This window comes from Tepidimonas fonticaldi, assembly GCF_007556755.1.
Lineage (GTDB): Bacteria > Pseudomonadota > Gammaproteobacteria > Burkholderiales > Burkholderiaceae_C > Tepidimonas > Tepidimonas fonticaldi.
The window spans coordinates 1-42,062 of sequence record NZ_VJOO01000025.1 but is presented as its reverse complement, the minus strand read 5'-3'; the positions used below and the strand labels follow the sequence as shown (position 1 = coordinate 42,062).

The following is a 42,062-nucleotide window of genomic DNA, read 5'->3' as shown; positions in this document are numbered from 1 at the left end:
GCCCGCGCCCGCCTCTGCGCCCGCAGCCCCGCCCGGTGTGGCCCACCCCAAGACCATCCGCAGCTTCGTGCTGCGGGCCGGCCGCACCACCACCGGCCAGGCCAAGGCGCTGCAGACGCTGGGCCCTCGCTACCTGCTGCCCTATGCCCCGGCACCGCTGGATGCCGACGCGGCCTTCGGCCGCCACGCGCCGCTGGTGCTGGAAATCGGCTTTGGCATGGGCGAGGCCACGGCCCACATCGCGCGTGTGCGGCCCGACGACAACTTTTTGTGCTGCGAGGTGCACGAGCCCGGCGTCGGGGCGCTGCTCAAGCGCATCGGTGAGCAGGGCATCCGCAACATCCGCATCCTGCAACACGACGCGGTGGAAGTCCTCACCCACATGCTGCCCGAGGGGTCGCTGGACGGGGTGCACATCTTCTTTCCCGACCCGTGGCACAAAAAGCGCCACCACAAGCGCCGGCTGATCCAGCCGCCGTTCGTCGCGCTGCTGGCCAGCCGGCTCAAGCCCGGTGGCTATGTACACTGCGCCACCGACTGGCAGCCCTACGCCGAGCAGATGCTGGCCGTGCTGTCGGCCGAGCCGCGGCTGGTCAACACCAGCACCGATCCGGCGCTGGCCGGCTATGCGCCGCGCCCCGACTACCGCCCCTTGACCAAGTTCGAGCAGCGCGGCCTGCGCCTGGGCCATGGCGTGTGGGACCTGGTCTTTGCGCGCCGCCATGGATGAGGCCCGGATCTGGGACGACCTGACCGCGCTGGCCGAGCGCGCCGTGGGCCTGTCGGACCCCAATCCGCGCGTGGCCTGCCGGCTGGTGCTGCCCGATGGCCGCGCCTTCGACGGCCACACCCAGGCGGCTGGCCAAGCCCACGCCGAGGTGATGGCGCTGCGTGCCGCCCAGGCCGCCGGGGCCGACGTGCGCGGTGCGACCGCCTATGTGACGCTGGAGCCCTGCAGCCACCACGGGCGCACGCCACCGTGCTGCGATGCGCTGATCGCCGCCGGCGTGGCGCGGGTGGTCGTGGCCGCCATCGACCCCAACCCCCGCGTGGCGGGCAACGGCCTGCAGCGCTTGCGCGCCGCCGGGGTGGTGGTGGACACACTGCCCGACGACCACCCGGCCGCGCGGGCGACGCGCGAGCTCAACATCGGCTTTTGGCAGCGCATGCGCCACGGCCGCCCCTGGGTGCGCATGAAGGTGGCCGCCTCGCTGGACGGCACCACCGCACTGCCCAACGGCGTCAGCCAGTGGATCACGGGCGAGGCCGCGCGGACCGATGGCCACGCCTGGCGGCGCCGGGCCGGGGCGCTGCTCACCGGCATTGGCACCGTGCGCAGCGACGACCCGCGGCTGGACGTGCGGCACGTGCCCACGGCGCGGCAGCCGCTGCGCGTGGTGCTCGACTCGGCGCTGGAGATCGACCCCGCGGCGCGCATCCTGCAGCCGCCGGGGGCGGTGATCGTCTACACCGCCAGCGACCCGGCCACCGCGGCAGCCCAGGCCGACCAGCGGGCCGCGCTGGCGGCGCTGGGGGTGACGGTGGTCGACCGCCCCGGTCCGCCCAAGACGGCCGGCGGGCCACCCAAGGTCGATCTGGCCGCGGTGCTGGCCGATCTGGCCGCGCGGGAGGTCAACGAGCTGCACATCGAATCCGGGGCCAAACTCAATGCCTCGTGGTGGCGCGCGGGGCTGGTGGACGAGTTGCTGCTGTATCTGGCGCCGCGCCTGCTGGGCACCGGCGTCGGCCTGACCGACCTGGGACCGCTGACGCGGCTGGAGGACGGCTGGCCCCTGACCTTCACCTCGGTCCAGCCGGTGGGGCCAGACCTGCGCGTGCTGGCGCGCGTGCCCGGTCGCACCCCGTTTTGACGTCTGTCCCCCGCGATGGCCCGGCTGCCCAAGAACGCGGACATTCCCATGCGCGACGGAGTTTCGCCCAGTTGCGTCGCGCTACCGCGGCTGCGGCACAGCCCCTGGCCCACGCTGCTGGATTTTCTGGCCGAGCGGCTGCCGCGCATACCACGCGATGAGTGGCGGGCCCGCCTGCGCGCGGGCGAAGTGGTGGACGACGACGGGCGTGCGCTGGACGAGCACACCCCCTACTTGCACGGTCAGCGCGTGTACTACTGGCGCACGCTGGCCGAGGAGCCGCGCATTCCGTTTCGGGAAGCGATCCTGTTTCGCGACGCGCATCTGCTGGTGGCCGACAAGCCGCACTTCCTGCCCGTCACGCCGGGCGGGCGCTATGTGCGCGAGACGCTGCTGGTGCGCCTGAAGCAGGCGCTCGGCTTGCCGGAGCTTAGCCCGCTGCACCGCATCGACCGCGAGACCGCGGGGCTGGTGGTGTTCAGCGTGCGCGCCACCGACCGGGATGCCTACCAGCGGCTGTTTCGCGAGCGCCGGGTGGACAAGACTTACGAGGCCATCGCCCCGTGGCGCGACGATCTGGCCTGGCCGCAGCGCCGCGTGAGCCATTTGCGCGAAGACGAGGCCGCCTTCTACCGCATGCGCGAGGCCGCCGCCGAAGAAGCCCTGCCGCCCAACAGCGAAACCTGGATCGAGCCGCTGGAACGCCTGGGCCCGGACGGGCGCTACGCCCGCTACCGGCTGCGTCCGGTCACGGGCAAGCGCCACCAGCTCCGGGTGCATCTGCATGCGCTGGGGCTGCCCATCGTCGGCGACCAGTTCTACCCCGTGGCCCGGCGCGGCCCCGACGACCCCGAGGACTACACGCAACCGCTGCAACTGCTGGCGCAGTCCCTCGCGTTCGACGATCCGGTCACCGGCGAGCGGCGGCAGTTTCAAAGCCGACTGCGGCTCGACGCGAACGCCCTCCTGACTGTTGGCACCCCGGCATGACCCGCGCGCGCCAACCCCTGGTCGATGCGCTGAAGGTGCTGGCCGCGCAGTGCATCGTCTGGCACCACCTGTCGGCCTACGGCCCCCTGTCGGACGCCCTGTGGACCCAGGCGCCAGCCCTGGCCGACGCCCTGTACGACCACGCCCGCAAGGCGGTGCAGGTGTTTTTGGTGGTGGGCGGCTTTTTGGCGGCGGGCACGCTGCTGCGGCCCACCGATGGGCGGCTGCTGCGGACCGCGGTGCTCCAGCGCTACCGGCGTCTGGTGCCGCCATTCCTGGTCGCGATGGCGCTGGCGGCGGGGATGGCCACCCTGCTGCGCCCCTGGCTGTCCGACGACCTGCGCTTGCAGTCGGCCACGCCGGGCACCTGGTTGGCCCACGCGCTGCTGCTGCACGACATCGTCGAGGTACCGGCCATCGCCGCCGGGGCGTGGTATGTGGCCATCGATTTTCAGCTCTACGCGCTGGTGGCTGGGCTGGCCTGGATCGCCACCCAGCTGGCGCCCGCGCCGCGGCGCAACGTCCTGGCCCTGGCGCTGCTGATCGGCTGCATCGCCGTGTCGCTGCTGCACGTCAACCGCCACCCGGATCTGGATTTGTGGGCGCTCTACTTCATCGGCAGTTACGGGTTGGGGGTGCTGGCGGCCCAGGCGGTGCGCGGACCGCGTTGGCCGTGGTCGATGGCGATCGTCGCCATCGGTGCCGCGGCCTTGGCCGTGGAGTGGCGCGACCGCATCGCCCTCTCGCTGGGGGTGGCCGTGCTGCTGGCGGGGTGGGCGCGCCCGGGGACACCCGGCTCGGCGTCGACTGATCCAGCGTCGTTCGCGCCGCGCAGCCAAGCGTCCGGCGCGGCGTCCAAGTGGGCGCGCGGGTGGGCCGCCCGGCTGACCGCCGCGGTGGCCGCTGGGATGGCCACCGGGGCGGACCGCTCGTATGCCCTGTTCCTCACCCACTATTCGGCGGTGCTGGTGGGTAATGCGGCGCTGGCGCGGTGGCCGGCGCTCGCCGCGCACGCGTGGGCGCTGGCTACGGGGTGCTGGGCCGCCAGTCTGCTGCTAGCCTGGGCGTTCGAGCACGCGGTGGAGCGCCCGCTGGCGCGGCGGCTGCGCTGACCGCCCGCGTCCCGCCCCCGCCCGGGCGCGTCACTGCCCCTGGCCCAGCGCGTAACCGCGCTCGCCGTCGAAGGTGCAGAGGTTTTCGGTCTTGATGACGTCGATGCCGCGCGCCACCAGCGCCTGCAGCAGCGCCAGGATGTCGGCGTGCGTGATCGGGCTGCCGTCCGGGCCGACGAAGCGGCAGCGCCAGTGGTCGGTGCAGAAGGTCTCCGGAAAGCCGCCGGGCCAGACCTTGACGCCGCGGTTGGTGATCATCTGCAGGGCCAGCGGCGGCACCGCCAGCGCGACCAGCTGGCCGGCCAGGAAGTCGGCGCTGACGCCGGCGGCGTGCACGAACACGTCCACCCCCACCAGCGCCTTGGCCGCACGCGGGCGCGCCTGCGGCGCGCGTGGCAGCGGGGCGCGCGGCACGGCGGCCGGCGCGTCGCCGTACTGCACCGGGGTGAGCTTCTCCGGCCGCTGACCCAGCCGCTCGATCACCGCGTCGGCGAAGTCCATGCTGCCGAACGGCCGCCCGATCGACAGCGTGCCGTGCAGCTCGGCGGTGTGCACGCCGTCCTCGATCGTGCGCAGCCAGGCGTTGTGGATCGTCTCGGCCACCGCCGGCTGGCCGATGTGCACCAGCATCAGCACGGCGGCCAGCAGCAGGCCCGACGGATTGGCGATGCCCTTGCCGGCGATGTCCGGCGCGCTGCCGTGGATGGCCTCGAACATGGCCACGTGGTCGCCGATGTTGGCGCTGGGCGCCAGCCCCACCGAGCCGGTCAGCTCCGCGGCGATGTCGGACAGAATGTCGCCGTAGAGGTTGGGCGTGACGATGACGTCGAAGCGCTCCGGCCGCGTGGCCAGCCGCGCCGCGCCGATGTCGATGATCAGGTGCTCGGTCTCGATCTCGGGGTAGTCGGACGCGATCTCGTCGAAGACGCGATGGAACAGCCCATCGGTCATCTTCATGATGTTGTCCTTGGTCATGCAGGTCACCTTCCGGCGGCCGTGGCGGCGCGCATACTCGAAGGCGTAGCGCACGATCTTCTCGCAGCCCGGGCGGGTGATGAGCTTCAGGCACTGGAACACCTCGTCGGTCTGGCGATGCTCGATGCCGGCGTAGAGGTCTTCCTCGTTCTCGCGCACGATGACCAGGTTCATCTTCGGGTGCAGCGTGCGCACGAACGGCGCGTAGCTCACGCACGGGCGCACGTTGGCGTACAGGCCCAGCGTCTTGCGGATGGTGACGTTGAGGCTCTTGAAGCCGCCGCCCTGCGGCGTGGTGATCGGGCTTTTCAGGAAGACGCGGGTGCGGCGCAGGCTGTCCCAGGCCTCCGGCGTGATGCCGGAGCTGTGGCCGGCCAGGTACTGCTGCTCGCCGATCTCGATGAACTCCGGCGCGATGCGCGCGCCGGCGGCCTGCAGCACGCGCAGCGTGGCGTCCATGATCTCGGGGCCGATGCCGTCGCCGCGCGCGACGGTGATGGGGACCAGTTCGCTCATCTCGATTCCTTGTCGAGGGGGTTGACGATGGGCGCAGTGTGGCCAATCATGTCATCGACTTCAAATCATCATTTTTGATTTTTTACATAGACGTTTTTCGATGAACAAAATCCGCCCCCCGCGTGTCACCTTCCACCAATTGCGCACCCTGGAGGCCGTGGTTCGACTGGGCTCCATCACCCGCGCGGCGGGCGAGCTGCACCTGACGCAGCCCACCGTCTCCGCCCAAATCCACGAGCTGCAATCGGCGCTGGACACTGCGCTGGTGGAGCCGGCCGGGCGCGGCATCCGCCCCACCGAGGCCGCGCGCCTGCTGCAGGAGACGGCGCTGGACATGTTTGCGCGCTGGCAGCGCTTCGAGGAGGACCTGCAGGCCCTGCACGGCCTGGAGCGCGGTCTGCTGCGCATCGCCGGCGTGACGACGACGGAGTACTTCATCGCCCGCTGGCTGCGCCGCTACACCGACAGCCACCCGGGCATCGAAATCGAGCTGGCCGTGGACAACCGCGACGCGGTGGTGCGCCGCCTGCGCCAGGACGAGACCGAGCTGGCCGTGATGATGATGCCGCCGGACAACCTGCCCCTGCAGAGCGTGCCCCTGATGCGCAATCCGCTGGTGCTGATCGGGCCGGCCGGGCATCCGTGGGCCGGCGCGCGGCGCGTGCCCCGCAAGTCGCTGGACGGCCAGCCCATGCTGATGCGCGAAGCCGGCTCCGGCACCCGTCTGGCGACCGAGGCCTACCTGCGCACGCACGGCCTGACCCCGGCGCTGCGCGCGACGCTGGGCAGCAACGAGGCCATCAAGCACGCCGTGGCCGCGGGCCTGGGGCTGGCCGTGCTGTCGCGGCATGCCCTGGCCGAAGACCCGGCCCAGGACGGCGTGGCCGTGCTGCCCGTGGCGGGCTTTCCGATCGAGCGGCGCTGGCTGCTGGTCTGGCGCAGCGACCGGCGCCTGTCGCTGGCGGCGCGGCGCTTCGTCGAGCATGTGCAGGACCACCCGCCCGACGCGGACGCTGCCTCAGCAGGCAAAGGCCGAGCAGGCGACGATCGGGCGGGCTAGACCCCGCTGCCGCCGTCAGGCGCGCTCGGCCACCCAGGCCGCGACGCCCGCAAGCGCCTCGCCCAGCCGGCTGGCGTCGGTGCCACCGGCCATGGCCATGTCGGGCTTGCCGCCGCCCTTGCCGCCCACCTGCTGCGCCACCGCATTGACCAGCTCGCCCGCCTTCAGCCCCCGGGCCACCGCGTCGGGAGTCACCCCCGCGGCCAGTTGCACCTTGCCGGCCTCCACGCTGGCCAGCACCACCACGGCGTGGCCCAGCTTGTCCTTGAGCTTGTCCACGGTTTCGCGCAGGGTCTTGGCATCGGCGCCTTCCAGGCGCGCGGCCAGCACGCGGATGCCCTTGACCTCCACCGCCTGCGCGGCCAGCTCGTCGCCCTGGGCCGACGCCAGCCGGTCCTTGAGCGCGGCGACTTCCTTCTCCAGCGCGCGGATCTGCTCCAGCAACTGGCCGATGCGGCCGACCAGATCCGGCACCGGCGCCTTGAGCGTGGCGGCGGCCTCGTGCACCTGCGCCTCCAGGCCCTGCAGATAGGCCAGCGCGTTCTCGCCCGTGACGGCCTCCACGCGCCGCACCCCGGCCGCCACCCCGCCTTCGGCGACGATCTTGAACAGACCGATGTCGCCCGTGCGCCGCACATGCGTGCCGCCGCACAGCTCGCGGCTGCTGCCGATGTCGAGCACGCGCACGGTCTCGCCGTACTTCTCGCCAAACAGCATCATCGCGCCGGCGGATTTGGCGGACTCCAGGTCCATCACGCGCGCCTGCGTGTCGGTGTTGGCCAGAATCTCGGCGTTGACGCGCGCCTCGATCGCGCGGATCTGCTCGGCGGTGAGGGGCGCGTTGTGCGCAAAATCGAAGCGCGTGCGCTCGGCATTCACCAGCGAGCCCTTTTGCTGCACATGCTCGCCCAGCACCTCGCGCAGCGCCTTGTGCAGCAGGTGGGTGGCCGAGTGGTTGCGCATCGTCGCTGCGCGCCGCGCCAGATCCACCTGCGCCTGCACATGGTCGCCCACCGCCAGCGTGCCCTGCTCCAGCGTGCCGTGGTGGCCGTACACATCGGCCTTGATCTTCTGGGTGTCGGCGACCGCAAAGCGCGCCGAGCCGCTGGTGATGACGCCCGCGTCCCCAACCTGACCGCCGCTTTCGGCGTAGAAGGGCGTGGTGTCCAGCACCACGACGCCGCTTTGGCCGTGCTTGAGCTCCGCCACCGGCGTGCCCTCGACGTACAGCGCCACGACCTTCGCCGGGGCGTGCAGCGACTCGTAGCCGACGAAGGCATTCGACGGCCCGGCGTAATCCAGCACGCGGTCCATCTTGAACTTGCCCGCGGCACGCGCCTGCGCCTTCTGACGCTCCATCGCCGCCTCGAAGCCCGCCACGTCCACGCTCACCCCGCGCTCGCGGCACACATCGTTGGTCAGATCCAGCGGAAAGCCGTAGGTGTCGTGCAGCTTGAACGCTACCTCGCCCGGCAGCGTCCCTTGGCCACCGGCCAGCGCGCCGTCCAAGATCTCCATGCCGTGGGCCAGGGTCTCGAAGAAGCGCTCCTCCTCCGCCTTGAGCACCTCCACCACCCGCTGCGCGTTGGCGGCCAGGTTGGGGTAGGCCTCGCCCATCTGCGCCACCAGGTCCGGCACCAGCTTGTGGAAGAAGGGCGCCGTGCAGCCCAGCTTGTAGCCGTGGCGGATGGCGCGGCGGATGATGCGCCGCTGCACATAGCCGCGCCCCTCGTTGCTGGGGATGACGCCATCGGCCACCAGAAAAGCCGTGGCGCGGATGTGGTCGGCGATCACGCGCAGGCTGGGGCTGTCGAGGTCACGGGTGCCGGTGGCGCGCGCGGCCGCGGCGATCAGCGCACGGAACAGGTCGATCTCGTAATTGCTGTGCACGCCTTGCAGGATGGCGGCCAGCCGCTCCAGCCCCATGCCCGTGTCCACGCAGGGCGCCGGCAGCGGCCGCACCGAGCCGTCCGGCTGCATGTCGAACTGCATGAACACGTTGTTCCAGATTTCGATGTAGCGGTCGCCGTCGGCGTCGGGGCTGCCGGGCGGGCCGCCGGGCACCTCGGGGCCATGGTCGTAGAAGATCTCCGAGCACGGGCCGCACGGGCCGGTGTCGGCCATCATCCAGAAGTTGTCGCTCTGGTACTTGCCGCCCTTGTTGTCGCCGATGCGCACGACGCGCTCGGGCGGCAGGCCGATCTCCTGGGTCCAGATGTCGTAGGACTCGTCGTCCTCGTGGTAGACCGTCGCCCACAGACGATCGGGCGGCAGACGGAACACGCCGGTCAGCAGCTCCCACGACCACTTGAGGCTCTCGCGCTTGAAGTAGTCGCCAAACGACCAGTTGCCCAGCATCTCGAAGAAGGTGTGGTGGCGCGCGGTGTAGCCGACGTTTTCCAGGTCGTTGTGCTTGCCGCCGGCGCGCAGACACGCCTGCACCGAGGCCGCGCGCACATACGGGCGCTTGTCGGTGCCCAGGAACACGTCCTTGAACTGCACCATGCCCGAGTTGGTGAACATCAACGTCGGGTCGTTGCCCGGGACCAGCGGGCTGGAGGGCACCACCGTGTGCCCGCGCTGGGCAAAGAAGTCCAGAAACGTGCGCCGGATGTCGGCGACGGAAAAGAACGGTCGGTCGGCGGCTTGGCTCATGTCGGTCGGGAAGCGTTGGGGTAACCCTTCATTTTACGGGGCCCAGCCCGCCGCGAGGGCCCGGGTCAGATCCGCCGCAGGCTGCGGGCGGCACAGCGGCGCCGCCTGCCCCGCCCACAGCGGCGTCCAGTCGTCGCGCCCGGCCGCCTCGGCCTGTGCGCGCAGCGGTGCCAGCCCATGGGCGGCGAGCGGAAAGGCCGGCGCATCGGCACACCACCCCACCGCGCCGTCGGCCAGCGCGCGCATCGCGCGGTTGACGATGCCGCGCGCCGGCCGGCCGGTAAAGACATTGGTCAGCGCCGTATGCGCCGCGCCCGGCCCCTGCAGCGCGGCGCGGTGCAGCGGATGGGGCGAGGCCTCCGGGCACAGCAGGTAGGCGGTGCCGACCTGCACCGCGGCTGCGCCCAGCGCCCGCGCCGCCGCCACCCCGGCGGCGTCCGCTATGCCACCCGCGGCGATCACCGGCACCTGCACGGCCCGCACCACCTGCGGCAGCAGCGCCAGGGTCCCCAACTGCGTGGACGGGTCGTCGGTCAGGAACATGCCGCGGTGGCCGCCCGCCTCCAGCCCCTGGGCGATGATGGCGTCGGCACCGTGCGCCTCCAGCCAGCGGGCCTCGTCCACCGTAGTGGCCGACGACAGCACCACCGCGCCCCAGGACTTGACCCGGGCCAACAGATCCGGCGCCGGCAGGCCGAAGTGAAAGCTCACCACCGGCGGCCGGTAAGGCGCCACCAGCTCCGCCACCGCGGCATCGAACGGCGCCCGCGCGGCCACGGCCGGCCCGGCCGGTGGGGCCAGCCCCGCGGCACGGTAGTGCGGTGCCAGCCGCGCCATCCACGCGGCCTCGCGCGCCGCATCGTGCCCCGGCGGCGCGTGGCAAAAGAAGTTCACCGCCCACGGCCCGCGCGCCCCGTCGCGCAGCCGCCGCAGTTCCGCGCGCAGCGCGTCGGGTGACAGCGTCGCCGTCGGCAACGAGCCCAAGCCCCCCGCCGCCGTGACCGCCAGCGCCAGGTCGCTCCCCTGCGAACCCGCCATCGGCGCCTGGATGATGGGCAGGCGCAGGCCCAGCCGGTCGAGCAAATCGTCCATGGCCCGATTGTGGGGCACACGCTGGGGCACACCGAGGTCACCGAGGGCACACGGCCACCCACCGCCGGCCCGCCCTGGCTGCGGTATGCTGCCCGGATGCACACACCGCGCAACGCCTTCAAGCAGGCCCTGGCCGCCGGACAGCCGCAGATCGGGCTGTGGCTGGGTCTGGCCGACCCCTACAGCGCCGAACTGCTGGCGAGCGTCGGGTACGACTGGCTGCTGATCGACGGCGAACATGCCCCCAACGATGTGCGCCGCACGCTGGCGCAGCTTCAGGCCATCGCCAGCGGCAGCGCGGCCCTGCCCCCGGGACGTGCCGTGCCCCACCCCGTGGTGCGCGTACCGATCGGCACGGGGGACGTCGGCACCACGCTGATCAAACAGTATTTGGACATCGGCGTGCAGACACTGCTGGTGCCCATGGTGGACACCCCGGAGCAAGCCGCCCAGGTCGTGCGGGCGGCCCTCTACCCGCCGCAGGGCGTGCGCGGCATGGGCAGCGCGCTGGCGCGGGCTTCGCGCTGGCAGGACTACCCCGCCTATGTGCACGAGGCCAACGAGCAGATTTGCGTGCTGGTGCAGGCCGAGACGGTGCAGGCCCTGCACCACTTGGACGCGATCGCCGCCACCCCCGGCGTGGATGGCGTGTTCATCGGCCCGGCGGATCTGAGTGCGAGCATGGGCCACCCCGGCCACCCGGACCATCCCGAGGTGCAGGCGGCCATCGCCCAGGGCATCGCCCGCATCCGTGCCGCGGGCAAGGCCGCTGGCATCATCGCCCCGCCGCCCGAGGCGGCACGGCGCTGGCTGCAAGCCGGCGCCTGCTTCGTTGCCGTGGGCGTGGACGCCCTGCTGCTCAAGGCGGCCGCCGCCGCGGCGCTGGCGCCATTTCGAACCTGAACGCGCCCCTGAACGCGCGCGCCGCCATGCGACTGAACCTGATCCTCGCCCGGGCCGCCAACGGTGTCATCGGCTGCACCCGCGACGGCCACCCCGCAATGCCCTGGCACCTGCCGGAGGATCTGGCGCACTTCCGCCGGCTGACGCAGGGCTGCCCGGTCATCATGGGGCGCACGACGTGGGCATCGCTGCCGCCGCGCTTTCGCCCGCTGCCGGGGCGCGTCAACTTGGTGCTGACGCGCGACGCGGCGCGCGCGGCGGAACTGGCCGCCGCCGGCGCGGTGCCGGTGGAAAGCCTCGAGGCGGCGCTGGCGCACTGCCGCACGCTGCGCGGGCCGCACGGGCAGCCGCCTGCGGAGGTGTGGGTGATCGGCGGCGCGCAGGTCTATGCGCAGGCCGAGCCGCTGGCGCGCCGCGCCGTCGTCACGGAAATCGAGCGCGCCTTTGACGGTGACGCCTTCGCCCCGACGCTCGGCCCCGGCTGGCGCGAGACGGCGCGAGAGGCGCACGTCAGCGCCGACGGGCTGCCATTTGCTTTCGTGACCTACGAGCGGGATTGAAGCGCGTCCGCATCACGCCTTGGGCGGCGGGCGCAGGTAGCGCTCGTCGGACCAGGTGGCCAGCCACTGCGGGGCAAACGCCACGAACACCGCGGCAAACAGCCCGGTCAGGAAGGCATCGCCCCAGGCCATCAGCCAGCGCGCCACCAACGCCTCGTGCACGGTGACGCCTTCCATCAGGTGGTGGATGCCCTCGTACAGCGCGCCGGAGGCAAACAGCGCCACCGCGGTGCCCAGAAAGCCGCGCCCCAGCGTATAGAGGAACACATTGGGCGGCAGCCAGCGCCGCAGCGCCCAGCCGATCAGCAGGGCCAGCGTGGCCGGCACCAGCCCGACCCACACCCACTGCGACAGCACCGCCTCCCAGCCGGCGTGGCCCAGCAACCACACGGCGACCGCCACACCGCCCAGCACCGGCACGGCCAGCGGCCAGCCGAGCATCAGCACCAGCAGACTGGCCCCGGAAAACTGTACCGCCATGCCCTGCGGCAAATGCTGCGGCAACAGCCAGCACCACGGCAGCAGCGCCGCCGACGCCAGGGTGGGCGTGAGCAAGGGGCCGCGCAACAGCCGCCAGGGCCGCACGGCCAAGGCGGCCACCAGCGCCACCCCCGTCAGCAGGAGTTCGATCGTGACCACAGCGGTCGCATCCTACGCCGCCGAACGCCGGCGGGGCTTGCGATGGATCAATGGCCCTGCCCGCGCCCGCGAACCCGCCCCGCAGTCACAGGCCTGGCAGTCCGCCGGGCAGGCCCTTCATGCCGCCCAGGCGCTTCATCATCTTCATCAGGCCGCCGCCCTTCATCTTCTTCATCATCGCCTGCATCTGCTCGAACTCCTTCAGCAGGCGATTGACCTCCTGCACCTGCACGCCGGCGCCGGCGGCGATGCGGCGCTTGCGGCTGGCCTTGATGAGCTCGGGGCGGCGCCGCTCCTCGGGCGTCATCGAACAGATGATGCCCTCTTTGCGGCGGATGTCCTTCTCGGCGCGGTCGAGGTCGGCGTCGCCGGCCTTGGCCGCCAGTTGCGCCGGCAGCTTGTCCAGCAGGCTGGACAGCCCCCCCATCTTCTTCATCTGCCGAATCTGCTCGAGGAAGTCCTCCAGGTCGAAGCCGCCGCTCTTGACCTTGGCGGCGAGCTTCTGCGCCTGCTGCAGATCGACCCCGGCGGTGACCTGCTCCACCAGCGCGACGATGTCGCCCATGCCGAGGATGCGCCCGGCGTGGCGCTCGGCGTCGAACAGCTCCAGCCCGTCGATCTTTTCGCTGACGCCCGCAAACTTGATCGGCGCGCCGGTGACGGCGCGCACCGACAGCGCCGCCCCGCCACGCGAGTCGCCGTCGAGCTTGGTCAGCACGATGCCGGTCAGCGGCAGCGCCTCCTTGAACGCGCGCGCGGTGTTGACCGCGTCCTGCCCCTGCATCGCGTCGACGACGAACAGCGTCTCGACGGGCTTGAGCTCGGCGTGCAGCGCGCGGATCTCCTGCATCATCGCCTCGTCGATCGCCAGGCGCCCGGCGGTGTCGACGATCAGCACGTCGAAGTAGTGCTTGCGCGCGTGGTCCAGCGCCGCGCGCGCGATGTCCAGCGGCTTCTGGTCCGGCGAGCTGGGGAACCACTCCGCCCCGGCCTGCTTGGTCACCGTGCGCAGCTGCTCGATCGCCGCCGGGCGGTAGACGTCGCCGCTGACGGTGAGCACCTTCTTCTTGCGCCGCTCGATCAGCCACTTGGCCAGCTTGGCGGTGGTGGTGGTCTTGCCGGCACCCTGCAGGCCGGCCATCAGGATCACCGCCGGCGGCTGCGTGGCCAGGTTGACGTCGGCCACGCCCTCGCCCATCGTGGCGGCCAGTTCCCGGTGGATGATGCCGACCAGCGCCTGCCCGGGCGTCAGCGAGCCGACCACCTCCTGTCCCAGCGCCTTGTCCTTGACGCGGGCGATGAAGTCGCGCACCACCGGCAGGGCGACGTCGGCCTCCAGCAGCGCCATGCGCACCTCGCGCAGCATGTCCTGCACGTTGGCCTCGGTGATGCGGGCCTGCCCGCGGATCTGCTTGACCAGGCGCGACAGTTTTTCGGTAAGGGCGGATGCCATGGCGGGGCTTCGTTACACTAAGCGGATGATTGTACCGGTCAGCCCCTGGTGGACGGTGGCGCCCGCGCTGGGCGCTGCGGCGGGCTACGCCGCGCTGGCCGCCGCAGCGGCCCGGCTGGGCCGCTCCGCCGTCGCGTGGCTGACGCTCGGCACCGTGCTGCTGCACGGGCTGGCGCTGGCGGCGGCGTTCTCAGCCACGCCGGTGCGCTTTGGGTTTGCGCTCACCCTGTCGGTCACGGCGTGGCTGGTGCTGGCGGTCTATGCGGTCGAGACGCGGCTGTATCCCCAACTGGGCACCCGCTGGACGCTGGCGGGGCTGGGGGTGCCCGCGGTGCTGCTGGCACTGATCTTTCCCGGCACGGCCTACCCGGCGCTGGCGTCGCCCTGGCTGCCGCTGCACTGGGCGCTGGGCTTTGCATCCTACGGGCTGCTGGGCGCGGCCGTGGCCCACGCCTGGATGATGCAGCGCACCGAGCAGGCCATCCGCCGCGGCCGGGGGCAACCCACGGCGCTGCCCCTGCTGGCGCTGGAGCGGCTCACCTTTCGCTTCGTGACCGGCGCCTTCGTGCTGTTGACACTGACGCTGCTGGCGGGGTGGTACTTCACCGAGCTGCTGCAGCCGACCGCCGGCTGGATCACCCACAAAACCGTCTTTACCGCGCTGTCGTGGGCGGTGCTGGCGGTGCTGCTGTGGGGCCGCTGGCGCTGGGGCTGGCGCGGCCGGCTGGCGGTGCGCATGCTGTACGCGGCGGGGGGGCTGCTGCTGCTCGGCTACGCCGGCTCGCACTTCGTGCTCGAGGTCATCCTGCGCCGCGGCGGCTGACCCCGGCGCCCGATCCCATGTTCAAGTGGCTGCTCGTCATCGCCGTCGTCGTGCTGGGGTACGTGTGGTGGCGACACCAACGCCAACTGGCGGCACACGAACGCGCCGCTGAACGGAACCGACAGACCAGCGCCCGCCCCGGCGCGGCACAGCCCGACACCATGGTCCGTTGCCGCCACTGCGGCGTGCACCTGCCGGCCGCCGACGCCGTGCGCGGCGGGCTCGGCCCCTATTGCAGCGATGAACACCGCCGCCTCGCCGAAGGCTGAGGACACCGACAGCCCCCCCTTCGCCCCGTCGTGGTACGCGCCGGCGGGCCCGGACGCCGCGATACACCCGTGGCCCCCTTCTGCGACGGGGGAGGACGGCCCCGTCTCCCCCCGGCTGTGGCGGCTGCTGATGGGCGCGCGGCTGCTCGTGGCCGCAGCGTTGCTCCTGCTGCAAGCCGCCGCCTGGTGGTACGGCAACGGCCCGGGCTGGATCGTCGCCGTGTGCGGCGCGCTGGTGCTGATCAGTGCGGCCGCCGTCGCCCTGCCGCCCGTGTCGGCGCGCGGCGGGGTCGGTGCGCCGCGCTGGCTGCTGACCGTCTGGGCCGATCTGGGCGTATTCGCGGTTCTGCAGGTCTTCGCGCCGGGCAACCTCAATTTCACGCCCTTGTTCGTGTGGCCGGTGCTGTTGGCCGCCGTCATCGGCCCGCGGCTGCTCGCGCTGGGGTGCGCCGCCGCCGGCACGCTGACGCTGCTGGCGGCGGCCTGGCACGACGGCCGCGGCGCGCTGGCCACCGCCGAATGGATGCAGGCGGGCGTGACCGGCAGCGGCCTGTTCATCGTGGCGTGGCTGGCCAGCCACCTGACCGCGCGCCTGGTCGGCGAGCACGACGCCGCACTGCGCAGCCAGCAACTGGCCGATCTGCACCGCCAAATCAATCGCCTGATCGCCACCGGTCTGGGCGAAGGCATCGTCGTCATGGCGGCGGGCGGCGCCATTTGGTACGCCAACCCCGCGGCCGCGCGCATGGTGGGAGTGGACCTCCCGGCATCCGACCCCACACGCGAAGCCGACGACGCCGCGGGCGCCGGGCGCTGGCTGCGCCAAACCCCGGCATGGCCGCCGCTGGCCGCCTGGGCCCGCGCAAGGCTGCGCCGGCTGTCGGGCCCTGCCCCCAGCGGTCGGCCCGTCCCGTCGAGTGAACTCACCCTGCCCCTGCCCAGCGGCGCGCAGAGGCGCGTGCGGGTGCGCTTGCACCCACTGGGCGCGCCCCAGCGGCCGGAGGCGGCCGTGCTGTTCCTGGAAGACCTGCACGCCATCGAGCAGCGCGTGCGCACCGAAAAGCTCGCCGCCATGGGCCGCATCTCCGCCGCCGTCGCGCACGAAATCCGCAACCCGCTGGCCGCCATCGCCCAGGCCAGCGCCCTGCTGCACGAGGACGAGGCCACGCCGGCCCAACGGCACCTCATCGGCTTGATCGAGCAGAACGTGCGGCGCCTCAACCGCACCGTGGACGATGTGCTGGAGACCGCGCGCATTCCCTGGCCCGACCACCAGCCGCCCCTGCCCGCGCTGCCACTGGATCAGGCGGTGGACGATGCCTTGGCGGACTGGCTGCGCCAGCGGCCCCAGGGGGCGCGGCTGCAGCGCGACGCCCGGGCGGGTGAGGCCACCATCGCCTTCGACCCGGAACACCTGCGGCGCGTGTTGGTCAACCTGCTGGACAACGCAGACCGCCACGCCAGCGCTGCCGCAGGCGCCATCCGGGTGGAAACCGCGGTCGATGGGGGACAGGCCCGCCTGACCGTCTGGAGCGACGGCGACGACATCCCCGCCCCGGTGCGCGAGCACCTGTTCGAGCCGTTTGCCTCCTCCTACAGCCGCTCCAGCGGGTTGGGGCTGTACCTGTCGCGGGAGCTCTGCCAGCGCTACCATGCCGACCTGAGCCACGAACGCACCCCGCGCGAGGGCCGCCCCGGCAATGCCTTCGTGATCCGCCTGCCCGCCGCCGACGCCACCGCATGACTCCCCGCGAGGCCCCCACCCTGCTCATCGTCGAGGACGAACCCGACCTGCGCCAGTTGTACGAGTTGGCGCTGGTCAAGGTGGGCCTGGCCGTCGACGCCGCGGGCGATCTGGCGCAGGCGCGCGCCCACCTGGCCCAGCGGCGCTACAGCGCCGTCGTGACCGACATGCGGCTGCCCGACGGTACGGGGCTGGACCTGCTGCGCGACCTGGCGCGTGACGGCCGCGGGGAGCGCGCCATCGTCATCACGGCCTACGGCTCGGCCGACAATGCGGTGGAAGCGCTCAAGGCCGGCGCCTTCGACTACCTGACCAAACCGGTCGCGCCCGCCCGGCTGCGGCAGGCCATCGCCACCGCCCTGGCCGCCGCTCAACCGGGCGGGGGCACCCTGGGCACGGCCAACCCGGCAGAGCGCCCCGCGGGGGCGGCGGGGGGCGAGGCCGTCCTACCCCCCGGTGACGGTCCGGCCGCGCTGCAGCGCCTGATCGGCACTTCCCCCGCCATGCAGGCGGTGCGGCAGACCATCCAGCGCGTCGCGCGCACCATGGCGCCGGTGCTGGTGACGGGCGAATCCGGCACCGGCAAGGAGCTGATCGCCCGCGCCCTGCACGCCTGCAGCCACCGCGCCGGCGGCCCGTTCGTCGCCGTCAACTGCGGTGCGATCCCGGCCGACCTGCTGGAGAGCGAACTGTTCGGCCACCGCCGCGGTGCCTTCACCGGCGCAAGCGCCGACAAGCCCGGCCTGTTCCAGGCCGCCGCGGGCGGCACCCTGTTTCTGGACGAGGTGTCCGACCTGCCGCTGCCCATGCAGGTCAAGCTGCTGCGCGCCCTGCAGGAGCGCGCCGTGCGCCCGGTCGGCGCCACCGCGGAAGAGGCGGTGGACGTCCGCATCGTCAGCGCCACCCACAAGGATCTGGCCCGGCTGGTGCAGACGGGACAGTTTCGGCACGACCTGTACTACCGCCTGAACGTCATCCCCATCCACGCCCCGGCGTTGCGCGAGCATCGCGAGGACCTGCCGGAGCTGGCCGCCGCCCTGCTGACCCAGTTGGCCCAGCGCGACGGTCTGCCCCAAACCCCCAGCCTCACCCCCGCGGCGCTGCAGCGCCTGCAGGCGCACCCCTTCCGCGGCAATGTGCGCGAGCTGGAAAACCTGCTGGAGCGAGCGCTGGCGCTGCACCCCGGCCCCACGCTGGACGCGCCGGCGTTCGACCTGGAGGCCGCCGCGGACCCCTTTGGCGCTGACCCCGGCCCTCACCCCCCACCACCACCCGGCACCGACCCCGCCCCCGACGGCGAAGCGCCCCTGCCGCGCGCGCAACTGGAGGCTCTGCTGCACCGCAACCGCTGGAACCAATCGCGCACCGCGCGCGAGCTGGGCTGGACGCTGGCCAAGCTGCGCTACTGGATGCAGCGCATGGGGTTGGGGTGATCCGGCCATCTTTGACGAACCCGCGCCAGGACGCCCATGACCTCTCCCCTCGAAGGCCGCCTCGTCGTCGCCATTTCCTCCCGCGCGCTGTTCGACTTCGAGGCCGAAAACCGCGTCTTTGAGGAGGGCGACGACCGCGCCTACATGCAACTGCAACTGCAGCGGCTGGACCAGCCGGCCGCGCCGGGCGTGGCGTTTTCGCTGGTGCGCAAGCTGCTGGGCTTCAACGACGCGCGGGCGCAGCGGGTGGAGGTGGTCATCCTGTCGCGCAACGATCCGGTGTCGGGCATGCGGGTGTTTCGCTCCGCCACGCACTACGGGCTGCCCATCCAACGCGGTGTATTCACGCGCGGCGCGCCGCCGTGGCGCTACCTGCGCCCGCTGCGGGCCAACCTGTTCCTGTCGGCCAACCTGGACGATGTGCGCGCGGCGCTGGACGCGGGCGTGCCCGCCGCGCAGGTGTATCCGCACGCACAGCGCGCGTCGGAGGCGCACCCGCACGAGGTGCGCATCGCCTTCGACGGCGACGCGGTGCTGTTTTCCGACGAGGCGGAGCGGGTGTTTCAGGCCCAGGGCTTGGACGCTTTTCAGGCGCACGAAAGCGCCAAGGCCACGCAGCCGCTGCCGGGCGGGCCGTTCAAGCCGCTGCTGCAAGCGCTGCACCGGCTGCAGCAGGAGGGCACCGACACCATGCGCATCCGCACGGCGCTGGTCACGGCGCGCAGTGCCCCGGCGCACGAGCGCGCCATCCGCACGCTGATGGATTGGCACATCGAGGTGGACGAGGCACTGTTTCTGGGCGGCTTGCCCAAGGGCGAATTCCTGCGCGAGTTCGAGCCGGACTTCTTCTTCGACGACCAGACGCGCCATGTGCACAGCGCCGCCGAGCATGTGCCGGCCGGTCATGTGGCCGCGGGCGTGGCGGGCGGCATCGCGGTGGGATAATGCCCGCATGATCACCTCGGTTCTGGCCATTGCCGCCGGTGCCAGCGTGGGGGCCCTTGTGCGCTGGAGGCTGGGGCTCGCGCTCAATGCCGTGCTGCCGCACCTGCCGCTGGGCACGTTGACCGCCAACTGGATCGGCGGCTATGCCATCGGGGTGGTGGCGGCGTTTTTTCTGCACCACCCGGACATCGCGCCGGCGTGGCGGCTGTTCGCCGTCACGGGCCTGCTCGGCGGGTTGACGACGTTTTCCAGCTTCTCCATCGAAATGACCTCGCTGCTGCAGGACGGCAAGCTGCTGTGGGGGCTGGCCGGCATCGGCCTGCACGTGGGGGGATCGCTGGTGCTGACGGCGCTGGGCATGGCCACCTACGCCTGGTGGCGCGCCGTGTGACCAGACCCGCCCCGACCTTCGCCCGTTTTTCGCGATGACGACCTCCTCCCCCTCCCCCGACCCGCTGGCCCAGCGCTTCGTGCAGTTTGCGCTGGAAGCCGGCGTGCTGCGCTTTGGTGAGTTCAAGACCAAGGCCGGGCGCCTGAGCCCCTACTTCTTCAACGCCGGCTTGTTCGACGACGGTGCCAAGCTCGGGCGGCTGGCGGAGTATTACGCCGAGCGCATTCTGGCCAGCGGCGTGGCGTTCGACATGATCTTCGGCCCCGCCTACAAAGGCATTCCGCTGGCCGCGGCGGTGGCGGTGGAACTGGCGCGGCGCGGCCACAACAAGCCCTTTGCCTTCAACCGCAAAGAGGCCAAAGACCACGGCGAGGGCGGCACGCTGGTCGGCGCCCCGCTGCGCGGGCGGGTGCTCATCATCGACGATGTGATGAGCGCGGGCACCGCGGCGCGCGAGTCGATCGCACTCATCCGTGGCGCGGGCGCCACACCGCACGCCATGGCGATCGCGCTGGACCGGCAGGAGATGGCCACCGAGGTCGGCCCCGATGGCACCGTGCGCGACGTGCCCTACAGCGCCGTGCAGTATGTCCAGCGCGAGCTGGGCCTGGCGGTGTGCGCCATTGCCAAGTTGGACGATTTGCTCCAATATCTGCTGCAGCAGGACGACTCTGCCGTGCGGGCCCACCGCGAACGGGTACAGGCCTACCGCGCGCGATACGGCGTGGCGTGATCCGGCGCGCCGTCGGCGGGATCGGCCCCTTTCACCCGTTTGCACAAAGATAACGGGGTAGCACCCCGCCCGCCGATCATGCCCATGCCCCGTCCGCCCTGCCCGGTCCGCGTCCGCGCCCCCCACGGTTGGTTGATCGCCGGGGCCGTGGCGTTGGGGGTGCCGTGCGAAGCAGGGGCGCAAAGCACCGCGCCCCGGCCCGCCTCCGGGGCCATTTACACCTGCATCGACGCACAGGGCCGGCTGCTGTCGTCGGACCGGCCGATTGCCGAGTGCCGCGACCGCGTGCAACGGGAGCTGACCCCGACCGGCACGGTGCGGCGGGTCATCCCGCCCCCGCCCACGCCCGAGGAGCGCGAGCGCGAGGCCGCGCGTCAGCGCAGCGAGGCCGAGGCCGCCGCACGCGCGGCGGAAGAACGCCGGCGCGAACAACTGCTGCTGGCGCGCTACCCGGACGAAGCCACGCACCAACGTGCCCGCGCCGCCGCCTTGCAGCAGGTGCAGGCCGTCATCGACAGCGCCCGGCAGCACACCGCGCAGCTCGAGCGCGAAAAACAGCGGCTGGACGAGGAACTGGAGTTCTACCGCCGCGACCCGGCGAGCGCACCGCCGGCGCTCAAGCAGCGCATGGCGCAAAACGCCGAGCAGCGGCAACTGCAGGCGCAGTTTCTGGCCGATCAGGAGCGCGAGAAGACCCGCATCGAAGAACGCTACGACGCCGAGCTGCGCACCCTGCGCCGGCTGTGGGCCGCCCCCGATGCAGGCCCCTCTGCGCCCGCCGCGAGCGGGCCGGCGCAGGGGCCCGCCCCCACCCCTATCCGCTGATCCCCGCTCGGCACCGTCGGCCGCCGCCCGGCGTCACCCCAGCGCGCGCTTGAGCAGTTCGTTGACCTGCTGCGGATTGGCCTTGCCCTGGGTGGCTTTCATCACCTGCCCGACCAGCGCGTTGAAGGCCCTGTCCTTGCCGGCGCGGTATTCGGCCACGTTCTTCTCGTTGGCGGCGATCACCTGGGCAATGATCGCCTCCAACGCGCCGGTGTCGTTCATCTGCCGCAGGCCCTTGGCCGCAATGACCGCATCCACCCGGGCCAGCGCCGCCGATCCATCTTGCACGCCCACCGGCTCGGCCCAGAGCGCATCGAACACCTGCTTGGCCGCATTGTTGGACACCGTGCCGTCGCTGACGCGCTGCAGCAGCGCCCCCAGCAGCACCGGCGCCACCGGACAGGCCTCGATGCCGATCTCCGCCGCGTTGAGCCGGCGCGAGACCTCGCCCATGATCCAGTTGCTCGCGGCCTTGGGCGCGGCGCCGGCGCGCACCGTGGCTTCGAAGTAGGCCGCCATGGCCGGGCTCTGGGTCAGGGTGGTGGCATCGTAGTCAGGCAGGCCGTGTTCGCGCACCAGGCGCTCGGCCATCGCCCGCGGCAGCTCGGGCATCTCGGACTGCACACGGGCCACCCAGTCGGCAGGGATCACCAGGGGCGGCAGGTCCGGGTCGGGGAAGTAGCGGTAGTCGGCCGCATCCTCCTTGGTGCGCATGGCGCGCGTCTCGCCCGTGTCGGGGTCGAACAGCACCGTCGCCTGCTCGATGGCATGGCCATCCTCCAGCTGCTCGATCTGCCAGCGCACCTCGTAGTCGATGGCCTGCTGCATGAACTTGAAGCTGTTGAGGTTCTTGATCTCGCGCCGCGTACCCAGCGGCTGGCCGGGCTTGCGCACGGACACGTTGGCGTCGCAGCGGAACGACCCCTCCTGCATGTTGCCGTCGCAGATGCCGATCCAGGTGACGATTTTGTGCAGCTCTTTGGCGTAGGCCACGGCCTCGGCGCTGGAGCGGATGTCCGGCTCGGTCACGATCTCCAGCAGCGGCGTGCCGGCGCGGTTGAGGTCGATGCCGCTCATGCCGTGGAAGTCCTCGTGCAGCGACTTGCCCGCGTCCTCCTCCAGGTGGGCGCGCACCAGGCGCACGGTGCGCAGCTCGTCGCCCAGGTAGAACTGGATCGCCCCGCCCTGCACCACGGGGATCTCGTACTGGCTGATCTGGTAGCCCTTGGGCAGGTCCGGGTAAAAGTAGTTTTTGCGCGCGAACACGCTGCGCGGCGCCACATGCGCCCCGACCGCCAGGCCGAAGCGGATCGCGCACTCGACGGCGGCGCGGTTCATGACCGGCAGCGTGCCCGGCAGCGCCAGATCGACGGCGCAGGCCTGGGTGTTGGGCGCGGCGCCAAAGGCCGTGGCGGCGCGGCTGAAGATTTTGCTGCGCGTGGCGAGCTGGGCATGGGTCTCGAAGCCGATGACGACCTCGTAGCCCTGGACGAGAAACGATGCGCTGGTCATGGATCAGGCCTGACGCGAGAGGGTGACGCTGGCCGGGGCACGGGTGTGCCAGTCGGTCGCGCGCTGGAACTGATGGGCCGCGTGCAGCAGGCGCGACTCGGCCAGGTGCGGCCCGATGAGCTGCAGGCCCACCGGCAAACCGCCCGCGCCAAAGCCGGCCGGCACGCTCATGCCCGGCAACCCCGCCAGCGACGCCGGCAGGGTATAGATGTCGGCCAGATAGGCCGACAGCGGATCGTCCGCCTTGTCGCCGATGGCCCAGGCGACGGTGGGCGCCACCGGCCCGGCGATCAGGTCGCATTGCTCGAACGCGCGCAGAAAGTCCTCCGCGATCAGGCGGCGGATCTGCTGCGCCTTGAGGTAGTAGGCGTCGTAGTAGCCGTGGGAGAGCACATAGGTGCCGATGAGGATGCGGCGCTGCACCTCGGCCCCGAACCCCTCGCTGCGCGAGCGGCGGTACATGTCGAGCAAATCGGTGTACTCGGCCGCGCGGTGGCCATAGCGCACCCCGTCGTAGCGGCCGAGGTTGGAGCTGGCCTCGGCCGGGGCGATGATGTAGTAGGCCGGGATGGCCAGTTCGGTGCGCGGCAGGCTGACGTCCACCAGCGTCGCGCCCAGGCGCTCGAACTCCGCCAGCGCGGCGCGCACGGCGGCCTGTACATCGGCGCTGCAACCGGCACCAAAAAACTCCGTCGGCAGGCCGATGCGCAACCCCTGCAGCGGGCGGCCCGCGCTGGCCCCGGGCAGCGGCTCGTCCAGCCCACGGGTGTAGTCCTCGGCCGGGCGATCCAGGCTGGTGGAGTCGCGGTCCGGGTCGGGCCCGGCCATGGCCGACAGCAGCAGCGCACAGTCCAGCGCCGAGCGCGCGATCGGCCCGGCCTGATCCAGGCTGGAGGCATAGGCCACCATGCCGTAGCGCGAGCAGCGGCCGTAGGTCGGCTTGATACCGGTGACGCCGCAAAATGCGGCCGGCTGGCGGATCGAGCCGCCCGTGTCCGTGCCCGTCGCACCCGGCACCAGCCGCGCGGCCACCGCGGCGGCCGAACCGCCGGACGATCCCCCCGGCACGCGCGCGGGATCCCAGGGGTTGCGCGCCGGGCCGAACGCGGAATTGTCGTTGCCCGAGCCCATGGCGAACTCGTCGCAGTTGAGCTTGCCCAGCGTCACCGCGCCGGCGCCGGGGTGCCCGTCGGCACCCCCGCCCAGCCGGGCCACCACGGTGGCATCGAACGGGCTGCGGTAGCCGGCCAGCATGCGGCTGCCCGCCGTGGTCGGGAAGTCGCGCGTGACGAAGACGTCCTTGTGCGCGATCGGCACGCCCAGCAGCGGGGTGTGCTCGCCGCGCGCGCGCCGCTCGTCGGCCTGGCGCGCCTGGGCGAGACTGGCCGCCTCGTCCACGGCCAGGAAAGCGCCCAGCCCCTCGTGCGCGCGCACGCGCTGCAGCAGCGCCTGGGTGGCCTCGACGCTGGAGACCCGGCCCGCGGCCAGCGCGGCCGCCAGCTCGGCCACGCCCATCTGGTGCAGATCCATGCTCATTCGATCACCCGGGGCACGAGGTACAGGCCGTCCTCGACGGCGGGGGCGCTGGCCTGGTTGGCCTCGCGGCGGTCGGGCTCGCTCACGACGTCGTCGCGCAGCCGCAGCGCCACGTCGGTGAACACCTCCACCGGGTGCGCGAGCGGCACGACGCCCGTGGTGTCCACGGCCTTCATCTGCTCGACGATGTCGAAAAACGCATTGAGCTGGCCAAGCATGCGCTCGGCCGTCGGGCCGTCGAGCGCCAGCCGCGCCAAATGCGCGAGGCGGTCGACATCCTGTAAGGTCAGTGACATGGTGTAACGCGGCGCGTTGGTAAAGCGGGTGAGAAGTGCCTTGCGGTATTATCCCGGGTTTCACGATACGGCCTGCCCGCTTCCTGGCGCCCACCCCTTGCAGGCAGGCTGCACAGGACCTCACACACCATGTTCGAATCCCTGCGTCGGCATTTTTCGACCGACCTTGCCATCGACCTGGGCACGGCCAACACGCTCATCTACGTGCGCGGCAAGGGCATCGTGCTGGACGAGCCCTCCGTCGTGGCCATCCGCCACGAGGGCGGCCCCACCGGCAAAAAGACCATCCAGGCCGTCGGTAAAGCCGCCAAGGCCATGCTGGGCAAAGTACCCGGCAACATCGAGGCCATCCGCCCGATGAAGGACGGCGTCATCGCCGACTTCACCGTCACCGAGCAGATGCTCAAGCAGTTCATCAAGATGGTGCACCCGCGCTCGATGCTCAAGCCGAGCCCGCGCATCATCATCTGCGTGCCGTGCGGCTCCACCCAGGTGGAGCGGCGCGCCATCCGCGAGTCGGCGCTGGGCGCCGGCGCCTCGGAGGTCTACCTGATCGAAGAACCGATGGCCGCGGCCATCGGCGCCGGGCTGCCGGTGGCCGATGCGGCCGGCTCGATGGTGGTGGACATCGGCGGCGGCACCACCGAGGTCGGCGTCATCAGCCTGGGCGGCATGGTCTACAAGGGCAGCGTGCGCGTCGGCGGCGACAAGTTCGACGAGGCCATCATCAACTACATCCGCCGCAACTACGGCATGCTGATCGGCGAGCCGACCGCCGAGTCGATCAAGAAGACCATCGGCAGCGCCTTCCCCGGCTCCGAGGTCAAGGAGATGGAGGTCAAAGGCCGCAACCTCTCCGAGGGCGTGCCGCGCAGCTTCACCATCAGCTCCAACGAGGTGCTGGAGGCGCTGACCGACCCCATCAACAACATCGTCAGCGCCGTCAAGACCGCACTGGAGCAAACCCCGCCGGAGCTGGGCGCCGACATCGCCGACCGCGGCATGATGCTGACCGGCGGCGGTGCGCTGCTGCGCGACCTGGACCGCCTGCTCAACGAGGAGACCGGCCTGCCGGTGTTCGTGGCCGAGGATCCGCTGACCTGTGTGGTGCGCGGCTGCGGCATGGCGCTGGAACAGATGGACCGGCTGGGCCACAGCATCTTCACCAGCGAGTGACGGACCGCTCGCGGCCCCCGTCGCCGACCGCCGCTTAGCCATCCGCCATGCCGCTGGGCACCGTCGACCGCACGCCGCCCCCCTTCTTCAAGCAGGGCACACCGGCTCTGACGAAGCTGCTCGTCCTGAGCGCCCTGGCGGTGCTGCTGATGGTGGTGGACGCCCGGCTGCGCTGGGCGGCCCCCTTGCGCGCGGGGGTGGCGACGGTGCTCTACCCCGTACAATGGCTGGCGCTGCAGCCCGTGCGCGCCGTGCAGTGGGTGGGGCAGCACTTCGCGTCGCTGCAGGCCGCCCAGCGCGATGCCAGCGAGGCGCGCGCGCAGCTCGCGCAGCAGGCCGAGCGCGCCGGCTTGGTGGAACACCTGGCCCAGGAAAACCGCGAGCTGCGGCGGCTGCTCGGTCTGCGCGAACGCGTTTCGCCATCGGCCCAGGGGGCCGAAATCCTGTATGCGTTGCCGGACCCTTATGTGCCCGCGGTGGTGATCGACCGCGGGGCGCTGCAGGGCGTGCGCGAAGGGGCGCCGGTGATGGACGGCTTTGGCGTGCTGGGGCAGGTCACGCGCGTCTACCCCGGCACCAGCGAGGTGACGCTGCTGGCCCACCGCCAGCTCGCCATCCCCGTGCTCAACACCCGCACCGGCGAGCGCTATCTGGCCTACGGCAACGGCAGCCGCGACGAGCCCGGGCTGAGCCTGCGCTTCGTGCCGGTGCAGACGGCCACCCGAGCCGGCGACGCGCTGGTGACCAGCGGCATCGATGGCCTGTATCCGCCGGGGCTGCCGGTGGCGACCGTCAGCACGGTCAGCGCCGAAGGGCGCGAGGGCTTTGCCCAGGTGCTGGCCCAGCCCGCCGCCCGCATGCGCGACGCGCTGCACGTGCTGGTGCTGCAGCCGGCGCAGGGGGATGCGCCGGCCCCGACGACGGAGCGCCGCCCATGATCCTGCCGCGCGGACAGGCGCTGCTGCTGCCGGCCAACCCGGTCTTCATCTGGGGATCGCTGGCTGCGGCGTTTTTGCTGCAGGTGCTGCAGGGGCAGCTCACGGCCGCGGCGTGGCTGCCGGACTGGGTGGCGCTGGTGCTGGTGTTTTGGACCATCCACCAGCCGCTTCGCATCGGCGTGGGCGTGGCGTTCGTCGCCGGGCTGTGCGTGGATGTGCACCAGGGGGTATTGCTGGGCCAGCATGCGCTGGCCTACACCGCCATGGGCTATCTGGCCGTGACGCTGCACCGGCGGGTGCTGTGGTTCGACCTGCGCGGCCAGACGCTGCATGTGCTGCCGCTGTTTGCGGTGGCGTTTGGTTTGCAGGCGCTGGTGCGGCTGCTCGCCGGCCACGGCGATCCCCCCGCGCTGGCCTGGATCGCCCCGCTGCTGACGGCCGCGTTGTGGATGCCCGCGACCTGGATCCTGCTGGCCCCGCAGCGTCGCGCGCACGACCCGGACGAGACCCGTCCCCTCTGACCACCCTCACCCCCTGCCAGCGGCGATGACCGAGTACCAAGACGCCGATATCCGCATCGCGCGCTTTCGCTGGCGCGCGTGGGTGGCGCTGGCGGCGGTGGTGGGGGCGTTCGGTCTGCTGGCGCTGCGCGCCTGGCATCTGCAGATCCGCGAGCACGAACGCTACGCCGCCCAGGCCGAGGGCAACCGCACGGCGGTGCTGCCCATCCCCCCCCCGCGCGGGCGCATCGTCGATCGCAACGGCATCGTGCTGGCCGAAAACCTGCCCGTCTATGCGCTGGAGATCGTGCCCGCCCGCACCCCGGATCTGGACGGCACGATCGAGCGCTTGAGCGAATGGGTGTCGATCACGCCGCGCGACGTGCAGCGCTTTCGCCGCCTGCTCGCGGAGTCCAAGCGCTTCGATTCCATCCCGCTCAAAACCCGCCTGAGCGAGGAGGAGATGGCCCGGGTCGCCGCCCGTCTGTGGCTGCTGCCCGGGGTGGAAATCCAGGCCCGGCAACTGCGGCGCTACCCGCTGGGCCCGACGGCGGCGCATGTGCTGGGCTACATCGGCCGCATCAGCCAGCGCGACCGCGAGGCGATGGACGACTGGCCCGAGGACAAGGTGGCGAACTACCGCGGCAGCACGCACATCGGCAAGCTGGGCGTGGAGCTGGCGCAGGAAGACCGGCTGCACGGCCGCACGGGGTTCGAGCGGGTGGAGACCTCCGCCTCGGGGCGGGCCGTGCGCCGCCTGGACGTGACCCCGCCCCAGGCGGGCGAGACCGTGCGGCTGTCCATCGACGTGCGCCTGCAGCACCTGATCGAGCGGCTGTACGGCGAGCGCCGCGGGGCGCTGGTGGCGCTGGACACCCAGACCGGCGAGGTGCTGGCCCTGGTCAGCATGCCCAGCTTCGACCCCAACCTGTTCGTCGATGGCATCGACGTCGACAACTGGCGGGCGCTCAACGAATCGCTGGATCGCCCGCTGCTCAACCGGGCGCTGCGCGGCACCTATCCGCCCGGCTCCACCTACAAGCCGTTCATGGCGTTGGCGGCGCTGGAGCTGGGCCTGCGCACGCCGCAGACCGCGATTCACGACCCCGGCTACTGGATGCTGGGCAGCCACCGCTTCCGCAGCCACGGCGAGCACGCGCTGGGCATGGTGGACCTGCGGCGCAGCATCGTCCTGTCCAGCAACGTCTACTACTACACGCTGGCGCACGAAATGGGCGTGCAAGCCATCCACGACTTCATGGCGCCGTTGGGCTTTGGGCAGCTCACGGGCATCGACCTGCCTGGCGAGGTGCGCGGCATCCTGCCCAGCCCGGCGTGGAAGCGCGCCACCTACCGCACGCCCGAGCAGCAGCGCTGGCACCCGGGCGAGACGATCTCGCTGGGCATCGGCCAGGGCTACAACAGCTTCACCATGATGCAGCTCGCCACCGCCATGGCCGCGCTGGCCAGCGGGGGGACGCGGCAGACGCCGCACGTCGTGCTGGAGACGCTCGCCCCCGGACCGGACGGGGGCGTGACCTCGTCGCGGGTGCAGCCGCCGGGCCGGCCGCTGGGCTACCGGCCCGCGCATGTGCAGACCGTGCTGGACGCCATGGCCGCCGTGACCACCGAGGGCACGTCGGCGCGGGTATTCGCCGGCGCGCCGTACCGCAGCGGCGGCAAGACGGGCACGGCACAGGCCGTTACCATCGGCCAGCGCGAGAAGTACGACGCCCGCCGGCTCGCCGAATTCCAGCGCGACCACTCGCTCTATGTCGCGTTCGCGCCGGCCGAAGCGCCGCGGGTGGCGCTTGCCGCCATCGTGGAAAACGCTGGCTTTGGCGCGACCCACGCCGCCCCCATCGCGCGCCGGGTCTTCGACTACCTGCTGCTGGGCCTGTACCCGAGCGAGGAGGACATCGCAGCCACGCAGCGGGGCCAGAGCGCCGCGCCCATCGGCGTGCCGCGCCGCATCCAGGACGTGCCCTGGCCGCCCGCGGATCAGGGCGCGGCGCCGTAAGCGTCCCAGGTGGTTTTGGCAATCAGGACGGCGACCACGGTGATGAACACCCCGCGCACGAAGCCCGTGCCGTGCTTGAGCGCCAGCCGCGTCCCCAGCAGGCTGCCGGCCACGTTGGCGACGGCCATGGCCAGGCCGTAGTGCCACCAGACGTGTCCCTTCCAGGCAAAGAGCGCCACCGCCGCCACGTTGGACGTGGTGTTGAGCAGCTTGGCCGAGGCGCTGGCGCTCAAAAAATCGTAACCCAGCCAGCGCACGAACAAAAACACGAAGAAGCTGCCCGTGCCCGGGCCGAAGAAGCCGTCATAGAACCCGATGGTGCCGCCCACCGCACACGCGGCCAGCGTCTCGGCCCGGCCGGCGTAGCGGGGCCGGTGGTGCAGGCCCAAATCCTTTTTGGCCAGGGTGTAGAGCAGCACGGCCCCCAGGATGAAGGGCAAGGCCCGCCGCAGCAGCTCCGCCGAGACCTGCGTCACCACCCACGCGCCCAGCCAGGCGCAGACCAGGCACACCACCGCCGCGGGCAGCAGGGCCGACCAGCGCATCTGCACCCGCCGCGCATAACGCCACGTGGCGGTCACCGTGCCCCAGACCGAGGCGCTTTTGTTGGTGCCCAGCAAGGTCGCCGGCGGCGCGTGCGGAAACACCGCAAACAGCGCCGGCACCAGAATCAGCCCGCCGCCGCCCACGATGGAATCCACAAAGCCAGCCAGCAGCGAGGCGCTCGTCAAGATCAGCCATTCCATCCCCCCGATTGTCGCCGGCAGCCCCCGCTGCCCCCTGTCGCGCACACCATCGCACCGACAAAAAAGGCCCGGGTGCCTGCGGCAGCCCGGGCCCAACCCCCAGAGACGATGGGTGTCTGGCGAGACGAAACCGATCAGCGGTTGTAGGCCGACTCGCCGTGGCTGGTGATGTCCAGACCCTCGCGCTCTTCCTCTTCGGTGACGCGCAGGCCCAGGATCATGTCCACGATCTTGTAGGCGATCACGGCCACGACCGACGACCACACCATCGTGATGATCACGCCTTCGGCCTGCACCCAGAGCTGGTGCGCGATGCTGAAGTCCTCGGCCCCGGTGCCGCCCAGGCCCGGCGCGGCAAACACCCCGGTCAGCAGCGCGCCGACGATACCGCCCACGCCGTGCACGCCGAACACGTCCAGCGAATCGTCCGCGCCCAGCATCTTCTTGAGGCCCGTCACGCCCCACAGGCACAGGAAGCCCGCGGCCAGACCGATCACGATGGCACCCATCGGGCCCACCGAGCCGCACGCCGGCGTGATCGCCACCAGGCCCGCCACCGCGCCGGAGGCCGCGCCCAGCATCGAGGCCTTGCCCTTCAGCAGCGCCTCTCCGATCGCCCAGGCCAGCACCGCCGCCGCCGTGGCCAGCAGCGTGTTGAGGAAAGCCAGCGCGGCCCCCGCGGTGGACTCCAGGTTGGAGCCGGCGTTGAAGCCGAACCAGCCCACCCACAGCAACGACGCGCCCACCATCGTCAGCGTCAGGCTGTGCGGGGGCATCGCTTCACGCCCGTAGCCGATGCGCTTGCCCAGCATGTAGGCGCCCACCAGACCGGCCATCGCGGCGTTGATGTGCACCACGGTGCCACCGGCGAAGTCCAGCGCGCCCTTGCCCAGCAGGTAGCCGCCCGGCCCCCACACCATGTGCGCGATCGGCAGGTAGCTGAACGTGAACCAGATGGCGCTGAACAGCAGCACCGCGCCAAACTTGATGCGCTCGGCAAACGAGCCCACGATCAGCGCGCAGGTGATGCCCGCGAACGTGGCCTGGAACGCGACGAAGATCAGCTCGGGGATCTTGACGTTCTCGGTGAAGGTGTCGGCCAGCGACGCCGTCGTCACCCCTTTGAGGAACACCTTGTCCAGACTGCCGATGATGGCCCCCTCGCCGCCGAACGCCAGGCTGTAGCCATAGAACGCCCACAGCACCGTGATCAGCGAGAACACCATCAGCACCTGCATCAGCACCGACAGCATGTTCTTGCTGCGCACCAAGCCGCCGTAGAACAGCGCCAGGCCCGGGATCACCATCATGATGACCAGCAAGGTCGAGGTCATCATCCAGGCCACGTCGCCCTTGTCCACCGTCGGCGCGGCGGGGGCCGCGGGCGCCGCCTCGGCCGCGGCGGGGGCCGCTTCCGCAGCCGCCGGTGCGGCGGCCGCGCCATCGGCCGGCGCGGCCTGGGTGGCCACCGGCGCATCTTTGGGCGCCTCGGCCGTTTGGGCCAGCGCAGCGCCGCCCCACATCAGTCCGAGGCCTAGACACAGGCTCATCAGCAGTTTTTTCATGGGAATCCCCTTGAGGCTTTGGGAACGTGAGGGTTCGGTGGAATCAGAGGGCGTCGGCGCCGGTCTCGCCGGTGCGGATGCGGATGACCTGCTCGATCGGGAAGACGAAAATCTTGCCGTCGCCGATCTTGCCGGTGCGGGCGGCCCCTTCGATGGCCTCCACCACCCGATCGACGAGGGTGTCGGCCACGGCCGCCTCGACCTTGACCTTGGGCAGAAAGTCGACCACGTACTCCGCGCCGCGGTACAGCTCGGTGTGGCCCTTTTGGCGACCGAAGCCCTTGACCTCGGTGACGGTGATGCCCTGCACGCCGATGGCCGAGAGCGCCTCGCGCACCTCGTCCAGCTTGAAGGGCTTGATGATGGCGGTGACCAGTTTCATGGCAGTCCTTTCCTTGGGGTTGCTCGCCTTGCTGCTTGGCTCCGCAACCCGTCAAGCACAAGCCGTGCCAACCACCGAACGCCCGCCGGTCACCGGTGCCGTGGCATCATGTCGGTGAGCAGCGATCGAACGGACAGGGAGGACGACCGACCATGGGTTTGTGCGTGGTGCGCAGCCGCACCCTCGTGGGGCTTGCGGCGCAGCCGGTGCATGTCGAGGTGCATCTGGCCAATGGCCTGCCCAGCTTCACCCTCGTGGGGCTGGCCGACACCGAGGTCAAAGAGGCGCGCGAGCGCGTACGCTCCGCCATCCAGAACAGCGGGCTGGAGTGGCCCTCCTCCCGGCGCATCACGGTCAACCTGGCGCCGGCCGATCTGCCCAAGGAGTCCGGCCGCCTCGATCTGCCCATCGCCCTGGGCATCCTCGCGGCCAGCGGCCAGCTCGATCCGCAAGCGCTGGCCCACCACGAATTCGCGGGGGAGCTGTCCCTCAGCGGCGCCTTGCGCCCCGTCCGCGGCGCGCTGCCCATGGCACTGGCGCTGCGCACCGAGATGGCCCGTGGCGCCCCGGAGGCCGCGCTGGTCCTGCCCGCGGCGAGTGCGGAGGAGGCCGCGCTCGTCCCCGGGGTGACGGTCTACCGGGTGGAGCATTTGCTCGACGTGGTGCGGCGCTACCCGGCGGCCGGCACCCCCGCGGGGGACGGCACCGGGTTGGGGTGGCAGCGGGCCGCGCCAGGCACCATGTCGGTGCATGACGACGCCCCAGTCCCGGATCTCGCGGACATCAAGGGCCAGGCGGCGGCCCGCCGCGCGCTGGAGATTGCCGCTGCCGGTGGCCACAGCCTGTTGCTGTCCGGCCCGCCGGGGACCGGCAAGTCCATGCTGGCGCACCGGCTGGCGGGCCTGCTGCCGCCGATGAACGACGACGAGGCGCTGGAGACCGCCGCGATCGCCTCGCTGGTGGGGCGGTTTCGGCCCGAGGCCTGGCGCCGCCGCCCGATGGCCGCCCCGCACCACAGCGCCAGCGCCGCGGCACTGGTCGGCGGCGGCTCGCCGCCGCGGCCCGGCGAGATTTCGCTCGCCCACCACGGCGTGCTCTTTCTGGACGAACTGCCGGAGTTTGCGCGCGGTGCGCTCGAAGCCCTGCGCGAGCCGCTGGAAACCGGCACGGTGCGGCTGTCGCGCGCCGCGCGGCAGGTCGAATACCCGGCGCGCTTTCAGCTCGTCGCCGCCATGAACCCCTGCCCCTGCGGCTACCTGGGGTCCACCACCCGCGCCTGCCGCTGCACGCCGGATCAGATTCAGCGCTACCGCAACCGCCTCAGCGGCCCGCTGCTCGACCGCATCGACCTGCAGGTCGAGGTCCCGGCGCTGCCCGCCGACGTGCTGCTGTCCGCGCCCCCGGGCGAGCCGTCGGCCACCGTGCGCGAGCGGGTGCGGGCCGCCCGCGACCGGGCCCACGCGCGCCAGGGCCATCCCAACCACGCCCTGCAGGGCGATGCGCTGCTGCGCCACGCCGCGGCCGACGAGGCCGCCCGCCGGCTGCTGCAACAGGCGGCCGCCCGGCTGGGCTGGTCCGGCCGCGCCACGCACCGCGCACTGCGCGTGGCGCGCACCATCGCAGATTTGGCCGGCTGCCCGCAGGTGGAGCCCGCCCATGTGGCCGAAGCGCTGCAGTACCGTCCCGCCACGGCGGGAATGCCACCATAATCGGCCGCACCGCCTCGACCACGCCGCTGCCCCATGCTTGCCGCCGCCTCGGCCGACCCCGCCCCCCAACCGACTGCCGCCGACGGCAAGCCCCTGCCTCCGCTGCGCTGGCCCACGCCGCCCTACATCGGCTACGGCGGCGCCGACGCGGCCGGCCAGCCCCAGGCCTGCGAGGTGGAAGGCGTCAACGGCCAGACCCGCCCCTGCCTGTTAATCGCGCTGGAGCCCGAGCGCCGCGTCGCGCACATCCAGGTGCCGCCGTCGCGCACGGTGATGCCGCTGCGCTTCGACATGTTCCGCCGCCTGACGCTAACCGAGCCGCTGGCGCCGGTGGAACTGACCGATACCCAACCGCCGGACAGCACCTTCGAGGCCTTGGTGCGCTACCGACCCCGCCTGCCCTACCGCCTGACGCTCGCGGACGGCTCCACGCGCGAGGGAGTCACCATCGGGCAGGTGGAATCGGACGCCGGGGTCTTTCTGTTCGAGCCCATCGACAACGACGACCGCGTGCGGCGGACCTTTCTGCCGCGCGAGGCCTACCGCGAGCTGCATGTCGGCGAGGCCATCGGCCGTGTGCTGGTGGAGCAGCAGGCCCTCACCCCGGAGCAGGTGGAAATCGCCGCCCGCGAACAGGAGGCCATGCGCCAGCGCAAGCTGGGCGACTATCTGGTGATCAAGGAGGTCGTCAAGCCCGAGCAGCTCCTCATGGCGCTAGAGGAACAGCACCGCATGCCGTTGGTGCGCATCGGCGAGGCGCTGACGGCGCTCGGCTTCATCAGCCCAGACCAACTGCAGGAGGCGCTGGAGAAGCAAAAAAAAGAGCGCAGCGTCCCCCTGGGCGAACTGCTGGTGCAAAGCGGCCAGCTCACGCGCGAGCAGTTGCGCATCGCGCTGGCGCGCAAGATGGGTTACCCGGTCGTCGACCTGAAGCAGTTTCCCATCGACGCCGACGCGCTGCGCCGGGTGCCGCTGGCGACCGCGCGCAAGCTGCGCATCGTGCCGCTGCTGTGGCGCGCCGGCACGCTCATCATCGCGGCCGAAGACCCCTCGCGCCGCGCCACCATCGACGAGCTGGAGTTTTTGCTGCAGTGCAAAGTGGTGCCGGTGCTCTCCAGCAGCGCACTCGACAACCGCACCATCAGCGAGGCCTACGCCCGCTTCGGCCTGGACACCGGCGCCCCCCCGGTGGCCGATGCCCCCAGCGGGGCCGAAACGTCCTCCGAACAGCTGCTCGAATCGCTGGAGCTGGGCGCCGAGGACGATGCCGACGCCCAAACCCCGGTCGAGCAGTCCGACAACTCGCTGGTCCGTCTGATCAACACCATCATCATCGAGGCCTACCAGCAGGGGGCGTCGGACATCCACATCGAGACCCACCCCAACCGGCGCAAGGTGCGCATCCGTCTGCGCAAAGACGGGCGCCTGCGCCCCTATATGGAGCTGCCGCACACCTACCGAGCGGCGCTGGTCGCACGCCTCAAGATCATGTGCGACCTCGACATCTCCGAGCGCCGCAAGCCGCAGGACGGCAAGATCGACTTCGCCAAATTCTCGCCGCAGCACCGGCTGGAGCTGCGCGTGGCCACCATCCCCACCTACGGCGGGGCCGAGGACGTGGTGCTGCGCATCCTGACGTCGGCCAAACCCCTGGCCGTGGACGAGCTGGGGCTGACCCGCGAGAACCACGCGCAGCTGCTGCAAGCCGTGCAACGGCCGCACGGCATGGTGCTGTGCGTCGGGCCGACGGGCTCGGGCAAGACCACCACGCTGCACTCGCTGCTGCAGCACATCAACACCCCGGACCGCAAGATCTGGACGGCGGAGGACCCGATCGAAATCGCCAACCCCGACCTGCGCCAGATCCAGATCAACCCGCGCATCGACTGGACGTTTGGCAAGGCGCTGCGGGCGCTGCTGCGGGCCGATCCGGACGTCATCATGGTCGGCGAAATCCGCGACGAGGAAACGGCGCAGATGGCCATCGAGGCCTCGCTGACCGGCCACCTGGTGCTGTCCACCCTGCACACCAACAGCGCGGCGGAAACCGTGGTGCGGCTGCTGGACATGGGTATGGATCCGTTCAACTTTGCCGACTCGCTGGTGGCGGTGCTGGCGCAGCGGCTGGTGCGCCGCCTGTGCCCCCAGTGCATGCGGCGGGAGCCCGCCACGGACACCGAGCTGGAGGAGCTGCTCGAGGACTATCGGCACGCCTTCCCCGAGGATCTGCGCCCCACGGCCGAGGCGGTGCAGGCGGAATGGCGCGTCCACCTAGCGGGGGACGCGATGCCCCAACTGGGCCGCCCCGTGGGCTGCCCCGCGTGCGACCACAGCGGCTACAAGGGGCGCACCGGCATCCACGAGCTGCTGACCATCGACGCAGCCCTGCGCCGCCTGATCCAGACCAAGGCCCCATCCGAGGCACTGCAGCACGCGGCCGTGGCCCAGGGGCACTTTCGCACCTTGCGCCAGGACGGGATCCTGAAGGTGCTGCAGGGCCTCACGACCATCGACGAAATCCGGGCCAGCACGGCGCACTGAGCGGGGGGCCAAACGGGGGGATCAAAGGGTTCCCCCGGGCAGCCCCCAGACCGGGACTCGCGGGTCAGCGCGCCGCCGTGGCCGCAGCATCCGGCGGCGTCCAGCCGCCGCCCAGGGCTTTGAACACCTCCACCGTCGCCGCGAGCTGCGCCCGGCGGTTGGACAGCACCTGCAGCTGGGCGGCGTTGGCGCTGCGCTGCGCGTCCAGCAGCTCCAAATGGCCCACATAGCCGGCATCGAAGCGCCGGCGCGCCAGGTCCAGCGCCTGATCGGCCGCCCGGGCGGCGGCCAGCACCTCGGGCTCCGACTCGCGCGCCGCGCGCAGATTGGCCAGCGCCTGCGCGACGTCCTTGAACGCCGTCTGCACCGCACCCTGATAGGCGGCCAGCGCCTCGCGCTGGCGGGCCTCGGCCTGCTCCACCCGCGCGCGCCGCAGTCCGGCGTCGAAAATCGGCCAGTCCAGCGCCACCCCCAGCGTCCAGATGCGCGATGCGCCGCGCAGCAGGTCGGACAGCGCCGCGCTCTCGCCCCCCGCCAGCCCGGTCAAGGCAATCGACGGGAACAGCGCGGCCCGGGCGACGTCGATCTGGGCCTGCGCCGCCACGAGCTGCTGCTCGGCCTGGCGCACGTCCGGCCGCCGCTCCAACAAGGCCGAGGGCAGCCCGGCCGGCGGCACGGGCGGCCGCGGCAGGTCGCGCACAGGGGCCGCCTCCAGCACCAGGCCAGGTTCGCCCACCAGCAGCGCCAGTTGGGCCTGGACTTCGGCGCGCTGGCGCTGCAGCTCACTCAACTGAACGGCCACCTCGGCGCGCGCGCCCTCGGCCTGCGCAATCTCCAGCCGGCTGCCCAGCCCATGCTCCAGGCGCAACCGCAGCAGCTGCAGCGACTCGTCGCGGGTGCGCAGGGTCTCGCGCGTCAGGGCGATCTGTTCGTCCAGCGTGCGCAGGGCGAACTCGCCCTGCGCCACCAGCCCCGCGACGGTCTGCCGCACCACCTCCTGCGCGTAGCGGCTGGCCAGCACCTCGGCCCGGGCGGCCTCCGACGCGCGGCGCAGCCGCCCCCAAAAATCCAGCTCGAATCCGGTGGACAACGCCAGCCGCTGCCGATCGACGGTGCTGCCGCCCCCCGCTTGTCCGGTGGTGGCGCTGGTGCGGCTGCGCGTGGCGCTGCCTTGCGCCTCCACCCCGGGCCAACGGGCCGCGTCGGCCTGCATCCCCAGGGCCTCGGCCTGCTCCACCCGGGCCACCGCCTGAAGGATGTCGGCATTGTGGGCCAGCGCGCGCTCGATCAGGTGCGTCAGCCGCTGGTCGCCAAACTGCGTCCACCAATCGGGCGCCACCGTCGCCGCTGCCGGGGTCTGGGCTGGGACCGCATCGTCCAGCACCTGCGGATACTGCGCCGGCAGCGCGATCTGCGGACGCTGGTAGTCGGCGCCGACGGCGCAGCCAGCCAAGGCCCCCGCGACCAGCCAGGCGGCCAACCCAGCACCCGGCCGGACAGCCCCCGGTGCCTTGCGCCCCATGACAGCACCATCCGCCGGTCGGCGCAAGGCGCCAGCGCGCGAGCAAAACGTCGTCATACCGGCAACTCCTCGGTCTCGGCCGGGGTGTGGGTGTGCTGCGGCCGCGGCTTGCGCGCCAGCAACGTGAAGAACAACGGCACGAACACCGGGGCGACGAAGGTCGCCACCAGCATCCCGCCGAACACGCCGGTGCCCATCGACTGGCGTGCCGCCGCGCCGGCCCCCGTGGCCAGCACCAGCGGCACCACGCCCAGCACGAAAGCCAGCGATGTCATGACAATGGGCCGAAACCGCAGCCGCGCCGCTTCCAGCGCGGCATCGGCGGCCTTCTTGCCATGCTCCATGCCCTGCATGGCGAACTCGGCGATCAGGATCGCGTTCTTGGCCGCCAAGCCGATCAGCACCACCAGGCCGATCTGGAAGTAGATGTCGTTTTGCATGCCGCGCAACCACACCGCCAGCAACGCCCCCGTGACGGCGAACGGCACCGCCAGCACCACCGCAAACGGCACCCCCCAGCGCTCGTACAACGCCGACAGGATCAGATACACCATCACCAGCGCAAAGCCAAAGGCGAACACCGACGCGCTGCCGGTGCGCTTTTCCTGGAAGGCCTGCCCGGTCCACTCGGTGCTGTACCCCGGCGGCAGCACCTCGCGCGCCACGGCTTCCACCGCCGCGATCGCCTCGCCGGAGCTGTAGCCCGGCTTGGCATTGCCCATCACCTTGGCGGCGACATAGCCGTTGTAGCGCTCGAGCTGCTCGGCCCCGACGATGGTATCGACCCGGATCAGCGCCTTCAGCGGGATCATCTGCCCGCTCGTTTGCGAACGCACATACAGGCGGCCCAGGTCCTCCGGCCGCGCGCGGTACGGCGCGTCAGCCTGCATCGTCACCCGATAGATGCGCCCGGACCGGTTGAAGTCGTTGACGTAGAGCGAACCCATCTGGGCCTGCAGCGCGGCGAACACCTCGTTGACCGGCACGCCCAGCGCGAGCGCCTTCTCGCGGTCCACCTCCACCCGCAACTGGGGCACTGTCGGGCGAAAGAAGGTTTGCGCCTTGGCCAGCACCGGATGGGCATTGAGCGCGGTGATGAAATCCTGCGTCACCTGCGCCAGCCGCTGGGGGTCCGTCTCGCCACGGGCCTGGACGTACAGCTCGAAGCCGCCGGCCTGCCCCAGCCCCTGGATGCCGGGCGGGTTGAAAGCGAAGGCCAGCCCGTCCTTCAGCGCGAAGCCCATGCCGCTGACCTGTTGCGCGAGCTGCTGCGAGGTCTGCTGGCGCTCCTCCCACCGCTTCATGGGGATGAAGATGGTCGCGGCGTTGCTCTTGGCCCCACCGCCGATCAGGTCGAAGCCGTTGATGATGAAGAAGCTGTCGATGGCCGGGTTCTGCGCGTTCATCAGCCGCAACTGCTCGGTGGACCGCTCGGTGCGCGCCAGCGTGGCGCCGTCGGGCAGCACCACGGCGGCGATGATGTAGCCTTGGTCCTCCTCCGGCACGAAGCTGCCGGGCACACGGGCGAACAGCCAAGCCGCCCCACCCAGCATCAGCGCAAAGCCCAGCAAGGCCAGCACGCGGCGCCGCAGCGCCAGATCCACCGCGCCCAGAAAGCGGTGCGTCAGCCGGTCGAACGCGCGGTTGAACGGCGCAAACAGCCGTTGCAGCCGGGTGTCGCCGTCGAAGTGCGGCTTGAGCAACACCGCACACAGCGCCGGCGTGAGCGTCAGCGCCACCACGCCCGACAGCACCACGGCGATGGCCACCGTCACCGCGAACTGCCGGTACAACTGCCCCGCGATGCCACCCATGAACGCGACCGGAATGAACACCGCGCACAGCACCAGCACGATGCCCACCACGGCGCCCGAGACCTCGCGCATCGCCTCGATGGCGGCGGCCATCGGGCTCATCTTCTCCTCTCGCATCAGGCGCTCGACGTTCTCCAGCACCACGATGGCGTCGTCGACCACGATGCCGATGGCCAGCACCATCGCGAACAGCGTGAGCGTGTTGATGGAGAAGCCGAACAGCCACAAGCCGGCGAAGGTGCCGATCAGCGACACCGGCACGGCGAGCATCGGAATCAGCGTGGCGCGCCAGGTCTGCAGGAAGACGAACACCACGATCAGCACGATCGCCGCCGCCTCCAGCACCGTCTTGACCACCTCGTGGATCGAGGCCGAGACGAAGCGCGTGGTGTCGTAGGGGATGAGGTAGTCCACGTCCTCGGGAAAGCGCTCGCGCTTGAGCTCGGCCATGCGCGCCTTGACGGCGTCACCCACGTCGAGCGCGTTGGCACCTGATTGCAGGAACACACCGATCGCGATCGCCGGCATGCCGTTGACCGTGCTGGACTGGTCGTAACTCTGCGCCCCCAGCTCGATGCGGGCCACGTCCTTCAGGCGCAGCACGCCGTTCGGGCCGGCCGCGCGCACGACGATCTCGCCGAACTCCTCGGGCTGCACCAGCCGCCCCCGTGCGGTGACGGTGTAGACCAGCTCCTGCCCCTTGGGCGCGGGCTCGGCGCCGATCTTGCCGGCCGCGTACTGCGCGTTCTGCGCGTTGATCGCGGCGGCGATGTCGGCCGTCGTCACGCCGAGCTGCGCCATGCGGTCCGGCTGCAACCAGATGCGCATGGAGTAGTCGCGCGCGCCGAAGACGAGCACGTCGGCGGTGCCCTGGATGCGTTTGAGCTCGTCGAGGATGTTCTGTGTTGCGTAGTTGGACAGGAACAGCTCGTCGTAGGTGCGCTTGGGCGAATTCAGCGCGATCACGAGCAGGAAATTCTCGGAACGCTTGGCCACCACGACGCCGTTGCGACGCACCTCGTCGGGCAGCCGGGGCGTGGCCAGCTGCACGCGGTTGTTGACGTTGAAGGTCGCCTTGTCGATGTCGGTGCCGACCTCGAAGGTGGCGGTGATCGTGACCGTGCCGTTCGACGAAGAGGTCGAGTTGAAGTAGAGCAGGTTCTCGACGCCCGAGAGCTGCTCCTCGATCGGCGCGGCCACCGTGCGCGCGAGCGTCTCGGCCGAGGCGCCCGGATAGGTGGCCGTGATGGTCACCGTGGGCGGGACGATCTCCGGGTACTGCGCGATCGGCAGGATGCGCAGGGCCACCAGCCCGGCCAGGACGATGACGATGGACAGCACGGCCGCGAAGATCGGCCGCTCGATGAAGAACTTGGACGACATGCGCGGCTCCCGTTCAGTTGGCCGCCGCGGCCTTGGGCGCCTCGGTCGCCGGTGCCGCCGTGGGAGCGGCGACGGCCGGCTGGGGCGCGACCGGCGCCCCCGGGCGCAGCTTCATCAGGTTGTCCACGATCACCTGGTCCCCATCGGCCAGGCCGCGGTAGATGACCCAGTCCCGGTCCAGCCACGGCCCGGTCTCCACCGGCGCAGGGGCCGCCTTGCCATCGCGCACCACCCACACCATGCGGCCCTGCTCGGTTTGCATGACGGCCGACTGCGGCACCTTGAACGCGTCCACCTGCCCCGCCACGACCTGCGCACGCACGAACTGCCCCGGCAGCACCGCCAGCTCGGGGTTGGCAAACTCGGCCCGCAACTGCACCGTACCCAGACGGGGATCGACGGTGGAGGCCGCGAAATTCAACCGCCCCCCGGTGAGCATGGGCCGGCCATCCGGACCCAGCAAGCGCACGTCGGCACGCCGGGCCTGGCGCAGCCGCGCCAGCTCCCCCTCGGAAAAGGCAAACCGCACCCAGATGGGGTCGGTCTGCGCCACCGTGGTCAGCAGGCTGTCGGTCCCGGCGCTGACCAGCGCGCCGGTGGATTTCTGCGCCCGCCCCGTGACCCCCGTGATCGGCGCGGTCACCGTCGTGTAAGACAGGTTCAGCTCGGCCTCGCGCACGGTGGCCTGGGCCGCGGCCACGGCGGCCTCGGCCAAGCGCAGGGCCGAGACCGCGTCGTCGTACTCGCGCGGGGCAATGGCGCGCTGCTCGGCCAGCGGGGCCAGCCGCTGCGCCTCGCGCCGGGCCTGCTCCAGCTGCGCCTGCCGCTGGGCCCAATTGGCCCGCGCCTGCTGCAGCGCAATTTCGAACGGCGCGCGCTCGATCTGAAACAGCGGCGCCCCGGCGCGCACGCGCTCGCCTTCCTGGTACAGCTTGCGCTCGATCAGCCCGGACACCCGGGCACGCACTTCCACCTCCTGCGAGCCCTCGGCCTGTCCGACGGCCTCCACCGTCACCGGCACGGGCTCGCGCCGCACCACCCGCACGGTCACGGGCATGGCCGGCATAGCGCCGGGTTGCGCGGCCGATGCCGCCTGAGCCGGCGGGGACGCCCCCCGCTCCCCACAAGCGGACAACGCCAACACACCCACCAGCGCCGCCGCGGTGGGCAGAAAAACACGATGCGCAAAGGCCATGATGCCACCGTTGAAAAGCCACGAAACCCCGCCCGGAACCGGGTAAACCCCGGGCCAGGATGACCGCAACCCGAACGGGGAGGGCCGTATCATACATACATTTTTGTATGTAGTCGTCCCTGAAATATTCATAACCTCATGATTTTTCTTGTGTTATTGTCTGTTTGCGAGTACAATTTCCCCCAGAGTTGATGGTCTGATGCGCCGTTTTCTGGGAGTTTTTCGATGTTTGCCTGCC

35 protein-coding genes are annotated in these 42,062 nt (G+C 71.4%); 21 read left to right on the top strand and 14 right to left on the bottom strand.

Translation table 11 applies throughout. From position 1 onward, the window contains the following. The 4 genes from trmB to Tfont_RS11410 form a co-directional block, all read left to right on the top strand. Positions 1 to 730, top strand: a 730-nt coding sequence (gene trmB / locus Tfont_RS11425; RefSeq protein ID WP_143969537.1) for a tRNA (guanosine(46)-N7)-methyltransferase TrmB, incomplete at its 5' end; no start/stop codon positions are given. After that, positions 723 to 1,871 carry a bifunctional diaminohydroxyphosphoribosylaminopyrimidine deaminase/5-amino-6-(5-phosphoribosylamino)uracil reductase RibD gene (gene ribD / locus Tfont_RS11420; protein ID WP_068610542.1) on the top strand — a complete coding sequence of 383 codons (1,149 nt, stop codon included), beginning with the start codon at positions 723 to 725 and terminating at the stop codon, positions 1,869 to 1,871. The genes trmB and ribD, both read left to right, overlap by 8 nt. A gap of 15 nt (positions 1,872 to 1,886) precedes the next feature. Next, positions 1,887 to 2,861 (top strand): pseudouridine synthase, encoded by a 975-nt coding sequence (locus tag Tfont_RS11415; protein WP_143969536.1) that lies wholly within the window; start codon positions 1,887 to 1,889, stop codon positions 2,859 to 2,861. Continuing rightward, positions 2,858 to 3,973, top strand: coding sequence for an acyltransferase family protein (locus Tfont_RS11410; protein WP_143969535.1), 1,116 nt, complete (start codon positions 2,858 to 2,860; stop codon positions 3,971 to 3,973). The genes Tfont_RS11415 and Tfont_RS11410 overlap by 4 nt, the downstream gene beginning before the upstream one ends. A 30-nt stretch (positions 3,974 to 4,003) precedes the next feature. On the opposite strand, the gene Tfont_RS11405 is transcribed toward Tfont_RS11410, so the two are convergent. Further along, on the bottom strand, positions 4,004 to 5,464 hold the full coding sequence (locus Tfont_RS11405) for an NADP-dependent isocitrate dehydrogenase (protein ID WP_143969534.1): 1,461 nt from the start codon (positions 5,462 to 5,464) through the stop codon (positions 4,004 to 4,006). A gap of 100 nt (positions 5,465 to 5,564) precedes the next feature. Here Tfont_RS11405 and Tfont_RS11400 point away from each other — a divergent pair, with 100 nt between their 5' ends. Continuing rightward, positions 5,565 to 6,524, top strand: coding sequence for a LysR family transcriptional regulator (locus Tfont_RS11400; protein WP_143969533.1), 960 nt, complete (start codon positions 5,565 to 5,567; stop codon positions 6,522 to 6,524). Between the two features lie 15 nt (positions 6,525 to 6,539). On the opposite strand, the gene alaS is transcribed toward Tfont_RS11400, so the two are convergent. Together alaS and Tfont_RS11390 are read right to left on the bottom strand one after the other, a co-directional pair. Continuing rightward, positions 6,540 to 9,179, bottom strand: coding sequence for an alanine--tRNA ligase (alaS, locus tag Tfont_RS11395; protein WP_143969532.1), 2,640 nt, complete (start codon positions 9,177 to 9,179; stop codon positions 6,540 to 6,542). 33 nt (positions 9,180 to 9,212) lie between these two features. Continuing rightward, positions 9,213 to 10,271: an NAD(P)H-dependent flavin oxidoreductase gene (locus Tfont_RS11390; RefSeq protein ID WP_068610555.1), complete on the bottom strand. Its 1,059-nt coding sequence runs from the start codon at positions 10,269 to 10,271 to the stop codon at positions 9,213 to 9,215. A 96-nt stretch (positions 10,272 to 10,367) separates the two neighbouring features. Between Tfont_RS11390 and Tfont_RS11385 the strand changes: the two genes are divergently transcribed. Both Tfont_RS11385 and Tfont_RS11380 read left to right on the top strand, forming a co-directional pair. Further along, positions 10,368 to 11,174 carry an aldolase/citrate lyase family protein gene (locus Tfont_RS11385; RefSeq protein WP_068610715.1) on the top strand — a complete coding sequence of 269 codons (807 nt, stop codon included), beginning with the start codon at positions 10,368 to 10,370 and terminating at the stop codon, positions 11,172 to 11,174. A 26-nt stretch (positions 11,175 to 11,200) separates the two neighbouring features. Then, positions 11,201 to 11,734, top strand: coding sequence for a dihydrofolate reductase (locus tag Tfont_RS11380; protein WP_068610557.1), 534 nt, complete (start codon positions 11,201 to 11,203; stop codon positions 11,732 to 11,734). Between the two features lie 12 nt (positions 11,735 to 11,746). On the opposite strand, the gene Tfont_RS11375 is transcribed toward Tfont_RS11380, so the two are convergent. Next, positions 11,747 to 12,373, bottom strand: coding sequence for a hypothetical protein (locus Tfont_RS11375; protein ID WP_068610559.1), 627 nt, complete (start codon positions 12,371 to 12,373; stop codon positions 11,747 to 11,749). An 85-nt stretch (positions 12,374 to 12,458) separates the two neighbouring features. Then, entirely contained in the window at positions 12,459 to 13,826 is a 1,368-nt protein-coding gene (gene ffh, locus Tfont_RS11370) for a signal recognition particle protein (protein WP_068610561.1), read from the bottom strand. 25 nt (positions 13,827 to 13,851) lie between these two features. Here ffh and Tfont_RS11365 point away from each other — a divergent pair, with 25 nt between their 5' ends. The 8 genes from Tfont_RS11365 (at position 13,852) to Tfont_RS11330 (ending at position 20,989) form a co-directional block, all read left to right on the top strand. Next, positions 13,852 to 14,649 (top strand): cytochrome C assembly family protein, encoded by a 798-nt coding sequence (locus tag Tfont_RS11365; protein WP_143969531.1) that lies wholly within the window; start codon positions 13,852 to 13,854, stop codon positions 14,647 to 14,649. A gap of 17 nt (positions 14,650 to 14,666) precedes the next feature. After that, positions 14,667 to 14,918: a PP0621 family protein gene (locus tag Tfont_RS11360; RefSeq protein ID WP_068610565.1), complete on the top strand. Its 252-nt coding sequence runs from the start codon at positions 14,667 to 14,669 to the stop codon at positions 14,916 to 14,918. Continuing rightward, positions 14,890 to 16,662, top strand: coding sequence for a two-component system sensor histidine kinase NtrB (locus Tfont_RS11355; protein ID WP_143969530.1), 1,773 nt, complete (start codon positions 14,890 to 14,892; stop codon positions 16,660 to 16,662). The genes Tfont_RS11360 and Tfont_RS11355 overlap by 29 nt, the downstream gene beginning before the upstream one ends. Then, complete coding sequence (locus Tfont_RS11350; protein ID WP_068610568.1) at positions 16,659 to 18,095, top strand: sigma-54-dependent transcriptional regulator; 1,437 nt, start codon at positions 16,659 to 16,661, stop codon at positions 18,093 to 18,095. The genes Tfont_RS11355 and Tfont_RS11350 overlap by 4 nt, the downstream gene beginning before the upstream one ends. A gap of 36 nt (positions 18,096 to 18,131) precedes the next feature. Next, positions 18,132 to 19,040, top strand: a complete 909-nt coding sequence (locus Tfont_RS11345; protein WP_143969529.1) for a 5'-nucleotidase — start codon at positions 18,132 to 18,134, stop codon at positions 19,038 to 19,040. A gap of 7 nt (positions 19,041 to 19,047) precedes the next feature. Then, positions 19,048 to 19,431 carry a fluoride efflux transporter CrcB gene (gene crcB, locus Tfont_RS11340; RefSeq protein ID WP_143969528.1) on the top strand — a complete coding sequence of 128 codons (384 nt, stop codon included), beginning with the start codon at positions 19,048 to 19,050 and terminating at the stop codon, positions 19,429 to 19,431. 34 nt (positions 19,432 to 19,465) lie between these two features. Then, positions 19,466 to 20,164, top strand: coding sequence for an orotate phosphoribosyltransferase (gene pyrE, locus Tfont_RS11335; RefSeq protein WP_068610574.1), 699 nt, complete (start codon positions 19,466 to 19,468; stop codon positions 20,162 to 20,164). Positions 20,165 to 20,248: 84 nt separating this feature from the next. Continuing rightward, positions 20,249 to 20,989 (top strand): DUF4124 domain-containing protein, encoded by a 741-nt coding sequence (locus Tfont_RS11330; RefSeq protein ID WP_143969527.1) that lies wholly within the window; start codon positions 20,249 to 20,251, stop codon positions 20,987 to 20,989. 33 nt (positions 20,990 to 21,022) lie between these two features. Here Tfont_RS11330 and gatB read toward each other — a convergent pair whose 3' ends face one another. Genes gatB through gatC form a run of 3 tightly spaced genes read right to left on the bottom strand, consistent with a single transcriptional unit; the run spans position 21,023 to position 24,333 of the window. Continuing rightward, positions 21,023 to 22,501: an Asp-tRNA(Asn)/Glu-tRNA(Gln) amidotransferase subunit GatB gene (gene gatB, locus Tfont_RS11325; RefSeq protein ID WP_068610577.1), complete on the bottom strand. Its 1,479-nt coding sequence runs from the start codon at positions 22,499 to 22,501 to the stop codon at positions 21,023 to 21,025. A gap of 3 nt (positions 22,502 to 22,504) precedes the next feature. After that, on the bottom strand, positions 22,505 to 24,037 hold the full coding sequence (gatA, locus tag Tfont_RS11320) for an Asp-tRNA(Asn)/Glu-tRNA(Gln) amidotransferase subunit GatA (RefSeq protein ID WP_068610579.1): 1,533 nt from the start codon (positions 24,035 to 24,037) through the stop codon (positions 22,505 to 22,507). Then, entirely contained in the window at positions 24,034 to 24,333 is a 300-nt protein-coding gene (gatC, locus tag Tfont_RS11315) for an Asp-tRNA(Asn)/Glu-tRNA(Gln) amidotransferase subunit GatC (protein WP_068610581.1), read from the bottom strand. The genes gatA and gatC overlap by 4 nt, the downstream gene beginning before the upstream one ends. Before the next feature lie 129 nt (positions 24,334 to 24,462). On the opposite strand from gatC, the gene Tfont_RS11310 reads away from it, so the two are divergent. Genes Tfont_RS11310 through mrdA form a run of 4 tightly spaced genes read left to right on the top strand, consistent with a single transcriptional unit; the run spans position 24,463 to position 28,967 of the window. Beyond that, complete coding sequence (locus Tfont_RS11310) at positions 24,463 to 25,509, top strand: rod shape-determining protein (RefSeq protein WP_143969526.1); 1,047 nt, start codon at positions 24,463 to 24,465, stop codon at positions 25,507 to 25,509. A gap of 47 nt (positions 25,510 to 25,556) precedes the next feature. Further along, positions 25,557 to 26,447: a rod shape-determining protein MreC gene (gene mreC / locus Tfont_RS11305; RefSeq protein WP_143969525.1), complete on the top strand. Its 891-nt coding sequence runs from the start codon at positions 25,557 to 25,559 to the stop codon at positions 26,445 to 26,447. Continuing rightward, positions 26,444 to 26,968, top strand: coding sequence for a rod shape-determining protein MreD (gene mreD, locus Tfont_RS11300; RefSeq protein WP_068610587.1), 525 nt, complete (start codon positions 26,444 to 26,446; stop codon positions 26,966 to 26,968). The genes mreC and mreD overlap by 4 nt, the downstream gene beginning before the upstream one ends. 25 nt (positions 26,969 to 26,993) lie before the next feature. Then, positions 26,994 to 28,967 carry a penicillin-binding protein 2 gene (gene mrdA / locus Tfont_RS11295; protein WP_143969524.1) on the top strand — a complete coding sequence of 658 codons (1,974 nt, stop codon included), beginning with the start codon at positions 26,994 to 26,996 and terminating at the stop codon, positions 28,965 to 28,967. On the opposite strand, the gene Tfont_RS11290 is transcribed toward mrdA, so the two are convergent. The 3 genes from Tfont_RS11290 to Tfont_RS11280 all read right to left on the bottom strand — a co-directional run bounded on the left by Tfont_RS11290 (position 28,949) and on the right by Tfont_RS11280 (position 31,660). Further along, positions 28,949 to 29,713 (bottom strand): TSUP family transporter, encoded by a 765-nt coding sequence (locus Tfont_RS11290; protein ID WP_143969523.1) that lies wholly within the window; start codon positions 29,711 to 29,713, stop codon positions 28,949 to 28,951. The genes mrdA and Tfont_RS11290 overlap by 19 nt on opposite strands. Before the next feature lie 134 nt (positions 29,714 to 29,847). After that, on the bottom strand, positions 29,848 to 31,278 hold the full coding sequence (locus Tfont_RS11285; protein WP_143969522.1) for an ammonium transporter: 1,431 nt from the start codon (positions 31,276 to 31,278) through the stop codon (positions 29,848 to 29,850). A gap of 43 nt (positions 31,279 to 31,321) precedes the next feature. Beyond that, on the bottom strand, positions 31,322 to 31,660 hold the full coding sequence (locus tag Tfont_RS11280; RefSeq protein WP_068610594.1) for a P-II family nitrogen regulator: 339 nt from the start codon (positions 31,658 to 31,660) through the stop codon (positions 31,322 to 31,324). Between the two features lie 152 nt (positions 31,661 to 31,812). Between Tfont_RS11280 and Tfont_RS11275 the strand changes: the two genes are divergently transcribed. Together Tfont_RS11275 and Tfont_RS11270 are read left to right on the top strand one after the other, a co-directional pair. Then, positions 31,813 to 33,369: a YifB family Mg chelatase-like AAA ATPase gene (locus tag Tfont_RS11275; RefSeq protein WP_143969521.1), complete on the top strand. Its 1,557-nt coding sequence runs from the start codon at positions 31,813 to 31,815 to the stop codon at positions 33,367 to 33,369. 33 nt (positions 33,370 to 33,402) lie between these two features. Further along, the gene (locus Tfont_RS11270; RefSeq protein ID WP_260682368.1) at positions 33,403 to 35,910 is read left to right on the top strand and encodes a GspE/PulE family protein; all 2,508 of its coding nucleotides are present in this window, start codon (positions 33,403 to 33,405) and stop codon (positions 35,908 to 35,910) included. A 64-nt stretch (positions 35,911 to 35,974) separates the two neighbouring features. On the opposite strand, the gene Tfont_RS11265 is transcribed toward Tfont_RS11270, so the two are convergent. The 3 genes from Tfont_RS11265 to Tfont_RS11255 are packed head-to-tail and all read right to left on the bottom strand — an operon-like array spanning position 35,975 to position 41,686. Further along, entirely contained in the window at positions 35,975 to 37,432 is a 1,458-nt protein-coding gene (locus Tfont_RS11265) for an efflux transporter outer membrane subunit (protein ID WP_143969520.1), read from the bottom strand. A gap of 53 nt (positions 37,433 to 37,485) precedes the next feature. Further along, positions 37,486 to 40,629, bottom strand: a complete 3,144-nt coding sequence (locus tag Tfont_RS11260; RefSeq protein ID WP_143969519.1) for an efflux RND transporter permease subunit — start codon at positions 40,627 to 40,629, stop codon at positions 37,486 to 37,488. 13 nt (positions 40,630 to 40,642) lie between these two features. Further along, on the bottom strand, positions 40,643 to 41,686 hold the full coding sequence (locus Tfont_RS11255) for an efflux RND transporter periplasmic adaptor subunit (protein ID WP_260682367.1): 1,044 nt from the start codon (positions 41,684 to 41,686) through the stop codon (positions 40,643 to 40,645). Positions 41,687 to 42,062: the final 376 nt, after the last annotated feature.

Coding starts and splice junctions, on each gene's coding strand:
- mrdA (WP_143969524.1), top strand. CDS start 26,994: ATGACCGAGTACCAAGACGCCGATATCCGCATCGCGCGCTTTCGCTGG.
- Tfont_RS11410 (WP_143969535.1), top strand. CDS start 2,858: ATGACCCGCGCGCGCCAACCCCTGGTCGATGCGCTGAAGGTGCTGGCC.
- Tfont_RS11330 (WP_143969527.1), top strand. CDS start 20,249: ATGCCCCGTCCGCCCTGCCCGGTCCGCGTCCGCGCCCCCCACGGTTGG.
- gatB (WP_068610577.1), bottom strand. CDS start 22,501: ATGACCAGCGCATCGTTTCTCGTCCAGGGCTACGAGGTCGTCATCGGC.
- Tfont_RS11400 (WP_143969533.1), top strand. CDS start 5,565: ATGAACAAAATCCGCCCCCCGCGTGTCACCTTCCACCAATTGCGCACC.
- gatC (WP_068610581.1), bottom strand. CDS start 24,333: ATGTCACTGACCTTACAGGATGTCGACCGCCTCGCGCATTTGGCGCGG.
- ribD (WP_068610542.1), top strand. CDS start 723: ATGGATGAGGCCCGGATCTGGGACGACCTGACCGCGCTGGCCGAGCGC.
- Tfont_RS11280 (WP_068610594.1), bottom strand. CDS start 31,660: ATGAAACTGGTCACCGCCATCATCAAGCCCTTCAAGCTGGACGAGGTG.
- Tfont_RS11270 (WP_260682368.1), top strand. CDS start 33,403: ATGCTTGCCGCCGCCTCGGCCGACCCCGCCCCCCAACCGACTGCCGCC.
- Tfont_RS11260 (WP_143969519.1), bottom strand. CDS start 40,629: ATGTCGTCCAAGTTCTTCATCGAGCGGCCGATCTTCGCGGCCGTGCTG.
- Tfont_RS11310 (WP_143969526.1), top strand. CDS start 24,463: ATGTTCGAATCCCTGCGTCGGCATTTTTCGACCGACCTTGCCATCGAC.
- crcB (WP_143969528.1), top strand. CDS start 19,048: ATGATCACCTCGGTTCTGGCCATTGCCGCCGGTGCCAGCGTGGGGGCC.
- Tfont_RS11290 (WP_143969523.1), bottom strand. CDS start 29,713: ATGGAATGGCTGATCTTGACGAGCGCCTCGCTGCTGGCTGGCTTTGTG.
- alaS (WP_143969532.1), bottom strand. CDS start 9,179: ATGAGCCAAGCCGCCGACCGACCGTTCTTTTCCGTCGCCGACATCCGG.
- Tfont_RS11265 (WP_143969520.1), bottom strand. CDS start 37,432: ATGGGGCGCAAGGCACCGGGGGCTGTCCGGCCGGGTGCTGGGTTGGCC.
- Tfont_RS11355 (WP_143969530.1), top strand. CDS start 14,890: ATGAACACCGCCGCCTCGCCGAAGGCTGAGGACACCGACAGCCCCCCC.
- Tfont_RS11380 (WP_068610557.1), top strand. CDS start 11,201: ATGCGACTGAACCTGATCCTCGCCCGGGCCGCCAACGGTGTCATCGGC.
- Tfont_RS11350 (WP_068610568.1), top strand. CDS start 16,659: ATGACTCCCCGCGAGGCCCCCACCCTGCTCATCGTCGAGGACGAACCC.
- Tfont_RS11275 (WP_143969521.1), top strand. CDS start 31,813: ATGGGTTTGTGCGTGGTGCGCAGCCGCACCCTCGTGGGGCTTGCGGCG.
- Tfont_RS11345 (WP_143969529.1), top strand. CDS start 18,132: ATGACCTCTCCCCTCGAAGGCCGCCTCGTCGTCGCCATTTCCTCCCGC.
- ffh (WP_068610561.1), bottom strand. CDS start 13,826: ATGGCATCCGCCCTTACCGAAAAACTGTCGCGCCTGGTCAAGCAGATC.
- Tfont_RS11285 (WP_143969522.1), bottom strand. CDS start 31,278: ATGAAAAAACTGCTGATGAGCCTGTGTCTAGGCCTCGGACTGATGTGG.
- mreD (WP_068610587.1), top strand. CDS start 26,444: ATGATCCTGCCGCGCGGACAGGCGCTGCTGCTGCCGGCCAACCCGGTC.
- mreC (WP_143969525.1), top strand. CDS start 25,557: ATGCCGCTGGGCACCGTCGACCGCACGCCGCCCCCCTTCTTCAAGCAG.
- Tfont_RS11405 (WP_143969534.1), bottom strand. CDS start 5,464: ATGAGCGAACTGGTCCCCATCACCGTCGCGCGCGGCGACGGCATCGGC.
- Tfont_RS11415 (WP_143969536.1), top strand. CDS start 1,887: ATGGCCCGGCTGCCCAAGAACGCGGACATTCCCATGCGCGACGGAGTT.
- Tfont_RS11360 (WP_068610565.1), top strand. CDS start 14,667: ATGTTCAAGTGGCTGCTCGTCATCGCCGTCGTCGTGCTGGGGTACGTG.
- Tfont_RS11390 (WP_068610555.1), bottom strand. CDS start 10,271: ATGGACGATTTGCTCGACCGGCTGGGCCTGCGCCTGCCCATCATCCAG.
- Tfont_RS11365 (WP_143969531.1), top strand. CDS start 13,852: ATGATTGTACCGGTCAGCCCCTGGTGGACGGTGGCGCCCGCGCTGGGC.
- gatA (WP_068610579.1), bottom strand. CDS start 24,037: ATGAGCATGGATCTGCACCAGATGGGCGTGGCCGAGCTGGCGGCCGCG.
- Tfont_RS11385 (WP_068610715.1), top strand. CDS start 10,368: ATGCACACACCGCGCAACGCCTTCAAGCAGGCCCTGGCCGCCGGACAG.
- Tfont_RS11255 (WP_260682367.1), bottom strand. CDS start 41,686: ATGCCCGTGACCGTGCGGGTGGTGCGGCGCGAGCCCGTGCCGGTGACG.
- pyrE (WP_068610574.1), top strand. CDS start 19,466: ATGACGACCTCCTCCCCCTCCCCCGACCCGCTGGCCCAGCGCTTCGTG.